This window comes from Enterobacter cloacae complex sp. ECC445 (genome assembly GCF_021892025.1).
GTDB lineage: Bacteria > Pseudomonadota > Gammaproteobacteria > Enterobacterales > Enterobacteriaceae > Enterobacter > Enterobacter chengduensis.
Window position 1 is genome coordinate 56380 of sequence record NZ_JAKLRZ010000023.1, and the last position, 57107, is coordinate 113486.

The following is a 57107-nucleotide window of genomic DNA, read 5'->3' on the forward strand; positions in this document are numbered from 1 at the left end:
TCCCGCAACTCGACATTGTTACACAGCGAATCAGAAAATGCATTCCAATACTGTATATTCAAACAGGTCAAATTGTGTCATAATTAGCCGTTTCTGACAGCCGTTTGTCCTTCAAACAAACCAGGCAATCCGTGTTCCAACCGGGAAAGGTGAATGGATAAGATCGAAGTTCGGGGCGCCCGCACCCACAATCTCAAGAATATCAACCTCATAATCCCTCGCGACAAGCTCATTGTCGTGACCGGGCTTTCGGGGTCTGGCAAATCCTCACTGGCTTTCGACACCTTGTATGCCGAAGGACAGCGTCGTTACGTTGAGTCGCTCTCTGCGTACGCGCGTCAGTTCCTGTCGCTGATGGAAAAACCGGATGTCGACCATATCGAAGGGTTGTCGCCTGCTATCTCTATTGAGCAGAAGTCCACCTCGCATAACCCGCGTTCAACGGTCGGTACCATTACCGAAATCCATGACTACCTGCGTCTGCTGTATGCACGCGTCGGCGAACCGCGCTGCCCGGACCACGACGTCCCGCTGGCGGCACAGACCGTGAGCCAGATGGTGGATAACGTGCTGTCGCAGCCGGAAGGCAAACGCCTGATGCTGCTGGCGCCGATCATTAAAGAGCGTAAGGGTGAACACACCAAAACGCTGGAAAACCTGGCAAGCCAGGGCTACATCCGCGCCCGTATCGACGGCGAAGTGTGCGACCTGTCGGATCCGCCCAAGCTGGAACTGCAGAAGAAGCACACCATTGAAGTCGTGATTGACCGCTTCAAGGTGCGCGACGATCTCGCCACGCGCCTGGCGGAATCGTTCGAAACGGCGCTGGAACTCTCCGGCGGCACGGCCGTGGTCTCCGACATGGACGACCCGAAAGCGGAAGAGCTGCTCTTCTCCGCCAACTTTGCCTGCCCGATTTGCGGCTACAGCATGCGCGAGCTGGAACCGCGCCTGTTCTCCTTTAACAACCCGGCGGGCGCGTGCCCGACGTGTGACGGCCTGGGCGTGCAGCAGTATTTCGACCCGGACCGTGTGATCCAGAACCCGGAGCTGTCGCTGGCGGGCGGGGCCATTCGCGGCTGGGACAAGCGTAACTTCTATTACTTCCAGATGCTGAAGTCGCTGGCAGAGCACTACAAGTTCGACGTTGAAGCGCCGTGGGCGAGCCTGAGTGCGAACGTGCACAAAGTGATCCTGTTCGGTTCCGGTAAAGAGAACATCGAGTTCAAATACATGAACGATCGCGGCGATACCTCCGTGCGTCGCCACCCGTTCGAAGGGGTGCTGCACAACATGGAGCGCCGCTACAAAGAGACCGAGTCCAGCGCGGTGCGCGAGGAGCTGGCGAAGTTCATCAGCAACCGCTCCTGCGCCACCTGCGAGGGCACGCGCCTGCGTCGCGAAGCGCGCCACGTGTTTGTGGAAAACACGGCGCTGCCGACCATCTCGGACATGAGCATCGGCCACGCGATGGACTTCTTCAACAACCTGAAGCTCTCCGGCCAGCGTGCGAAAATTGCCGAAAAAGTGCTGAAGGAGATTGGCGATCGCCTGAAGTTCCTCGTGAACGTCGGCCTGAACTACCTGACGCTTTCCCGCTCGGCAGAAACGCTCTCCGGCGGTGAAGCCCAGCGTATCCGCCTGGCCAGCCAGATTGGTGCGGGCCTGGTCGGCGTCATGTACGTGCTGGATGAGCCGTCCATCGGCCTGCACCAGCGCGACAACGAGCGTCTGCTCGGCACGCTGGTTCACCTGCGCAACCTCGGCAACACGGTGATCGTGGTCGAGCACGATGAAGATGCGATCCGCGCGGCGGACCACGTCATCGACATTGGTCCGGGCGCAGGCGTGCACGGTGGTCAGGTCGTTGCGGAAGGGACGCTAAAGGACATTATGGCGGTGCCCGAGTCGCTGACCGGCCAGTACATGAGCGGCAAGCGCAAGATTGAAGTGCCAAAACAGCGCGTGGCGGCCGACCCGGAAAAAGTGCTGAAGCTGACCGGCGCGCGCGGCAACAACCTGAAAGACGTCACCCTGACGCTGCCGGTGGGCCTGTTTACCTGTATCACCGGCGTGTCCGGTTCCGGTAAATCGACGCTGATCAACGATACCCTGTTCCCGATTGCGCAGACGGCCCTGAACGGCGCGACGCTGGCCGAGCCTGCGCCGTACCGCGACATCCAGGGGCTGGAGCATTTCGATAAGGTTATCGACATTGACCAGAGCCCGATTGGCCGAACCCCGCGCTCTAACCCGGCGACCTATACCGGCGTCTTCACGCCCGTACGCGAACTGTTTGCCGGCGTGCCGGAAGCGCGTTCGCGCGGGTATACGCCGGGACGCTTCAGCTTTAACGTGCGCGGAGGTCGCTGCGAAGCGTGCCAGGGCGACGGCGTGATCAAGGTTGAGATGCACTTCCTGCCGGATATCTACGTCCCGTGCGACCAGTGCAAAGGCAAACGCTATAACCGCGAAACGCTGGAAATTAAGTACAAGGGCAAGACCATCCACGAAGTGCTGGACATGACCATCGAAGAGGCGCGCGAGTTCTTTGACGCCGTCCCTGCGCTGGCGCGTAAGCTGCAGACGCTGATGGACGTCGGCCTGACCTACATTCGTCTGGGGCAGTCGGCAACCACGCTGTCCGGCGGTGAAGCCCAGCGCGTGAAGCTGGCGCGCGAGCTGTCAAAACGCGGCACCGGCCAGACGCTCTACATTCTGGACGAGCCGACCACCGGCCTGCACTTTGCCGATATCCAGCAGCTGCTCGACGTGCTGCATCAGCTGCGCGATCAGGGCAACACGATCGTGGTCATCGAACATAACCTGGACGTGATTAAAACCGCGGACTGGATTGTCGATCTCGGCCCGGAAGGCGGCAGCGGCGGCGGTGAAATTCTCGTCTCCGGTACGCCAGAGACGGTTGCAGAGTGCGAAGCCTCGCACACCGCGCGCTTCCTTAAGCCGTTGCTGTAATTGTCACACGGAGAGCTGCTGTCGGGTGGATTCCGGCAGCAGCTCAACCGCCTGCTGATAGGACGCGTCCACCAGGTAGTAAATTTGAGAGCCTGGAATCGTTCCATCCAGATAGACGGTGCTCCAGTGCGCCTTATTGAGATGCTTGCTCGGCCTCACGTCATCATGCTGCTGGCGTAGCAAATCCGCCAGTTCCGGGCTGGTTTTCAGCGACGCCGCAGGACGGCCGTCCACCTCTTTCACCATCGCAAACAGCACATCACCCACCTTAATCTGCGTGGCTTTCCAGTCGCTGTGAACGCTCTGCTCCGCGCCGGGCTTGCTCATGCAGTACTGAAGTATCTCCGAAATTGTCATCTTTATTCCCCTTGTAGCGTGGCGATAATTTTACGCGAACCACCGTGAATGCGATGCTCCATGATGAAAGACGAATCTTTCTAAGTGTGCAGCAAGAAGACGAAAGGTAAAACCCGCGGCAGCGAGATTTGATTAAAAAAGAGTTAAACACGCTGCCAGGGACTCAGTACTCGGAGTTGACGATCACCTCTTCGCCAAACTTTCCGGCCATCGGCAGCGGTCGATAGGTTGAGTTAGAGGCGCGTAACACCCTGATACCTCTGGCTCCCACGTCCTGCGCGGCGGTAATGTCGTTATCCGAATCGCCGTAGAATACTTTGATATTTTTCTTCTCCAGCCACTGGGTTTTGGTGTTTTGCCCCTCTTTGTCGCCGGCAAAAATGACCGGGTTCATGCTGGCTGCCGGGATCTGGAAATCATCCTGCAGGGTTTTAGAGACGGTTTCTGTTTTGGTCTGACTGCGGCCGGTCACAAAATAAATGCTGTCACCGCGCTTCACGTGCATGGCAATCAGCGCGCGGGCAACCTCTTTCGGGATGCTGTACTCGTCCCAGCCGTTATTCATTTTTTCCCAGAACTCCGGGTTCTTCAGATACGCTTCGCTGTCCGGTGAATACGTTTTCTTACCGCGCCAGAAGCCGGGGCTGGAGAACAGCACGGTATCGTCAATGTCGAAGCCCACGGCCATTGGCGCACGGCCCATCAGGCTGTTTTCGATTTGGGCCACGGAAACCCAGTGAATGGGCGCCTGCTCGGCAAGCATGGCGGCGGTGGTGCCGGTGTAAAGCGGCGTCGGGGCCGAAGCACGGGCGACGACGGCGCTATTAAGTGAGAACAATAAGCAGGCGGCGCTGAGCGCCAGTGTGATCTTGCGCATATTTTCCCCTGAATATTCAGCTTGTTATCGTTTTATTTTGAGCGAATGGTCAAAAAACTATCCGACCATAACCCCAGCGGGAGGTGAAGGGAAGGAGTTTTTGCTTATGGAGCGGAATAAAAAAGAAGGCGATCACAAAGCGCAGAAGAAACGCGTAGGCCCGGTAAGCGAAGCGCCACCGGGCGAATGACCGGCACCGGCGAACAAAAAAGCCGGGTGGCGGCTGCGCCTTACCCGGCCTACATATAGCATACAAGTAAGTGAATACTTACATCACTGCGGCAAACGCCTGCGCTACGCGGTGAACGTTGCTGGCATTCAGGCCCGCCACGCACATACGGCCGCTGGCGATCAGGTAGACGCCGAACTCTTCGCGCAGGCGATCGACCTGCGCCGCGCTCAGTCCGGTATAGCTGAACATCCCGCGCTGCTTGAGCAGATAGTCGAAGTTATGCCCAGGCACGGCCTCTTTCAGCACGTTAACCAGCTCCTGACGCATCGACAGAATCCGCTTGCGCATGGATTCCACCTCGGCGAGCCAGTTGGCTTTCAGCTTTTCGTCACCGAGAACCGTCGCCACCACCTGCGCACCAAAGTTTGGCGGGCTGGAGTAAATACGGCGCACCGTCGCCTTCAGCTGGCCCAGCACGCGGCTTGCCGCTTCGGCGTCTTCACACACCACGGACAGGCCGCCAACGCGCTCGCCGTACAGGGAGAAGATTTTAGAGAAGGAGTTACTCACCAGAGCAGGCAGCCCGGCGCTGGCCACCGCGCGGATGGCATAGGCATCGTCTTCCATACCCGCGCCAAAGCCCTGATAGGCAATGTCGAGGAAGGGGATCAGATTACGGGCCTTCAGCACCTCTATCACCGCATCCCACTGCTCATTGGTGAGATCCGCCCCGGTCGGGTTATGGCAGCACGGATGCAACAGCACAATGCTGCGCTCCGGCAGGGTGTGCAGTTTTTCCAGCAGCGCCTCAACGCGCACGCCGTTAGTTTCGCTGTCGAACCACGGATAGGTCCCGACCTTAAAGCCTGCGCCCTCGAAGATCGCAACGTGGTTTTCCCACGTCGGATCGCTGACCCACACGCCTGAATCCGGGAAGTATTTTTTCAGGAAGTCCGCCCCCACCTTCAGCGCGCCCGAGCCGCCGAGCGTCTGGATAGTCGCCACGCGTTTTTGCGCGAGCACCGCGTGATCGACCCCGAACAGCAGCGGCGCAATGGTGTTGCGATAGGCGTTCAGCCCTTCCATCGGCAGATAAAGAGAAGCGCCGTGTGGAGCCGCGTTCAGGCGCGCTTCGGCTTCGGCAACGGCGTTTAATTGAGGAATGATGCCCTCCTCGTTGTAATACAGACCGATGCTGAGGTTCACTTTATCGCTGCGAGGATCTTCTTTGAAACGCTCCATTAAGGAGAGGATAGGGTCGCCGGCATAGGCGTCAACTTTCTGAAACACGCGATGGTTCTCCGGAATTCGATGAGGCAGGGATTTCAACAATAAACCGGAAGCGGAAGAAGGTCGAGAGGATGTTAATAAAGTTGAAGTGAGGTTAATAACCTCACTTCACAGACTGTTCAGTCAAGGTATTTCATCGCCACCCGCGAGGTCAGGCGCGTGATAAGTTCGTAAGCACTCACTTTGGTGATTTCAGCAATGCGCTCAACGGGCAGTCCTTCCCCCCACAGCACCGCATCATCGCCCGCTTTATCCTGGGCTTCCGGACCCAGATCCACACAAATCATATCCATCGCCACGCGGCCGACGATTTTCACTTCGCGCCCGTTGATCAGAACCGGCGTACCCGACGGTGCGGCACGCGGATAACCGTCGCCGTAGCCCATCGCCACCACGCCGAGACGCGTGTCGCGCTCGCTGGTCCAGGTGCCGCCATAGCCCACCGGCTCTCCCGCTTTGTGCTCACGCACGGCAATCAGCTTTGAAACCAGCGACATGACGGGCTTAAAGCCAAAGTCCGGCCCCCAGGGCCTGTTCTCCAGCGGCGACACGCCGTAAAGAATGATGCCAGGCCGCGCCCAGTCGAAATGCGACTGCGGCCACAGCAGGATCCCACCGGAAGCCGCAATCGAGCGCATCCCCGGCTTGCCTTCGCAGAAGGTATTAAAGATATCCAGCTGCCGCTCGGTCGCGCCGCACTCGGGCTCATCGGCACGGGCGAAGTGGCTAACAATATTCACCGGCTGGCGCACGTTTTTGCACTGGCATAAACGCTGATAAAACGCTTCCGCGCTTTCCGGACGTACGCCCAGACGGTGCATGCCCGTGTCGAGCTTCATCCACACCGTCACCGGCTCGCTCAGCTCGGCGGTTTCAAGCGCGGCCAGCTGTTCTTCGTTGTGTACCGCCGTGTGAAGATGCTGCTGGGCAATGGTCGGCAGATCGCCGGCTTCGAAGAAACCTTCGAGGAGCAGAATCGGTTGGGTAATCCCTCCCGCGCGCAGGCGGAGGGCTTCTTCAAGACGGGCGACGCCAAAGGCGTCGGCATCGGGGAGCGTTCGCGCGGTCTCAAGAAGACCGTGTCCGTAAGCGTTCGCTTTCACGACTGCAACGAGCTTGCTGGCGGGCGCCAGTTCACGCAGACGTTGCAGGTTGTGTCGCAGAGCACGGCGGTTAATGACTACAGTTGCCGCTTGCATTTGAATTCCTTAGAAATTACTCATCATCATATTGAGGACCGGCGTAGTTGTCGAAACGCGACCACTGTCCGTTAAAGGTCAGACGCACCGTCCCGATCGGGCCGTTACGTTGTTTACCAATAATAATTTCGGCGATCCCTTTCAGGTCGCTGTTCTCGTGATAAACCTCATCGCGGTAGATAAACATGATTAAGTCGGCATCCTGCTCGATGGAGCCGGATTCACGCAGATCGGAGTTGACCGGGCGCTTGTCGGCACGTTGTTCCAGAGAGCGGTTAAGCTGCGACAGCGCCACCACCGGCACGTGCAGCTCTTTGGCTAACGCCTTGAGCGAGCGGGAAATTTCTGCAATTTCCAGCGTACGGTTGTCGGAGAGCGACGGTACGCGCATCAGCTGAAGGTAGTCGATCATGATAAGGCCGATGCCGCCGTGTTCGCGGGCGATACGGCGCGCGCGGGAACGGACTTCCGTCGGCGTCAGGCCGGAGGAGTCATCGATGTAGATATTACGTTTTTCCAGCAGAATGCCCATGGTGCCGGAGATACGCGCCCAGTCCTCATCGTCGAGCTGGCCGGTACGGATGCGGGTCTGGTCCACGCGCGACAGCGACGCCAGGGAACGCATCATAATCTGTTCGGAGGGCATCTCAAGACTGAAGATGAGTACCGGCTTATCCTGCAGCATCGCCGCATTTTCGACGAGGTTCATCGCAAATGTCGTTTTACCCATCGACGGACGCGCGGCGACGATAATCAAATCCGACGGCTGCAGGCCGGCGGTTTTCTTGTTGAGATCGTCATAGCCGGTGTTCACGCCGGTGACGCCGTCGTGCGGCTGCTGGAACAGCTGTTCGATACGGGCAACGGTGGCGTCGAGGACATCGGCGATGTTTTTTGGGCCTTCGTCTTTGTTGGCGCGGCTTTCGGCGATTTTGAAGACGCGGGACTCGGCAAGGTCGAGCAGGTCTTCGCTGGTGCGACCCTGCGGATCAAAACCGGCTTCGGCGATCTCGTTCGCCACCGAGATCATCTCGCGGACAACGGCACGTTCGCGCACGATATCGGCGTAAGCGCTGATGTTTGCCGCACTTGGTGTGTTTTTTGACAGTTCTGCCAGATAGGCAAACCCGCCGCAGCTGTCGAGCTGCCCAAGACGTTCCAGCGATTCAGCCAGCGTGATCAGATCGATCGGGCTGCCCGACTCCTGCAGACGCGCCATTTCGGTAAAGATGTGGCGGTGCGGGCGGGTGTAGAAATCTTCCGCCACGACGCGCTCGGCGACGTCGTCCCAGCGCTCGTTATCCAGCATTAAACCGCCCAACACCGACTGTTCCGCTTCAATCGAGTGCGGCGGGACTTTTAACCCTGCGACCTGGAAATCACGCTCGCGAGGTTCAGTCTGTTTGTTGAAGGGTTTGTTTCCTGCCATAGTGAATGGAGTTACCGAGATAAAGAGTGGGTCGAAAGATTACCATATTTTTCTTACGGAGGGAGCATGGCAACGCGCATTGAGTTCCAGAAACACGGCGGTCCGGACGTACTGAAAGCGGTGGAGTTTACCCCTGCCGCGCCCGGCGAGAATGAAATCCAGGTTGAAAACAAAGCCATCGGCATAAACTACATCGACACCTACATTCGCGGCGGTCTCTACCCGCCTCCGTCAATGCCGAGCGGCCTGGGTACCGAAGCGGCCGGTGTCGTCATTAAAGTGGGCAGCGCGGTGAAGCATATTAAAGAGGGCGACCGCGTGGTGTATGCGCAATCTGCGCTGGGCGCTTACAGCTCCGTCCACAACGTTCCGGCGGATAAAGCCGCCCTGCTGCCCAACGCTATCTCCTTTGAACAGGCGGCGGCGTCGTTTCTGAAGGGTTTGACGGTTTACTACCTGCTGCGCAAAACCTATGAAATTAAACCCGACGAGCAGTTCCTGTTTCATGCCGCGGCGGGAGGCGTCGGGCTCATCGCCTGTCAGTGGGCAAAAGCCCTGGGCGCGAAGCTGATCGGCACCGTGGGCAACGCCCAAAAAGCGCAGCGCGCGCTGCAGGCGGGTGCCTGGCAGGTGATTAACTATCGTGAAGAGAGCATCGTTGAGCGGCTGAAGGAGATCACGCACGGTCAAAAAGTGCGCGTGGTGTATGACTCGGTGGGCAAAGATACCTGGGAAGCGTCACTGGACTGCCTGCAGCGTCGCGGGCTGATGGTAAGCTTCGGGAACGCGTCTGGCGCGGTGACGGGCGTTAACTTGGGTATTCTGAACCAAAAGGGCTCACTCTACGTGACGCGCCCTTCCCTGCAGGGTTACATCACCAGCCGGGAAGAACTCGAGGAAGCCAGCAACGAGCTGTTTTCGCTGATCGCCAGCGGCGTAGTTAAGGTGGACGTAGCCGACGCGCAGAAATATGCGCTGACCGATGCGCAGCGCGCGCATGAGGTGCTGGAGAGTCGGGCGACCCAGGGATCGAGCCTGCTGATTCCCTAAGCCCCAAAAAGAAATTGGGCTTCCCGTAGGAAGCCCTTTCTTTTTTTAGTTCGGCTGTATGTAGGGTACAGCACGATGAATTCTGTAGAGGCAGCCATAGTGACAGATTCGATAAGTAAATCCTATTCTGTTCTAAGCCATGCTGCCGGGAAAGTTACAAGTATGTGACGAACCCCTCAATACCTTAGTAACGGAAGCGGTTATTGCGCTGATAAGTCGGCAGTTTTGGCGATTTAATCGCCCGTATCGCCCACACCACCGCAATGGCCAGCAGCAGCCATGGCAGCAGCTTAATGGTCAGGGCAAACAGCCCGCCGATAAACATCACCACCGTCGCCACGACAAGCGCAGCCAGAATGCCGAGCAGCGAAACGCCTGTCGCTAACAGCATGACAAAAAAGCCAATCACAAAAAGTAGTTCCAGCATGGCGATCTCCCACGAGTTCCCGAGTGATACAGTTCGTAATACAAGAATCATGCCAAACTTAACCCATTGTTATGAAAGCAAAACGCCCCGCCATAACAGGCAGGGCGTGGTGAATTTGACGAACTTTTAGCGAAAGTTATCGCTTATCTGCGACCAGTCGCAGCGCATGTTCCAGAACCTCAATATCGGCACCGGCTTTATGCGCATTTTCACTGAGGTAACGACGCCACTGCCGCGCACCAGGAATGCCCTGGAACAGGCCCAACATATGGCGGGTAATGTGGCCGAGATACGTGCCGTTGCTCAGCTCGCGCTCAATGTAAGGGTACATGGCGCGCACGACGGCAACCGGATCGGTGTCTGCGCCTTCAACGCCAAAGATTTCGCGATCGACCGTCGCCAGAATGCCCGGGTTCTGATACGCCTCGCGTCCGACCATCACGCCATCCATATGTACCAGATGCGCTTTGGCCTCTTCCAGCGACTTAATGCCGCCGTTGATCGACATCGTCAGGTGCGGGAAGTCACGCTTTAGCTGATACACGCGCGGATAGTCCAGCGGTGGGATCTCACGGTTCTCTTTCGGACTGAGGCCAGAGAGCCAGGCTTTACGGGCGTGGATGATAAACATCTCGCATTCGCCTTTGCCGGACACCGTGTTGATGAAATCGCACAGGAACTCGTAGCTGTCCTGGTCGTCAATGCCGATACGGGTTTTGACCGTCACCGGAATGGAAACAACATCGCGCATCGCCTTGATACAGTCCGCCACCAGCTGCGCGTTGCCCATCAGGCATGCGCCAAACATGCCGTTTTGCACGCGGTCGGACGGGCAGCCAACGTTGAGGTTAATCTCGTCATAGCCGCGCGCTTCCGCCAGCTTCGCGCACTGCGCCAGCGCGGCCGGATCGCTGCCGCCCAGCTGCAGGGCTACCGGATGCTCCTCTTCGCTATAGGCCAGATAGTCGCCCTTCCCGTGGATGATTGCGCCCGTGGTCACCATTTCGGTGTAGAGCAGCGTATGGCGGGAGAGCTGGCGCAGGAAATAGCGGCAGTGTCTGTCCGTCCAGTCGAGCATCGGCGCAATGGAGAAACGGTGTGCAGGGAAAGCGGTCTGTAATTCTGACGACATGGCGAAGTTTTAAGCATCTGGTGGAAAAGGGGCGCTACTATAGCACAAAGAAAAGCCGGAGGCGCAGCGCCTCCGGTAGACTTTAGAACGTCATGCTCAGCTGAGCCCCGGCGCCCCAGGTTTCGTCTTCACCGTACAGGCCCATCAGGTCAACATGCACGGTATTAAACGGCGCGAAGCCAACACCGCCGGTAAAGACGTTGCTGTCGTTCCCCTTCACGTCCGCGCGATAGCCTGCACGCACCGCCAGCCAGCTCAGCGGCGTTACCTCGGCACCGACGCCAACATACTGCGACGTATCTTCGCTCTTGAAGCCTTTGGTTTCCGTCAGATCGCCATCTGCGGTCAGCGTCACCAGATCGTTGTGCCAGGCGGCACCGGCGGTGACCAGCGGACGGATCTGGTAGGTGTCTTTATAGCTCACCACTTCTCCCGTACGGCCGTTGCGGATGCGGACATCTTTGGTGTCGATATCGCGCGACATCAGGTTTTGACCGCTCACGCCGACCGTCCAGTGTTCGCCGAAATCAGCCGCAATACCGGCATCGACGTTGAAGCCCGTATCGTCAGTGCGGTAGCGGCTGTCGTTCCACTTGTTGCTGTCGTAATCGTAGATTGAGGTGGTGTAGTTATAGACCCAGGTTTTTTGCAGCTTTGGCGTAACCCCCACGGAAACCGGGACGCCGCCAAGGTCAAACTGACGGGCAACGGCAATGCCATAGTCGGACACAATCGCCGCCCGGCCAGACGCCGTTGAATTGAGGTTTTTAGTGATCTGGTCCGTGCCGTTCAGCGCAGCATCCAGGGCAACACCGGCTGCCACCACATTGCTTCGTTGAATACCGCGCAGATAATCAATATCTTGCTGATCGATAGACGAGCTCACCCGGCCATGGGCGTACCCTTTCGCCATAAAGGCGACGGAAAGCACATCGTTAGGGATGCTCACGGCAAGTCCTGCCCCAGCCGTCGCGCGTGCGGTTTTGCCCTTGAGAAAATCCAGCTCATCGGCCAGATCTTTGGCCGCGCCCTGGAACTGGTTGATCGAACCTAACGGATTGGTGATGACTTCTATGGGCGTAAGATTATCAACCACATCCTTATAGTGATTGATTTTGTCGTTGATGGTATCAATCTCATCCTGAAGATTGTCTTCATCCGTCACCTGTACCCCAACGGACGGCAAAATCACCGTCACATCATCATCCGGTTTTGCCTTTGCCAGCAACGCGGGGTTGATTAACGCCCCACTGCCATAGCTCCCGGAGGCAACGCCCGTCCCCCCCATCGCATCACTACGCGCTTCTGTCCAGGTATTGGCTGCTCCCGCCTGATTTGCCATAAACAAGGAAACAGCGATGCTAACCACCGAAAATTTAAAATTTTTTTTCACAGTATGCCCGTTATAGTCTGTTATGAAATAACCCCTGTCTGTTATCACCCAAACAGGAACGAACTATTGCTGTGAATAAGGAGTAAAAGACCCGCTATTTCTGTCCCTAAGTAAAACTCCCTTACGGCCTGTTATATTTTGTGACGGCCCTCAATATTTATAGAAGAGGAAATTATTTTTTCCCAGGTTTTCCATCATGCGGTCCAAAAAACTGGGGTGGGTGGTCTACCCAGCGATCCTCGCGGGTGGCGGCATAGACCGGGTTAAGCGGATAGTAGATGCGATTGTGCTTCTTGTTGGCCTCGCCAACGACCAGCAACCGCACCTCGTCGTCCGTGTTATTGATAAAGGTGTGGCAGACACCCGTTCCGGCAGGAAATCCCACGCTATCGCCCGGTTCAAGTTTCCATAAATAGCCATTAATCCACGCTTCCGGATAACCTTCGAGCACGTAAACGAACTCTTCTTCATCGCTTTCCGCGTGCGGGTAGGACGTCCTGCGCCCGGGCGGTAGCCGCTCATGATGAATGCCGATGCGCCCGAGCCCGAGCTTGCGAGCCAGCGGTGCGCCGATAGAAAACCGCTCATCGCTATCTGGATAGGTCGAGTCATCCGCGCCTTCCACGTCGCGCCAGTGCCGAATACAGTCAGGTCTTTTCATTATGAATCTCCCGGTTTGCGATGGGTCAGGTATAGCACAGACTGGCGGATCTCGGTGTTTTTACCAGAACATGGTAAAGTGGGGGTTTTCCGTCCTATTACATCCGGGGTGCTACATGGATAAGTCCACAAAAGAGCTGTTAGCGCAGGCCGAAAAGCTGTGCGCGCAACGCAATGTGCGCCTGACTCCACAGCGCCTTGAAGTGCTACGCCTGATGAGTCTGCAACAGGGTGCAATCAGCGCCTATGACCTGTTAGATCTGCTCCGTGAAAGCGAGCCGCAGGCGAAACCACCCACGGTGTATCGCGCGCTGGATTTCCTGCTGGAACAGGGTTTTGTCCACAAAGTCGAGTCCACAAACAGCTACGTGCTGTGTCATCTTTTCGATCAGCCCACTCACACATCCGCTATGTTTATCTGCGACCGTTGTGGCGTGGTGAAAGAAGAAGCTGCGGAAGGCGTGGAAGACATTATGCATACGCTGGCGGCAAGAATGGGCTTTGCCCTGCGTCATAATGTGATTGAAGCACACGGGTTGTGTTCGGCGTGTGTTGAGGTGGAAGCCTGTCGACATCAGGATGCGTGCCAACACGACCACTCTATACTGGTGAAGAAAAAGCCGCGTTAACGGCAAAAGAAAAGGCGGCTTAGAGCCGCCCTGTGGGTTATTTCGCGTTACCAGCGGTAGTCGTTACGGGTTTCCCAGTCTTTGACTTCGTTTTCCGCCTGATCTTTCGCATAGCCGTAACGTTCCTGAATTTTACCGACAAGCTGATCGCGTTTACCTTCAATGACGGTCATATCGTCATCGGTCAGCTTACCCCACTTTTCTTTCGCTTTACCTTTGAACTGCTTCCAGTTGCCGCCGATTTCGTCTTTATTCATCATCGTGTCCTCTTAGTTAAGCGTCGGGTCGTAACGTCCGTTACGTTCTTTTCTGCTGGACGTGATATTTATTGTAGTTAAGGATTCGGCGGTTAATTTCATATTCGGAATCTTTAACCGTCACGATATATCGTGGCGGGAGGAGAACCAGGTATTGTTTTGCCAGTGGCGATGCCAGATAAAGGCCAGCGACAGGCCTCGCAGAGAGAGAAACACCGCCAGCGCCAGCCATAAACCGTGATTGCCCAGCCAGGGGAGCGTCAGCAGGGTCAGGCCAAACCCTGCCGCCGCAACGGCCATGCTGTTACGCATCTCCGCCCCGCGCGTTGCGCCAATAAACATGCCGTCCAGCAGATAACACCAGACGCCGACCACCGGTAAAATGACTTGCCAGATGAGATAGTGGCTCGCCAGTTCGCGCAGCGCAGGGAGAGACGTAAGCAACGCGACAATCTGCTCGCCAAAGCAGGCGTAAACCAGGCCGAACGCCAGCGCCACTAGCCCAGACTGCCGGCAGGCTGCCCGCCAGACGTCCCGAAGCTGCCCGCTTTCCCGCGCGCCGTACGCCTGCCCGGAATGCGCTTCTACCGCATAGACAAAGCCGTCCAGCGCGTAGGCGGTAAAGGTCAAAAGCGTCATCAATACCGCGTTGACCGCGACGATTTCTGGCCCCAGCCGGGCCCCAAAGACGGTTAGCGCGCCGAAACAGAGCTGAAGCAGCAGCGAGCGCAGCATGATGTCCCGGTTAAGCGCCAGCAGCTTGCGGATATTGCCACGCCATGCGGTTTTGAGCAGCGCCAGGGAGATCCCGCGCATCGCCAGCAGCCGCCAGACCATCCACAGACCAATAATAAAGGTTCCGTATTCGGCGATTGCCGTCGCCAGCGCCGCGCCCTGCACGTTCATGTGCAGGCCCATCACCAGCCAGACATCCAGCACAATGTTGAGCAGATTGCCCACCACCAGCAAAATCACCGGGGCGCGGGCGTACTGTACGCCCAGCAGCCACCCCAGCAGAACCAGATTGGCCAGCGAGGCGGGGGCGCTGAGCCAGCGGATTTCGAGGAAACGTCGCGCCTGGGTCAGCACCGCCTCGCTGCCGCCAACAACATGCAGCGCCAGGTCGATGAGGGGCGCACGCAATAAAACAATTAACGCCCCCGCGCCAAGCGCAAGGATCAGCGGCTGGACCAGCGCGCGCGCCAGGCGCAGCGGATCTTTCGCACCGTACGCCTGCGCCGTGAGTCCGGTGGTGCTCATGCGCAAAAAGAGCAGCAGCATAAACAGGAAGCTTGTTGCCGTCGCGCCAATCGCCACGCCGCCAAGATAAACCGGTGAATCCAGATGGCCGATAACGGCAGTATCAACCAGCCCAAGCAGAGGCACGGTAATATTGGAGAAAATCATCGGCAGTGCAAGACGCCACAATGCCTTATCGGATGCCGTCAGCAGTGACATGAAAAATACCGGAAGTGGGGAATGAAGCAGGCTACAGCGGCGCCATAGCCTGTCAGGAAGAGGTTACAGCCATTCACCGTTGCGAATCACCCCAACCGCCAGTCCTTCGATAGAGAAGTTCTGTTCGCGGAGGTCGACTAAAATGGGTGAGAACTCGCTGTTTTCAGGCAGCAACTGTACGCTGTTACCCTGTTTTTTCAGACGCTTAACGGTCACTTCGTCATCGATGCGCGCCACAACCACCTGGCCGTTTCGCACATCCTGAGTTTTATGCACCGCAAGCAGATCGCCATCGAGGATACCGATGTCTTTCATCGACATGCCGCTGACGCGCAGCAGAAAATCAGCGCTCGGTTTGAACATGCCAGGATCGACCTGATAGTGGCCTTCAATATGCTGCTGAGCCAGTAAAGGCTCACCGGCAGCAACACGGCCTATCAGCGGAATGCCGGTCTCTTCTTCCACCAGCAGGCGGATACCGCGTGACGCGCCCGAGACAATTTCAATCACGCCCTTACGCGCCAGCGCTTTCAGGTGTTCTTCGGCAGCATTTGGAGAACGGAAGCCCAGACGCTGCGCGATTTCCGCACGCGTGGGTGGCATACCCGTCTGGCCGATATGATCCCGAATGAGATCAAACACCTCTTGCTGCCTGGTCGTTAACGCTTTCATTCCGCCCCCTGGGTGTATATACAGTTATGCTGTGAGTATATACAGTCAAAGGTGATTTTGGAATCAAAAACTGCACAAAAAACCAGGGACTTAATTATTCCTCGAGGCTCATCGGAAATGTGACCAAAGCAGCGTGACCCAGGTAATGGCAGCAGTGATAATCGCCAGCAGCACAGCGGCAGAACCCATATCCTTCGCGCGGCCGGAAAGTTCGTGGAAGTCAGAGCCGATACGGTCGACCACGGCCTCAATAGCGCTATTGAGAATTTCCACTATCATCACCAGAAGTACGGAACCGATGAGAAGCACGCGGGTAACGGCATCTACATCAAGGAAACAGGCGATGATCACCGCGATGATAGCGGCGACGCCCTCCTGGCGAAAGGCGGCTTCGTTGATCCACGCGGCACGGAAACCTTTCCATGAATAGCCGGCGGCTTTAATGATACGCGTTAACCCAGTGGTATTATTGGCCATTAAAAGAACCTTTTAAGAAAAAAAGCGTCAGTAACAGGAACTGTAGCGCGTTTCGCTACAGCCTGAAGTATGACGGGTAACAACAGAAATTTTGCGCGCTTTCTGTTATCCTTGCGCCGCAATTGCATTATTAACCAGAGGCTTTACATCGTTTATGTCCGGCTGGCCACGAATTTACTACAAATTACTTAATTTACCATTAAGCATCCTGGTAAAAAGCAAGTCTATCCCAGCAGAACCCGCGCTGGAATTGGGACTCGATACGTCGCGTCCTATTATGTACGTTTTGCCTTATAACTCGAAGGCAGACTTACTGACGCTTCGCGCCCAGTGTCTGGCGCATGATTTACCTGACCCGCTTGAACCGCTGGAAGTCGACGGCACGCTGCTGCCGCGCTACGTGTTCATTCACGGTGGACCGCGCGTGTTTACCTATTACACGCCGAAAGAAGAGTCCATCAAGCTGTTCCATGACTATCTTGACCTGCACCGCAGCAACCCCGATCTGGATGTGCAGATGGTGCCGGTATCGGTGATGTTTGGTCGTCGTCCGGGCCGTGAAAAAGGTGAAGAGAATCCGCCGCTGCGCATGCTTAACGGTATCCAGAAGTTCTTCGCGGTCTCCTGGCTGGGGCGCGACAGCTTTGTGCGCTTCTCCCCTTCGGTTTCGCTACGTCGCATGGCGGACGAGCACGGCACCGACAAAATCATCGCGCAAAAACTGGCGCGCGTAGCGCGTATGCACTTCGCCCGTCAGCGCCTGGCGGCAGTAGGACCACGCCTCCCGGCCCGTCAGGATCTGTTCAACAAGCTGTTGGCCTCCAAAGCGATTGCCCGCGCCGTTGAAGACGAAGCGCGCAGCAAGAAGATTTCGCATGAGAAAGCCCAGCAGAACGCCATTGCGCTGATGGAAGAGATTGCCGCGAACTTCTCTTACGAGATGATTCGCCTGTCCGATCGTATTCTCGGCTTTACGTGGAACCGCCTCTACCAGGGCATCAACGTTCACAACGCCGAGCGCGTGCGTCAGCTGGCGCATGATGGCCATGAGATTGTCTATGTCCCCTGCCACCGCAGCCACATGGACTACCTGCTTCTCTCATACGTGCTCTATCACCAGGGGCTTGTACCGCCGCACATCGCAGCCGGTATCAACCTGAACTTCTGGCCAGCGGGCCCGATCTTCCGCCGCCTGGGCGCGTTCTTTATCCGTCGTACCTTTAAGGGCAACAAGCTCTACTCCACCGTGTTCCGCGAGTATCTGGGCGAGCTGTTTAGCCGCGGCTATTCCGTTGAGTACTTCGTTGAGGGCGGTCGCTCGCGCACCGGACGTCTGCTCGATCCGAAGACCGGCACGCTGTCGATGACCATCCAGGCGATGCTGCGCGGCGGAACCCGTCCGATCACGCTGGTGCCTATTTACATCGGCTATGAGCACGTAATGGAAGTGGGCACCTACGCCAAAGAGCTGCGCGGGGCGACCAAAGAGAAAGAGAGCCTGCCGCAGATGCTGCGCGGCCTGAGCAAGCTGCGTAACCTGGGTCAGGGCTACGTTAACTTCGGCGAACCGATGCCGCTGATGACGTACCTGAACCATCACGTTCCGGAGTGGCGCGAGTCCATCGATCCTATCGAAGCGATTCGCCCTGCCTGGCTGACGCCAACGGTCAACGGCATTGCGTCCGAACTGATGGTGCGCATTAACAACGCGGGTGCGGCTAACGCCATGAACCTGTGCTGTACGGCGCTGCTGGCTTCGCGTCAGCGCTCGCTGACCCGCGAACAGCTTACAGAGCAGCTGGATTGCTACCTGGACATGATGCGCAACGTGCCGTATTCCGTTGACTCAACCGTGCCTTCTGCTACCGCCAGCGAGCTTATCGATCACGCGCTGCAGATGAACAAGTTTGAAGTCGAAAAGGACACCATCGGCGACATTATCATTCTGCCGCGCGAGCAGGCAGTGTTGATGACCTACTACCGCAACAACATCACCCACATGCTGATGCTGCCGTCGCTCATGGCGGCTATCATCACCCAGCATCGACGTATTTCACGTCAGGAGCTATTGCGTCACGTTGAGACGCTTTACCCGATGCTGAAAGCGGAGCTGTTCCTGCGCTGGAGTAAAGACGAGCTGGCGGGCGAGCTGGACAAACTGACGGAAGAGCTTCGTCGTCAGGGGCTGATCACCGTTACGAATGACGAGCTGCACATTAATCCGTCTCGCTCCCGAACCCTGCAGCTGCTGGCAGCAGGTGCGCGCGAAACGCTGCAGCGCTACGCCATCACGTTCTGGCTGCTGAGTGCGAACCCGTCTATCAACCGCGGTACGCTGGAGAAAGAGAGCCGGACGCTGGCCCAGCGCCTGTCCGTTCTGCACGGCATTAACGCCCCTGAATTCTTCGACAAAGCGGTCTTCAGTTCCCTGGTGCTGACGCTGCGTGATGAAGGCTTCATCAGCGATACGGGCGATGCCGAGCCGGAAGAGACGCTGAAGGTTTACCAGATGCTGGCAGAGCTGATTACCTCAGACGTGCGCTTGACGATCGAGAGCGCGACGCAGGGCGAGTGATGTAAAAAAGCCGGGTGGTGGTTTCACCTGACCCGGCCTGACATTCCGCATAATATAAAGGCCCGGTAAGCGTTAACGCTACCGGGCCTTATTTTTGAGCCTTCTTAAATCACCGCATTCAGCTCAGCAGCGTGAAAGCAATCATCCCGACAATCGCACCCGTCGTGCCGAGGATGGTTTCCATCAGCGTCCAGGTCTTCAGGGTTTGCGCTTCGGTAGCGCCGGTAAATTTACCGAACAGCCAGAAGCCCGCGTCGTTTACGTGAGAGACCACAATCGAACCGCCCGCGATACAGATAGAGAGCGCGGCCATCTGGGCACCGGAGTAGTTCAGCTGTTCAATCACCGGCATCACCAGACCCACGGCGGTTAAACACGCCACGGTGGCGGAACCCTGGATGATACGCACCGCCGCAGCCAGCACGAAGCAGGTGACCGCAATCGGCAGGCCCATCCCGGTCAGCGCTTCACCCAGAGCCGGACCCACGCCGGAATCCACCAGCACCTGCTTGAACACGCCACCGGCACCGATCACCAGCAGGATAATCCCCGCAGGCTGCAGCGCCGCACCGCAGATCTCCATCACGCGGTCTTTCGGCATCCCCTGACGCATCGCCAGGCCGTAAATCGCCACCAGACACGCCACCAGGATCGCCGTGAACGGGTGACCGATGAACTCAAACCATTCGTACGCGGTAGAGCCTACCGGCACAAAGCGTGCAGCGATGGTTTTCAGGCCCACCAGCACCAGCGGGAGCAGGATCAGCGACAGGCTGAAGCCAAAGGACGGCATTTTGCCTTCGCCAAGGTGCGGCTCGGTGATGTCGTCCGGAATGTGCAGCTCAACGTAGCGGCTGATGAAGTTGCCCCACAGCGGACCGGCGATAATCATCCCCGGAATTGCGGCGCACAGGCCAATCAGGATCATCCAGCCAAAGTCGGCGTGCATCTGGGATGCCAGCAGCATCGGCGCAGGCCCCGGCAGCAGGAACGCTGCGGCCGCCGCCACGCCCGCAAACAGCGGAATGACCAGCTTCACGAGGTTAGTGCCGGTATGGCGCGCCATGGAGAACGCGACGCTGATGAGCAGCACAACGGCCACTTCGAAGAACAGCGGCAGGGCGCAAATCAGGCCCGCCAAGCCAATCGCATAGTGCGCGCGGCTGTGGCCAAAAGATTTCAGCATCTTGACGGCAATCTGGTCGACCGCGCCCGTCTCGTGCAAAATCTTGCCAAACATCGCGCCGAGCGCGACCACAATCGCCAGGAAGCCCAGCGTGCCGCCCATACCTTTTTCCATCGTCGCGGCGATCTTGTCGAGCGGCATACCGGAAAAGAGACCTGCACCAATAGACACCACCATCAAAGCAACAAAGGCGTGCATACGCGCCTTCATTACTAAAAACAGCAGCAGCAAAACCGAACCCACTGCTGTCAAAACTAACGTTAATGTACTCAAAACTTACTGCCTTTTATTGATGACCTCGATGGTGCTGGCAACAACACCCTCCAGTGACTGATCGATATCAACCACTAAAACGTCCTTCTCGTCTTCACCCGGCTCCTGCAGCGCGTCGAACTGCGTCACCAGCATCTGGGTTTTGAAGAAGTGCCCTTTACGCGCCTTCAGGCGGCTTTCAATGACCTCGAAGTCCCCTTTCAGGTAGATGAAAGAGAGGTTCGGGTTGCCGTCGCGCAGCAGGTCGCGGTAGGTTTTTTTCAGCGCGGAGCAGACGATCAGCGAAACTTTGTTGGTGCGCTGCATAGCAAACGCGGCGTCGTTCAGCGCCTGCAACCACGGCTTGCGGTCGTCGTCGTTCAGCGGCTCGCCGGAGGCCATTTTCATGATGTTGCTGCGCGGGTGGAGGAAGTCGCCATCAAGAAACGCAGCCTGGAGTTGATGCGCCACTTCGCTGGCTACGGCTGATTTCCCGCTACCGGAAACGCCCATCAGGACGTAGACGTGGTGATCGTGATTAGTCGTGCTCAAAGGGTGTCCCTCAGTCAATTGTTACGGGTAACAGTTATCGGTAACATTGTCCTGCCGGGGCAAAAGAGAAGCAATATCCAAACGTGCGCGAAGTGAATAAGTGTGAGCTACTTCAAATTTGTCAGTTCAAATAGATCCACCCGGTGACAAGGTGAAACCTAAATCTAACATTTTTGGGGTCACCGTCTCGCCACGAATGCGCGCCAGCAGGCGTTCTGCGCCAATGCGGCCCATGCGTTCACGCGGGGTCAGGACGCTCGCCAGACGCGGCTCCATCACCTGGCCAATGTCGTGGCCGTGGAAACCGGCGATCGCCATATCATCAGGGATCTTGAGCCCCAGACGCTGGCATTCAAACGCCGCGCCGACCGCAAGGTCATCGTTGGTACAGAAAATACCGTCCAGTTGCGGATACTCGCGTCGCGCCTGACGCATCAGCTCAATACCCGACGTGTAGGAAGAGGACTGCTCCACCATCACGCTGTACGGGGTTAAGTTCGCGTCGAGCATCGCCTGCTCGTATCCCTTCTGTTTGATGATAGTACGTTCATCAAGACGCGCACCCAGGTAGGCGATATGACGATGCCCGCGGGCGATGATGGCCGCCGTCATCTGGCGCGCCGCTTCGAAGTTATCAAAGCCAACGGCGATGTCGAGGCACGGCGACTGGCTGTCCATCAGCTCCACCACCGGGATACCGGCCACTTCAATCATTTTGAGCGTGCGGGCAGTGTGGGTTCGTTCGGTTAAAATCAGGCCGTCAATGTTCCAGGAAAGCATCGATTCAAGACGTTCCTCTTCCAGTTCCGGCTTGTACCCGTAGTGGGCGAGCATGGTCTGGTAGCCAAACGCATCGGTGACGCTTTCGATTCCGCGTAATACTTCGGCGAAAACCTGGTTGGTCAAGGAAGGGAGTAGAACGCCCACCGCGCGGCTGGTCGCATTGGAGAGAATATCGGGTGCGCGGTTGGGGATATAACCCAGTTCATCAAGGGCTGCGGCAATCTTGCCACGCAACGCCACGGAAACCTGTTCCGGGTTACGTAAAAACCGGCTGACCGTCATTTTGGTCACACCGACGCGATCGGCGACATCCTGAAGTACGGGGCGTTTCTTTTTCATCGTCCTGAGAAATCTTGAAGAGAGAGATTTTCTCAGTTTATCACGGACAAAGCTCAACCTTCCCCGTTTAAAGGGAAGGTTGAGAAATTATTTAGACCGGCGGCAGGTCAAACAGCAGAATTTCGCTTTCGCTGTCCGCATGCACGGAGAGCGCCTGCTCATCCCAGATGGCCAGGCCATCGGCGGTGGTTGCTTTGGTGCCGTTGATGGACACTTCGCCTTTCACCACCTGGATCCAGACGCGGCGGTTAGCGGCAATCTGATACACGGACTGTTCATCTTTCGCCAGCGCCCAGCGGTATAGCTCCATGTCCTGATGCACTTTCAGGGAACCTTCACGCGCATCCGGGGACAGCACCAGCTGTTTGCCCTGTTTGGCGTCGAAGCGGCGCTGCTCGTAGCGCGGCGTGATGCCGGTCTCTTCTGGAATGATCCAGATTTGATACAGGTGCAGTTTTTCCGTTTTGCTCGGGTTGTACTCGGAGTGACGCACCCCGGTACCCGCGCTCATGATCTGGAACTCGCCCGCCGGAACCTGCTCTTTGTTGCCCATGCTGTCCTGGTGCTCAACCGCCCCTTCCAGCACATAGGTCAGGATTTCCATGTCTTTGTGCGGGTGGGTACCGAAGCCCTGTCCTGCATCGATCACGTCGTCGTTAATCACGCGCAGTGCGGAGAAACCCATGAAGTTTGGGTCGTAGTAGTCGGCAAACGAGAATGAATGCCATGAGTCCAGCCAGCCATGATTCGCGTGACCACGTTCGTTTGCTTTGCGTAAGTAGATCATTGTTTTCACCCTCAGTTCGTTTCGATGGAGTAAGTGTGGACGCAAACGGTCTGGGATGATAGAGGGTGAAAATTGACTCCTCTGTTCAAAAATTATGAACAAGCGCAGAGGAGCCTTTTTTGCTTATTTCGCGAGGGTTACCGTGGCAGGAGAAGCCTGTTCGAAGGCCCGCTCAAGGATTTCCAGGTTGGTCAGAACGTCAGATTCCTTGACGTAATTCGACGCGCCGGATGTGAGGGTTTCATACAGCGCATCGTACACGCGGCCATAGTCGCCGGTTTCCGGTTGCAGCTCTTCCCTGACCGTTTCGCCCTCGTCGTTCACATACTCCAGCACGCCCACGGAATCATCCGCGGCAAAGCCCGGCTCACCGGGCATGATATTGGCCTTCAGGCTGGTCTCCTGCTGGTCAATACCGTACTTGATGAACGAGCCTCGGGTGCCGTGAACGATAAATTTCGGGTAGTCGATCTTCACCAGGTGGCTGGTCTTGACGATGGCCTTCAGGTCACCGTAGAACAGCTGCGCTTCAAAGGTGTCGTCCGGGTTGGCTTTATTGCGCAGGCTGCGGATGTCATACGCCACGTGGTCCGGTCGGCCAAAGAGGGAGATGATCTGGTCCATGGTGTGTACACCCAGGCCGTAAAACGAGCCGTCCTGCGGCAGGCCGGGCTGGGTCTCCGCCACCGGGCGGTAGTAATCGAAGTGGCTTTCAATTTCCACGATGTCGCCGAGCCTGCCGCTTTCAATCGCTTTTTTCGCCGTCAGGAAGCAGCTGTCGAAGCGGCGGTTCTGATACGGCGTAACGGTCAGGCCTTTAGTTTTCGCCAGCGCGAACAGCGCTTTTGCTTCGGCAATCGTCGGGGTGAAGGGCTTTTCTACCAGCACATTTTTGCCCGCTTCCAGCGCGCGCTTCGCATACTCAAAATGGCTGTCGGCGTGGGTGCAGACGACAACCAGTTTGACCTGCGGGTTGTTAAGCACGTCATCCAGATCGCTGGTGAAATGAATGTGGGAATACTGCGGGGATTGCTCTTCCGGCTTCGCGCGGCGGCGGTAGATATGGGCCACGTGCCAGCGGTCTCTACGGTTGAGGACATACGGCAGGTGGTAGCGGGTCGTGCTTTTACCAAATCCAATAAATGCGCAATGTAACGTCATGGCTCAGTCCTTTTGGAAGGTTACTGAGTGCAACCATAGCGCAAGTTTTGCCCTCACCCCAGCCCTCTCCCACGTGGAGAGGGAGAAAAAAGACAAAAAAAAGCCAGCTATAAGCTGGCTAAAGTAATACTGGAAGCAATGTGAGCAATGTCGTGCTTTCAGGTTCCCGTAGCGGTCTTCCTGAACGCAGAGCAATAATAATCATTCTCATTCGCACTTGTCCAATACTTTTTGCAAAAATTAGCAGTTGACGCACATTTTAAAGTCATTGATGTTGGAAGGGACTTTTAACTGACTGAGGATAAAGGAATGAGTGAGATAGTGATACGCCATATCGAAGCCAGCGATGCAGAAGCGTTACGTGACATCATGTCGCATCCTGGGGTTTATCACGACACGCTACAAATTCCTCATCCCTCTATGGCCATGTGGCATGAACGCGTCGCGGTGAAACCGGGAAGACGGCATCTGGTTGCGTGTCTGGACGAGCGCGTGGTGGGGCATATGGCGCTGGACATCATGGAAAACCCGCGCCGCAGCCACGTAGCCACCTTTGGCATCAGCGTGGCGGCAGATATGCAGGGGCGCGGCGTCGGAAGCAGGCTGATGACCGAGATGATCAACCTGTGCGACAACTGGCTGCGCGTTGAACGCATCGAGCTCACGGTTTTTGCGGATAACGCGGCCGCCGTTGCGCTGTATCAGCGTTTCGGGTTTGAAATCGAAGGCACCGGCAGAAAATTTGCCCTGCGCAACGGCGTGTATGTGGACGCGTATTATATGGCGCGGATGAAGTGACACACTCCCCTCACCCCGGCCCTCTCCCCATAGGGGCGAGGGAGAAAAAACCGCACCGTGCAATCCCCTCTCCCCTATGGGGAGAGGGTTAGGGTGAGGGGAATAATTAATACCCCGCAGTCAAATCATCCACCGAACGCGGATCCGACGCGCCAAACAGCGCCCCGTCCGGCCCAACCATAATGCTCTGGGTGCTGCCCATCGCCTCTTTCACCGCCACCTTCTGCCCACGCTGCTCCAGCAGTTTAATGGTGTCCGGGCTAAAGCCCTTCTCCACGCGCAGCTCGTCCGGCAGCCACTGGTGATGGAAGCGCGGCGCATTGGTGGCTTCGGCGACGTTCATCCCAAAGTCGATGCTGTTCACCACCATTTGCAGTACGGTGGTGATAATCCGGCTGCCGCCCGGGCTGCCGGTGACCAGCCAGGTCTTACCGTCTTTCACGACAATAGTAGGCGACATGGACGACAGCGGACGCTTCTTCGGCCCGACCGCATTCGCATCGCCGCCGACCAGACCGTAGACGTTCGGCACGCCAGGCTTGGCGGAGAAGTCATCCATCTCGTTGTTCAGCAGGATGCCGCTGTTGCCCGCCACAATCCCGGTCCCGAAGGTGGTGTTGAGCGTATAGGTCACCGCCACCGCGTTACCGTCTTTATCCACCACCGAGAAGTGGGTGGTCTGGTTGCTTTCATACGGCGCCAGCTTGCCGGGGCGGATCTCGCTGGACGGCTTCGCCTTGTTGATGTCGATCTGTTCGGCAATGGATTTGGCATACGCCTTGTTGGTCAGCGCCTGCCACGGCACCTTCACGAAGTCCGGATCGCCGAGGTATTCCGAGCGGTCGGCGTAGGCGCGTTTTTCCGCTTCCGCCATCACCTGCATGGCGTCCGCGCTGCCGAAGCCGAACTTATGCATATCGAAGTTTTCGAGAATATTCAGGATCTGCACGATGTGAATGCCCCCGGAGGACGGCGGTGGCATGGAGAAGACTTCGTAGCCGCGATAGGTGCCACTAATCGGCTCGCGCTCCACCGCCCTGTACTCGGCCAGATCCGCTTTGGTGATCAAGCCGCCGTTTTTCTTCATCTCTTCGGCAATCTGGTCGGCAATCGCCCCTTTATAGAAGGCGTCCGGACCGTGCTCCGCAATCAGCTCCAGGCTTTTGGCGAGGTTCTTCTGCACCAGCTTATCGCCCTTCTTCAGCGGCTCGCCGTCTTTCCAGAAGATGGCCTTGCTGTTTTCGTGGTTCGGAATCACTTCGCTGCCGTAGGTCTTGAGATCGTCCGCCAGCGCGTCGTTGACCACAAAACCGTCTCGGGCCAATTTAATGGCAGGCTGCACCACTTTGTTCAGCGGCATCGTGCCGTATTTCTCCAGCGCCAGCGAGAAGCCCGCCACGGTGCCCGGCGTGCCGCTTGCGAGATGTGAAGTCAGGGATTTTTTGCTGTCGGGGTTACCCTGGTCGTCGAGGAACATATCGCGGGACGCCTGAGCAGGCGCCATCTCGCGGAAGTCGATGGCGGTGGTTTTGCCGTCTTTGGTGCGCAGCATCATAAAGCCGCCGCCGCCCAGGTTCCCCGCCTGCGGGTGCGTAACCGCCAGCGCATAGCCGACGGCGACCGCGGCATCCACCGCGTTACCGCCCTGCCTGAGAATTTCAACGCCCACTTGGGTTGCCAGCGCATCCACGGACGCCACCATGCCGTGGGTTGCCCGCACGGGATGAAAAACATCTTCCTCCACGCCGTAAGAGACCGGAGGTGCAGCGGGCGGGTTGGCCGCCACGCTAAATGTCCCGCCTGCCATCAGCGCGGCGAGGGCGACCCAGCGCAAAAACGTTGGTTTCATGATTATTGTTCTCCAGGTGAAGGGATCCATATTCCCCGCTTAAGCCTGGTTCACAACTCCTAAAAAATCATCGTCATGATGAAATCGGGGTAAACTTAAGAGAGACCTCAACAGGAGGAAATGACAATGAAACGCTTACTGATTCTTACGGCGCTGATCCCGTTTGCCGCCCTCGCACAGCCACTCAACACCATGAACAACCCGAACCAGCAGGGGTATGTCATCCCGAGCCAACAGCGCATGCAGACCGAGATGACGAGCCAGCAGCAGCAGCAAAAAGGGATGCTCAACCAGCAGTTGAAAACGCGGACCCAGATGCAGCAGCAGAGCCTGCAAAACCAGATGAACGCCAACACCCAGCGCGTGCAGCAGGGGCAGATACGCGAGCAGCCGCTGCCGAATAAAAACGGCGGGATGTTAGGCGGGATGACGTCGTCAGGCAGCGGACAGCAGCATATGCTGCCGCCGCAGTCGAACGGCAGTATGCTTAATCCGCAGAACTAAAGTCCGGGCCGATCAGGTCTATGGCATCGGTACAGATGCTGTCCACGCCCCAGCGCAGCAGCTCGGCTGCGCGCTGGGGTTTATTGACGGTATAGACCAGAATATGCAGACCCGCGTCTTTCAGCATCTTCACCCGCGCCTCATCCAGCAGCTTGTGATTAAGATGAATAGAGACACACGCTAAGCGCGTCGTCAGCTCGCGCCAGTCCTCACGCCACGCGTCCAGCAATAGCCCGCGCGGCAGTTCCGGCACCGCCGCCTGAGCCGCCTCCAGCGCGTCGATTTCAAATGATGACAGCAGCGGCGGCGTCATCCCTTCCCATAGCTCACGCGCGGCCAGAGCAATCACTTTGCCCGTCAGCGGCCCGGTGCCGGTGGTCGGTTTGATCTCAATGTTTGCCATCATGCCGTGCTGACGACAGCGGTCCGCCACGTCCGCCAGCAGCGGCAGCGGTTCGCCTTTGAATTCGCCGCTGTACCAGCTTCCGGCGTCCACTTTCAGCAGGTCGCGCCACGGCAATTCTCCCGCCACGCCCCAGCCGTTGCTGGTGCGTTCGAGGTTGTCGTCATGCAGCAGGAAAATCTCGCCGTCCTTCGACAGCTTAGCGTCGAATTCGATCATCGTGTGGCCGTAGCGCGCGCCGACGTCAATCGCCGCCAGCGTGTTTTCCGGCGCCAGCTTACCGCCGCCGCGGTGGGCGACGACGTGGGGATAAGGCCAGTTGCTCATACTCGTTGTCCTGTTTCACCGTCAAACAGGTGCAGATGATTTTCCGGCAGGTGCAGCCACAGCGTGCTGCCTGCTTTCGGGCGCTCCTGATGTGCCAGGCGCACCACCATTTTTTGCTCGCCCCAGCGCCCGTGCGCCAGGTTATCTGCACCCAACATCTCCAGCGTGTCCATCACCAGCGGCACGCCACCGTCCGCCTGAGTGGTTAAACCAATATGTTCCGGGCGGATCCCGAGCGTCATCTTACGCCCGGCGTAGCCACGATAGTACCAGCTGATCGGCAACGCCATCCCGCTTTCCAGCTCAAAATGCGTGCCCGCGCTGCTGATGCGCCCTTCCAGCAGGTTCATCGCCGGGCTGCCGATAAAGCTCGCCACAAAGCGAGTGGCCGGTTTTTCATAAACTTCCACCGGGGTGCCAATCTGCTCGGCGATGCCTTTGTTCATGACCATCACGCGCTGGGCGAGCGTCATGGCTTCGACCTGATCGTGGGTCACGTACAGGGACGTTGTTTTCAGACGACGGTGCAGCTGCTGCAGCTCAAGACGCATCTGCACGCGCAGCTTGGCGTCGAGGTTAGAGAGCGGCTCGTCGAACAGGAATACCGCCGGATCGCGCACGATGGCGCGCCCCATCGCCACGCGCTGGCGCTGGCCGCCGGAAAGCTCGCGCGGCCGGCGCTTGAGCAGGCCGTCCAGCTCCAGAATGCGGGCCGCCTCTTTCACCCGCTCCTCGATATGGCCTTTGCCCATGCCGCGGATTTTCAGCCCCCAGGCCATGTTCTCCTCCACGCTCATGTGCGGATAGAGGGCGTAGTTCTGGAACACCATCGCGATGCCTCTGTCCTTCGGCTCCATCTCGGTGACGCGCTGGCGGTCAATCCAGATATCCCCGGAGGTCACGCGCTCCAGCCCCGCCACCATGCGCAGCAGGGTAGATTTGCCGCAGCCGGACGGGCCGACCATCACGATAAACTCCCCGTCCGCCACGTCGAGCGTGAGCGGCTGAATGACCTGGGTTTTGCCGTCCCAGCTTTTGGTTACTGCCTGAAGTTTTAAGCCTGCCATCTTATTTCTCACTGTCCACTAAACCACGCACAAACGCACGCTGCATGGCTAAAACGATAACGACCGGGGGGATAAGGGTGAGCAGCATCGCCGCCATCACCTGGTTCCAGAGGGTGGTGCCTTCGCCGGTGGCGATCATGCCTTTGATGCCCGCCACGGCGGTGCCGAGGTTGACGTCCTGAATAATCAGCAGCGGCCACAGGTACTGGTTCCAGCCGTAGATAAAGGTGATCACAAACAGCGCCGCAAGGTTGGTTTTCGACAGCGGCAGGACGATATCGCGGAAGAAGCGCATCGGTGACGCGCCGTCGATGCGCGCGGCTTCAATCAGCTCGTCCGGCAGGGTCATAAAGAACTGGCGGAACAGGAAGGTGGCGGTCGCCGAGGCCATCAGCGGCAGGGTTAAGCCCGCATAGCTGTCGAGCATCTTCAGGTTGGCAATCACCTCCACCGTCGGAAAGATTCGCACCTCCACCGGCAGCATCAGGGTGATAAAGATCATCCAGAAGAAGAGGTTGCGCAGCGGAAAGCGGAACCAGACGATGGCGAAGGCCGAGAGCATCGACACCGTGATTTTGCCGACGGTAATGCCGAACGCCATGATGAAGCTGTTGAGCATCATCAGCCAGAACGGCGCGCTGTTTGCGCCTACGCCCTGGGTCCAGATGGTCTTCATGTTCTCGAAAAGATGCCCGCCCGGGATCAGCGTCATCGGCGTGTCGAACACCGCTTTGGTGTCCAGCGTGGCGGCGACGAACGCCACGTACAGCGGAAACAGGATAACGATGATCCCTAAAATCAGCATGGTGTGGCTGAAAATCGTCAGCCCGCGACGGTTCTCAATCATTGGTAGCGCACCTTACTTTCAACATAGCGGAACTGCACCACCGTGAGGATGATGACGAGGAACATCAGCACGACGGACTGCGCGGCGGAGGCGGAGAGATCCAGCCCGGCGAAGCCTTCGCGGTAGATCTTATAGATAAGCGTCGTTGTCGCCTGCACCGGGCCGCCCGCGGTCGCCGCATCGATCACCGGGAAGGTGTCGAAGAAGGCGTATACGAGGTTAACCACCAGCAGGAAGAAGCTCACCGGGGCGATCAGCGGCAGCGACAGCCTGAAGAAGCGACGAATCGGCCCCGCGCCGTCAATGGCGGCGGCTTCCACCAGCGAACGCGGGATGGACTGCAGCGCGGCAAAGAAGAACAGGAAGTTGTAGCTGATCTGCTTCCACACCGAGGCGAACACCACCAGGAACATCGCCTGGCCGCTGTTCTGGGCGTGGTTCCAGTCGTAGCCGAACTCGGCCAGGAAGTGGGTAATCAGCCCGCGGCCGGGGTTAAACAGGAAGATCCACAGTACGGCGGCGACGGCGGGCGCCACGGCATAAGGCAGCAACATCAGGGTCTGATACAGGCGGCTGCCGCGCACCACGTAATCCACCAGCGCGGCGAAAAACAGCGAGGCGACCAGACCGCTGACGGTGACCAGCGCGCTGAACTTCATCGTCGTCCAGAAGGAGTCCAGATAGTAGCTGTCGTGGAACAGCGCGGTGAAGTTGTCCAGGCCCACAAACTGGCTGGACAGCCCGAACGGGTCGACGCTTTGTACCGAATACCACAGCGCTTCGCCCGCAGGCCAGATAAAGAAGATAACGGTGATGACCAGCTGAGGCGCGACCAGAAGATACGGCAGCCAGCGGGAACGGAACACCGGACGGGATGATGACATAGGTTTGCTCTGTAGGTATTCACCCCTCACCCCGGCCCTCTCCCCAAAGGGGCGAGGGAGAAAAGACGGCTCCGTGCAGTCCCCTCTCCCCTATGGGAAGAGGGTTAGGGTGAGGGGCAGGTTTGAATTACGATTTGGTCGACTGCTCAAAGCGGCGCAGCAGCTGGTTCCCGCGCTCTACCGCGGAATCCAGCGCCTGCTGTGGCGTTTTCTTCCCGGTCCAGACGCTTTCCAGCTCTTCATCCACGATGGTGCGGATCTGCGGCATGTTGCCCAGGCGCAGGCCTTTGGTGAACGGCAACGGCGGCTTGTTCAGCATCTGACGCGTCGCGATATCCGCGCCCGGGTTTTTGCTGTAGAAGCCCTGCTCGCGGGTCAGGTCGTATGCGGCTTTGGTGATCGGCAGGTAGCCGGTCTTCTGGTGCCATTCGGCTGCAATCTCAGGCTTCGCCAGGAAGTCGAGGAACTCGGCCACGCCTTTGTAGGTGCCCTTGTCTTTGCCCTGCATCACCCACAGGCTCGCTCCGCCGATGATGGCGTTCTGCGGCGCACCCTTCACGTCCGCATCGTACGGCATCATGCCTACACCGTAGTTGAATTTGGCGTAGTGACGGATGTCCGCCAGCGAGCCGGAAGACGCGGTGGTAATGGCGCAATCACCGTTGTAGAACTTCTCGGTGGATTCATCTTTACGCCCGAAGTAGCTGAAATCGCCCTTCTTGTTGAGTTCTTCCAGCAGCGCGATGTGCTTCACCTGCTCCGGCTTGTTGAACTCCAGTACCGCGTCGGTACCGTCGAAGCCGTTGTTTTTAGTGGCAACCGGCAGGCCGTGCCAGGCGCTGAAGTTTTCAATCTGGATCCAGCCCTGCCAGCCGCTGGCGTAGCCGCACTTCATCCCCGCCGCTTTCAGCTTCGCGGTGTATTCCGCCAGGTCCTGCCAGGTTTTTGGCGGCTGCTCCGGATCTAAACCGGCTTTCTTGAAGGCGTCTTTGTTGTAGTACAGCACCGGCGTGGAGCTGTTAAACGGCTGAGACAGCAGGTGACCGGTTTTGGAATCGGTGTAGTAGCCCGCTACGGTCGGCACGAACTGCGACTCGTCGAAGTTGATGCCCGCCTCTTTGAACACTTCATACACCGGCTTGATGGCTTTGGAGGCCATCATGGTGGCGGTGCCCACTTCATAAACCTGTAACAGCGCTGGCGCGTTGCCGGTACGGAAGGCGGCGATGCCCGCGCTCAGGCTCTGCTCGTAGTTGCCTTTATACACCGGCACAATTTTGTAATCCGGATGGGTGTCGTTGAAACGCTGCGCCAGGGAGTCAACTTCTTTACCCAACTCCCCTTCCATGGAATGCCAGAATGGAATGGTGGTGACAGCCATTGCGTTCGTCGCAAAAGCCAGACCCAGTGCCAGACCCAAAGCTGTGTGTCGTAACGATGTCATTGTCATCTCTCTTATTGTGCCGGATGCGCGATATCACGCGTTTTATGCTCGCGAGGTAACATGACATGCTCGAATGACAGAAAAATAACTGTTTGTTTACAGATAAGTGACAACAAAGCGTCAGGGGGATGATGGTTGTGTGAAGGGGGTTGGGTTAAAAAAAGCCGGGTGGCGGCTTCGCCTTACCCGGCCTGGTCGATCCCGTAGGCCCGGTAAGCGTAAGCGCCACCGGGCAACACAGACGGCTTAGCCTCCGAGGTACGCGCTCCGCACCGCTTCGTTCGCCAGCAGCGCGTCGCCGGTATCCTCCAGCACCACGCGGCCGTTCTCCAGCACGTAGCCACGGTCGGCGAGCTTCAGCGCCTGGTTGGCGTTCTGCTCGACGAGGAAGATGGTCATCCCCTCTTTACGCAGCTGCTCGATGGTGTCGAAAATCTGCTGGATGATGATCGGCGCAAGGCCGAGCGACGGCTCGTCCAGCAGCAGAAGGCGCGGCTGGCTCATCAGCGCGCGGCCAATCGCCAGCATCTGCTGTTCGCCGCCGGACATGGTGCCCGCGCGCTGGATGCGGCGCTCCCACAGGCGCGGGAAGAGTTCGTATACCCACTTGATGCGGGTCTGGTATTCATCGCGATGGGCGAAGAAGCCGCCCATCGCCAGGTTCTCTTCCACCGTCATGCGGGAGAAGACGCGACGCCCTTCCGGGACAATCGCCACCGCCTCGCGCATGATTTTGGCCGTCTGCCAGTCGGTAATGTCTTTACCATCAAACACAATCCGCCCGCTGGTGGCGCGCGGGTCGCCGCACAGCGTGCCGAGCAGCGTGGTTTTGCCCGCGCCGTTGGCGCCAATCAGGGTGACGATTTCACCCTGATTGATATGCAGGCTGACGTCGTGCAGCGCCTGAATCTTGCCGTAGTGCGCGTTGACCTTGTCGAACGTTAACATCGCTTTTTCCATCTTATGCCTCACCCAGGTATGCGCGGATCACGTCCGGGTTATTGCGGATCTCTTCCGGCGTGCCGTTTGCCAGCGGCGTGCCCTGGTTGACCACGTAGATACGGTCCGAAATACCCATTACCAGCTTCATGTCGTGCTCAATCAGCAGGATGGTGGTGTCGTGACTGTCGCGCAGCTCGGCAATCAGCTCGTCCAGCTCTTTGGTCTCTTTCGGGTTGAGCCCTGCCGCCGGTTCGTCAAGCATCAGGATCTCCGGCTGGGTCACCATGCAGCGCACAATCTCCAGGCGACGCTGGTCGCCGTAGGCCAGGTTGCTCGCCTGACGGTTGGCGTGCTGCAGCAGGCCGATGCGGTCGAGCCAGGTGGCGGCGCGGTCGAGCGCTTCATCCTGGGCGCGGCGGAAGGCCGGGGTTTTCAGCAGGCCGGAGAACAGCCCGGTTTTGAGCTGCTGATGCTGCGCCACCAGCAGGTTCTCAATCACCGTCATCTCGCGGAACAGACGCACGTGCTGGAAGGTACGCACCACGCCCATGCGGGCAATCTGCTGGCCCGGCAGCCCTTCAAGGTGCTGGTCGCGCAGCATAATGGTGCCGCCCGTCGGCTTGTAGAAGCCGGTCAGGCAGTTGAAGACCGTGGTCTTCCCCGCGCCGTTGGGGCCAATCAGGGAGACGATCTCTTTCTTGTGCAGATCCAGATTCACGTTGTTGACCGCCAGCAGGCCGCCAAAACGCATCATCAGGCCGTTAACGGATAATAATGGCTGACTCATGGCTGCTCTCCTTTCGCTTCCGCACTCTTAAGCTTCAGCTGTGGACGAGTCATCGGCAGCAGGCCCTGCGGACGCCAGATCATCATCAGCACCATCAAACCACCCAGCATCAGCATGCTGTATTCGTTAAAGTCGCGCATCAGCTCGCGGGAGACCACCAGCAAAATGGCCGCGAGGATAACGGCAAACTGCGAGCCCATCCCGCCCAGCACCACAATCGCCAGCACAAAGGCGGATTCGGCAAAGGTGAACGATTCCGGGCTGACGAAGCCCTGACGCGCGGCGAACAGCGTCCCGGCGAAACCGGCAAACGCGGCGCTGATGGTGAACGCGGTCAGCTTGATGCGGGTCGGGTTCAGGCCAAGGGAACGGCAGGCAATCTCATCTTCACGCAGCGCTTCCCACGCGCGGCCCAGCGGCATGCGCAGCAGGCGGTTAATCACGAACAGGGTGATCACCACCAGCAGCAGCGCCACCAGATAGAGCCAGATCACGCGGTCGGACGGGTCATACTTCACGCCGAAGAAGTTGCTGAAGGTATCCCAGCCGCCTTCGCGGGCGGTACGGCTGAACTCCAGCCCGAAGAAGGTCGGTTTCGGGATCTGGCTGATGCCGTTCGGGCCGCCGGTCACTTCGGTGTTGTTCAGCAGCAGGATACGGACGATTTCACCAAAGCCTAAGGTCACAATCGCCAGGTAGTCGCCGCGCAGGCGCAGCACCGGGAAGCCGAGCAGGAAACCCGCGGCGGCGGAGACCAGCCCCGCAAGCGGCAGGCAGGTCCAGAAGCCGAGGCCGTAATAGTGGTTCAGCAGCGCAAAGGTGTAGGCGCCGATGGCGTAGAAGCCGCCGTAGCCGAGCACCAGCAGGCCAGAGAGTCCCACCACCACGTTCAGGCCGAGACCGAGAATCACGTAGATCATGGTCAGGGTAGCGATATCCACGGTGCCGCGCGAGACCACAAACGGCCACGCCACGGCGGCCACCAGCAGCGCCACGAGGAACAGCTTCTGCTTCACGGTAGACCCGTCGATCGCCGGCAGGACGAACTTCGGCCCGGAGACGTTTTTCAGGGACTTCTGGAACAGAGGACGCAGCAGCTGGAACAGGAATACCACGGCAGTGCCGATAAACACCCACTGCCAGCGGATGTCGGGGGCGGTATCCACCACCAGCTTAGTGCCGTCGAGACCTAGCTGGACGCCCATAAAGACGCCCGCCAGCACGAAGAACATGGCGGCAGAGAGCAGCGCCATTGCAAAATGCATCGGTTTCATACTTTCTCTACCTCCGGACGGCCCAGAATACCGGTAGGCATCACCAGCAGAACCAGAATCAGCAGGGCAAACGACACCACGTCTTTATATTCGGTGCTCAGATACGCCGAAGAGAGCGCCTCCGCCACGCCCAGGATCAGGCCGCCAATCATCGCGCCCGGAATACTGCCGATGCCGCCCAGCACCGCCGCGGTAAAGGCTTTCATCCCGGCCATAAAGCCGATGTACGGGTTGATCACGCCGTAGAACTGGCCGAGCAGGACCCCTGCGACGGCAGCCATCGCGGCGCCAATCACGAAGGTCAGGGCAATCACGCGGTCGGTGTTGATGCCGAGCAGGCTCGCCATCTTCAGATCTTCAGCGCACGCGCGGCAGGCGCGTCCCATCCGCGAGTAGCGGATGAACAGCGTCAGGGCGAGCATCGCAATAAAGGTCACGACCCAGATGACGAGCTGCATGGTGGTAATAGAAGCGGCGAAGTTTTCACTGGCCCCGACAATCCACTGGCCGTTAAACAGGCTCGGCAGCGCCACGTCGCGCGAGCCTTCGGTCAGGCTGACGTAGTTTTGCAGGAAGATGGACATCCCGATGGCGGAAATCAGCGCAATCAGACGCTTGGAGCTGCGCACGGGCCGGTAGGCCACGCGCTCGATGCTCCAGCCGTAGGCGCTGGCAATCACAATCGCGCCGACAAACCCGGCGGCGACCAGCAGCCAGCTGCTGTCGATGCCCATCATCATCAGGGCGGCGATAATCATAAAGGAGACATAGCTGCCGATCATGTAGACCTCGCCGTGGGCGAAGTTGATCATGCCGATAATGCCGTAAACCATCGTATAGCCGATGGCGATCAGCGCGTAGGTGCTTCCCAGCGTGACGCCGTTAAACATCTGCTGCAGGAAATAGAGAAACTGCTCGGACATATGCAAACCTTTTTATACCCGCCCGGCGGTCCGGGCGGTGGGATAATTATTTGGCGGCCGAGGAAGACCCGTCGGCGTGCCACTTGAAGACACCAAACTCAAATCCCTTCAGATCGCCTTTCTCATCCCAGTTCAGCGGCCCAATCACGGTGTTCGCCCCGTGTGCTTTTAAATCTTTCACCAGATCCAGCGGTTCTTTGCTGCCGGTACGCTCCAGCGCGGCGGCCAGAGACTGTACGGCGGCGTAGGTGATCCAGACGTATGGACCACTCGGATCTTTCTTCTGCGCCTTGAGCGCATCCACGATAGCCTTGTTGGCCGGATCCTGGTCATAGCGTTTTGGCATCGTCACCAGCATGCCTTCGGCAGAATCCCCGGCGATGTTCGACAGCGAGGCATTGCCCACGCCCTCTGGCCCCATAAACTGGGTTTTCAGGCCTGTGGCGCGCGCCTGACGCAGCATCTGGCCCATTTCCGGGTAGTAGCCGCCGTAGTAAACGAAGTCGATGTTCTCTTTTTGCAGACGGGCGATCAGCGCGGAGAAGTCTTTCTCACCGGCGGTAATGCCGTCGAAGAAGACGATATTTGCGCCGCCTTTTTTCAGGCCGTCCTGCACGGAGCGCGCCAGGCCTTCGCCGTACTGCTGCTTGTCATGAATGATGGCAATACGCTGCGGCTTGACGGTTTCAAGGATGTATTTGGCGGCGGTAGGCCCCTGGGAGGAGTCGAGACCGGCGGTACGCATGATGTGCTGGTAGCCGCGCTGGGTCAGCTCCGGGTTGGTCGCGCCCGGGGTGATCATCAGGATGCCTTCGTCTTCGTAGATGTCAGACGCGGGCTGGGTGGAGGATGAGCACAGGTGGCCGATCACATACTGGATGCCATCGTTGACGATTTTGTTGGCGACCGCGACGGCCTGTTTTGGATCGCAGGCGTCGTCATATTCCACGCCCACCAGCTTGTCGCCCTTGATACCGCCCTTCGCGTTGATGTCTTTGATGGCCTGGCGCGCGCCGTTGAACTCCATGTCACCCCACTGGGCAACGGGGCCGGACATTGCGCCCACTACCGCAACTTTAATGTCCTCCGCCATAGCGGCATGCGAGATCGACAGTGCAACCATTCCCGCGATAAATGTTTTCGCGTTCCTTTTCATCTCTGAATCCCCATTCGTGATGTCGTGTTTATATTTTGTTTTATTATGGTTAAAAAGCATTCTGTACTTTTAATGAACAACGCTATTTTTACCAGTGCCTTTAATGGTTTAGCGCAGGTTTTTGCCAAAAACCAGACTAAAATCTCTATTTTTCAGGCGATTAAGCAAAGATAATATTCTGAAATCAGGCAGAGATAAACAACTAAAAGTAGAGTTTGCAGCATAAAATAACGGTACAAAGCGCCGAATAAATCACTACCATTCAGGTTAAAATTCTGCTTATTTTTCGATCCATGTGTTTTCAGACTGCCCATCGCGTTGCCAAAAAACTAATCACCTGGTTAATTAGAATAAAAAGAGGAAGCCGCTGGGTGGATAAATTGAGTACACTGCCCCTACTCAATTTGATTTGGACAAGTAGCTAATGAAACTGACTATCGTGCGTCTGGTGACCTTTAGCGACCAGGATCATATCGACCTGGGCAAAATCTGGCCGGAATATTCCCCTTCGTCGCTACGCGTCGACGACACTCACCGCATTTATGCCGCGCGCTTTAACGAGCGCCTGCTGGCTGCGGTTCGCGTCACCCTGAGCGGTACGGAAGGGGCGCTGGACTCGCTGCGCGTGCGTGACGTCACCCGTCGTCGCGGCGTGGGGCAGTATTTAATTGAAGAAGCGATCCGCGAAAACCCGAGCGTGACCTCATGGTGGATGGCTGACGTAGGCGTAGAAGACCGCGGCGTGATGGCGGCGTTTATGCAGGCGTTAGGGTTTACGGCGCAGGAGAGCGGGTGGGCGAAGCGCTAAAAGAAAGCCGGGTGGCGGCTGCGCCTTACCCGGCCTACGAGGTGCTGTGCGGTCTGATGCCCTCACCCCGGCCCTCTCCCACGGGGAGAGGGTGCAAACACTAAAATGGCAACCTTACGGTTGCCATTTGCGTTTATTTTGCGTCGGTCGCCGTGCCGTTAGCATGCCAGTCAAACACGCCGAACTCGAAGCCCTTCAGGTCGCCCTTCTCATCCCAGGACAGCGGCCCCATGACGGTATCCACCTTGTTTGCTTTCAGCCATTTGGCAATTTCCGCCGGATCGGCTGACTGGTTCAGGCCCGCCTGCAGAGACTGCAGCGCCGCATAGGTGGTCCAGACGAACGCGCCGCTTGGATCCTGTTTCTTCGCCTTGATGGCATCCACGACAGGTTTGTTCGCAGGGACCTGGTCGTAGTTCTTCGGCTTGGTCACCAGCAGGCCTTCGGCTGATTCCCCCGCGATGTTAGACAGGGAAACGTTCGCCACGCCTTCCGGGCCCATAAACTGGGTTTTCAGGCCCGCCGCGCGCGCCTGGCGCAGGATCTGACCCATTTCCGGGTGGTAGCCGCCGTAGTATACGAAGTCGATATTCTCTTTCTTCAGACGCGCCACCAGCGTGGAGAAGTCTTTCTCACCAGCGGTGATCCCGTCGAAGAACACCACGTCAGCATTCGCTTTCTTGAGGTTGTCCTGCACTGAACGCGCCAGACCTTCACCGTACTGCTGCTTGTCGTGAACGATGGCAATGCGCTTCGGCTTCACTTTTTCGACGATGTATTTCGCCGCGGTTGGGCCCTGGTCAGAGTCCAGACCGGTGGTACGCAGGATCAGCTTGTAGCCGCGCGCGGTCAGCTCCGGCGCGGTCGCAGCCGGGGTGATCATCAGGATACCTTCGTCTTCGTAGATGTCAGACGCGGGCTGAGTAGAAGAAGAGCACAGGTGACCGATAACGTATTTGATCCCGTCGTTCACCACTTTGTTCGCGACCGCGACCGCCTGTTTCGGGTCACAGGCATCATCATATTTTACGATCTGCAGCTTTTCGCCCTTAATACCGCCCTTAGCATTAATGTCTGCAACCGCCTGCTCGGCACCCGTGAACTCCTGGTCGCCGTACTGCGCTACCGGGCCGGACATGGCGCCAACCACAGCCACCTTAATGTCTGCCTGCGCCATGGTGCTGAATGCCAACGCGATACATCCTGCCAGTAACGCTTTACCCTTCATGTTCATCCTGAGATTCCCCATTATTATGGTTATTACGATTGTTGTGATGTTGTTGTTCAGCGCTTTATGTCAGTTATAGGTGTGCCGTTCGCGCTTTTTCAGCATACTCTGCTAAAACATACCCGATTTTTATGATTTTGGAATAGCTAATTTGAAATGAATATATGCCAGGCCCGGCCGAGATTTCTGCCGGGCATGTGGCTTTAACGTGTCAGCGAGGCGGAGATAATGTCCAGCGCTTTACGGAACTGCGCTTCAGGAATAGTCAGCGGATAGAGGAAACGAATGACGTTGCCGTAGACGCCGCAGCTCAGCAGAAGCAAGCCTTCCTGCAGCGCGCGCTCCTGCACCTGGCGAGTGAATTCCGGCGAAGGCTGCCCCGTTTGCGGGTCGTTAAACTCCACCGCCACCATCGAACCCTGCGCGCGAATGTCGGCGATATGCGGACAGTTTTCCTTCGCTTTGTTCAGCACCTCCACCAGGTGATGGCCAAGATGCGCCGAGCGCGTGCAGAGATCCTCTTCGTCAATCACGTCGAGCACGGCATGCGCTGCGGCAATCGCCAGCGGGTTCCCCGCGTAGGTCCCGCCCAGCCCGCCCGGCGCGGGCGCGTCCATCACCTCAGCACGGCCCGACACCGCCGAGAGCGGCATCCCGCCCGCCAGGCTTTTTGCCATGGTGATCAGATCGGGCTTCACGCAGTGGTGCTCCATCGAGAACAGCTTGCCGGTACGGGCGAAGCCGCTTTGCACCTCGTCGGCAATCAGCAAAATACCGTGGGTGTCGCACAGGGCGCGCAGCGCCTGCATAAAATCAGCGGGCGCGATGTTGAAGCCGCCCTCCCCCTGAACCGGTTCAAGAATAATGGCCGCGACCTGGTCCGGCGCAATATCCGCCTTAAAGATGCGCTCCAGGCTTTTTAGCGCTTCCGCCGTGCTGACGCCGTGCAGATCGTTCGGATACTGCGCGTGATAGACCGAGCCGGGGAACGGGCCGAAGCCAATCTTGTACGGCGCAACCTTGCCGGTTAGCGCCATGGTCATAAAGGTGCGGCCGTGGAACGCGCCGCCGAAGGTGATAAGGCCGGGACGGTGGGTATACGCGCGGGCAATTTTGACGGCGTTCTCAACCGCTTCTGCCCCCGTTGAAAAGAACGCCGTTTTCGCCGGGCCGTCAATTGGCACGCGTTCGTTGATGCGTTCGGCAAGCGAGACATAGCCTTCATACGGGACAATCTGGTAGGCCGTATGGGTAAAGGCGTGGAGTTGTTTTTCGATGGCGGAAATAACTTTAGGATGGCGATGGCCGGTATTCAGTACCGCGATCCCCGCGGCGAAGTCGATGTACTCGTTCCCCTCGACGTCCCACACCGTGGCGTTTTCGGCTTTATCGGCATAGAAGTTACACATTACGCCAATGCCGCGCGGCGTCGCCTGTAAACGCCGGTCGTTGAGTTCGTTGTTTTTCACCCTGTCCCCCTGAGAATGTCGCCTGCTTAGCGCATCAGTAAGTGTTTGCCAGGGGGAGGGAATTCGCCAGAGCGGGGGATAAAAAAACAAAACCCCCGGACTCTCATCCAGGGGTTATCGGTGCACTTCGCGGAAATTACGCTTCGATAGCGGCGCGAAGTTTTTTCATGGCGTTCTTTTCAAGCTGACGCACACGTTCCGCAGAGACGCCGTAGCGGTCGGCCAGCTCCTGCAGCGTGGACTTGTTGTCTTCGTCCAGCCAGCGGGCGCGGATAATATCCTGGCTACGTTCGTCGAGGCCTTCCATCGCATGGGTCAGCTTGTTCGCGGCCTGATCTTCCCAGTTGTCCTCTTCAATGCCGTCGGCAAAGTTAGAGGTTTTATCCTGCAGATACAGAACCGGTGCCATTGGCTGGCTGTCGGATGCGTCGTCGTCGGAGGACATATCAAAGGTCATGTCCTGCGCGGCCATACGGGATTCCATCTCACGCACGTCTTTGCTGGATACGCCCAGCTCGCGCGCCACCATTTCCACTTCATCCTGATTGAACCAGCCCAGACGCTGCTTGGTTTTACGCAGGTTGAAGAACAGTTTGCGTTGCGCTTTTGTCGTGGCGACCTTCACGATACGCCAGTTGCGCAGCACGTATTCATGAATTTCTGCTTTGATCCAGTGTACGGCGAAGGAGACGAGTCGCACACCCACTTCCGGGTTAAAGCGACGCACAGCCTTCATCAGGCCGATGTTACCTTCCTGAATCAAGTCCGCCTGCGGCAGGCCATAGCCCGCGTAATTACGAGCAATGTGAACAACAAAGCGCAGGTGAGACAGGATCAGCTTTTTCGCTGCTTCCAGATCGCCCTGGTAATGCAGCTTTTCAGCAAGCTCCTTTTCTTCCTCGGCCGTTAACATCGGCCAGGTGTTCGCAGCCCGGATGTAAGATTCCAGGTTACCAACAGGGGCTAAAGCTAAAGTTTGCATTTCTTTGGTCATTCATTCCTCTCAATGTTTCTTCTGGTCCAGGCTGTCCCCGTCAGGCAACAACCATGCCAAAGCGTTTGAGCAACGAGATTAGCATTCACTCTTTTATCAGACAGTGATTTTATCCACAAGTTCCAGGTGCAACGGTGAATAAATTACGCACAAATTGTGACATGGAGATGATAACAGGGGAAGAGACAACAGGGACGCTTTCCCTGCAGAGCGAACATCTCGGTGCAGGGAAAGATTATATCACGCTTTTATTAGTCGGGAGTAAAGTGACGTAAATGTTGAACGGTTGCCAGCCAGGCTGCCACCCACCCAATCATCGAACACACCAGCAGCAGTAACAGGCATTCGTCGAACCCTAAGCCACTGATATCAAACTTGGTTCCGAAAACCTGCGCCACTTCCGTCACGGCAGATGAAAGCCGCATCACCAAAATTTCTGACAATATCAGTGAAAGAAATGCGCCGGAAAAACCGAGCAGTGCGCCGCCGTAAAGGAACGGTCGGAGGATGAAGCCATCCGTCGCGCCAATCAGTTTCTGCACGTTGATGGTATCGCGACGGGCGAAGATGCTCAGGCGCACGCTGTTACCGATGACGAGGAAGACCGCCGCCACCATCAGCACGCCAATCATTGCCGCGACGCGTCCTACCAGTCCGGTCAGCGCAGCAAGGCGCGCAAACCAGCTGTCGTCCATGCGCACTTCATCAATGCCCTTAATGCGCGTGATGCGATCGCGCAGGGTGTTAAGCGAATCGGTCCCCTGGAAATCCAGCTTCGGGATCACCACCGCCACGGCGGGAAGCGGGTTCTCTTCGAGCATATCCAGCGCGCCGCCAAAGCCAGACCAGTTGCGGAACTCGCCCAGCGCGTCTTCACGGGAGAGATAGTTGACCTTCTCCACGCCCTGCTCGGCCTGAATTTGGCCAACCACCTGCGCCGCCGCGTTATCGTCGAGCGCTTTATCGAGATAGACCGTGATCTGCGGGGACGGATAATACTGTGAGGCCGCCTGGTTGACGTTTTTATAGACCATATAGCAGACGCTTGGCAGCGTCAGGGAGATGGCAATCACCATCACCGTCAGGAACGTCGCCAGCGGTTTGCTTTTCAGGTCCTGCAGCGCGCCGTGGAACGCGTAGCGCACCTGCTCGTTAAACACGTTGGTTTTGCGGGAGGCCGGTTTTGGCGCGGCCTTCTGGCGCTTCGGCGCATTACGATTGCCGTCACCACCGCCCTGCGGCTTGCGGAAACGGTCAAACCGGTTCCCGAACTGCCGAATCTGGTTTATTGCATCACGCTTATTCACCGTGGCCTCCGTGCAAATGACCGTCGCTCAGGGTCAGCATGCGGTACGAACGACGGGAAATGAGCCCGATGTCGTGCGTCGCCATCAATACGGTAACCCCCACGCGGTTAAACTCCTCAAACAGACGCAAAATCCCTTCTGACAGGGCATCGTCCAGGTTACCGGTCGGTTCATCCGCCAGCAGCACGGCAGGCTTGTTCACCACCGCGCGGGCGATGCCCACGCGCTGCTGTTCACCGCCGGAGAGCTGGATCGGGAAGTTCTTCGCTTTGTCCAGCAGCCCAACCTTATCCAGCGCCGCAGAGACGCGGCGGCGGATATCGTCATAGCTGGCACCGGCAATAATCAGCGGAATGGCCACGTTATCGAAAACGGTGCGATCCATCAGCAGGTGGTGATCCTGGAAAATCATGCCGATCTGACGACGCAGGAACGGCACTTCGCGGTTTTTCAGGCGGCTGATCTCATGGCCGCCGAAAAAGATTTTCCCGGCGCTTGGCCGCTCGATCCCACAGATAAGCTTGAGCAGGGTACTTTTCCCCGCGCCGGAATGGCCGGTCAGGAATGCCATCTCGCCCGGCTGCAGGTGGAAAGTGACCCCCTGCAGCGCTTGTCTCCCACCGAGATAGGCCTTGCTGACGTGTTCAAAGCGAATCATTGTTAGTCCTCTCGGGCAAATAATGCCTCAATAAAGTCGTCCGCCTTAAACGGACGTAAATCCTCAATACGCTCGCCCACACCGATGTAGCGGATAGGAATGCCGAACTGATCGGCGACGGAGAAGATCACCCCGCCCTTCGCGGTGCCGTCCAGTTTGGTCAGCGCGATCCCCGTCAGTCCTACCGCTTCATGGAACAGCTTCGCCTGGCTGATGGCGTTCTGTCCGGTGCTGGCGTCGATAGTCAGCATAATTTCATGCGGTGCGTCTTCGTCCAGCTTCTTCATGACGCGAACGATTTTCTTCAACTCTTCCATCAGGTGCGATTTATTCTGCAAACGCCCTGCGGTATCGGCAATCAGCACGTCCACGTTGCGCGCCTTCGCCGCCTGGATGGCGTCGAAGATCACGGACGCGGAATCCGCGCCGGTGTGCTGGGCAATCACCGGGATGTTGTTACGCTGGCCCCACACCTGCAGCTGCTCAACCGCTGCCGCGCGGAAGGTATCGCCCGCCGCCAGCATCACCGATTTACCCTGCTGCTCGAACTGACGCGCCAGCTTGCCGATGGTGGTGGTTTTACCCACGCCGTTCACGCCGACCATCAGAATAACAAATGGCGTTTTGCCTTCAATATTAAGCGGTTCATCAACTTTTGCGAGAATTTCACCCATCTCGTCTTTCAGCAGACCGTACAGCGCTTCGGCGTCGCGCAGCTGTTTGCGGCTCGCCCCTTCGGTCAGGTTGGCGATGATCTTACGGGTGGTGTCCACGCCGACGTCCGCAATCAGCAACTGTTCTTCCAGCTCTTCAAAGAGATCGTCGTCGATCTTCTTGCCGCGGAACAGGCTGATAAATCCGGAACCTAAGTTTTCTTTGGTTTTCAGCAGGCTGCGCTTCAGGCGCGCGAAGAAACCTTCTTTGGTCGGTTTTTCCTGCTCCTGAACGCTCTCTTCTTCCGGTTCTTCTTCCACCGGCACGACGATGACCGCTTCTTCCGCGGCTTCCGCCGCCAGCGCCTGGGCTTCCAGCTCTTCGTCGGTCAGCTCTGGCTCAAGCGCAGCCTCTTCTTCCACCGCCTCAACAATTTCAACGGTTTCCGCTTCGGCCTGCCACTCTTCGGCAGAGACGTCTTCGGCTTTCACCTCTTCCGGCAGCGGCAGCTCTTCGTGTTCAATAACGGCCTGCGGCGCGTCGGCAATGTCTTCAACGACAACCGGTTCTGGCTTCTCGCTCTCCTGAACCTGCTCCGTGACTTCAACCACCTCTTCAGCAAACGATTCAATCTCTTCTTTGCTGTGCGCCGTTTCTTCCGCGTCGACTACCGCGGCGGTTTCTACAGGCGTTTCAGGCTGTGACTGCTCTTCAACGGCTTGTTGCTCTTCGGTTTTCTGTTCTGTTTCTTGCTCTTTTTCACCGAAGCCCAGCCAGGAAAAGAAGCCACGTTTTTTTTGTTTTGCCATCTGCGACTACACTCCTCGCGGCGCTATATACATGGAAGCTAAAAAAATGATGAAATAGTCTAACACTTTACTTAATTGACATCACCGCCCGCAATCGCAGGCCAATTGTTAACAGAGCTTTCCTGAGATGAAGAAACCCAACCGCGCCCCGGCCGGTCAAATTCGTATTATCGGCGGTCAGTGGCGAGGCCGGAAATTACCGGTGCCGGACAGCCCCGGTTTACGCCCAACCACCGACCGCGTGCGCGAGACGCTGTTTAACTGGCTGGCCCCGTCAATGGTAGACGCACACTGTCTGGACTGCTTCGCCGGAAGCGGCGCGCTCGGACTGGAAGCGCTGTCGCGCTATGCCGCCAGCGCGACGCTGCTGGAGATGGAGCGCGGCGTGGCGCAGACGCTGCAGCAAAACCTGGCGACGCTGAAGGCGAGCAACGCGAAAGTGGTGAATACCAACACGCTGAGCTTCCTCGCGCAAAAGGGCACGCCGCATAACGTGGTGTTTGTCGATCCGCCGTTTCGCAAGGGGCTGCTGGAAGAGACGTTATCCCTGCTGGAGAAAAACGGCTGGCTGGCGGATGACGCATTGATTTACGTGGAAAGCGAAGTGGAAAACGGTTTACCGCCGGTTCCCGCTCACTGGGATCTGCACCGCGAAAAGGTCGCCGGTCAGGTTGCCTATCGTCTTTATCACCGTCAGGCACAAGGAGGCCCCGATGCCGGTACTGATTAACCTGGGACGTTTGCTGATGCTGGGCGTCTGGGCGTTCCTGATTCTGAATCTGGTGCACCCGTTCCCGCGCCCGATGAACATTTTCGTTAACGTGGCGCTGATTTTCACCTCGTTCATGCACGCCCTGCAGATGGTGATGTTGAAAAACGGCCTGCCGAAAGACGGCCCGCAGATGACCGGCTGGCAGCAGCTACGCGTGTTTATTTTCGGCGTGTTTGAGCTGCTGGTGTGGATGAAGAAATTTAAGGCGCAGGTGAAGAAGTAAGGTCTATGCTGCTCACCCCGGCCCTCTCCCCAAAGGGGAGAGGGTGTAATCGTCCCCTCGCCCCTTTGGGGAGAGGGTTAGGGTGAGGGGAAACTACTGCTCCGGTTCAAACCCTTCAAACCTCGACCCTTTGTAGCTCAGCGTCCCTTTCTCCCCCACCGTCAGCCGGTGGTACTGCTGCGCCTCCAGGCGGAAGGTCATCTCCAGACCGCCCGTTTCCGGCTTAAAGCTCGCCTCATAGCGCATTGCTGCGCCCGCGGGCGTCACCTGCTGCTGGCGCGATCGGCGGTCATTGAGCGGTTTTTCGCGTTTGTTCGTCACCACCGCGCGCTTTTGCACCAGCGGTGCGGCATCGTTATCCGCCTTTTCGCGGCGCTGCTGCACGAAACGGAACGAGGCGGCAATGACGATAATCGCCACCACGATAATGAAAAACAGCGGCATCTTGCTCATTCGACAATCCCATCAGATTTTGCGGAATTCAGGATACCTGCCTTCCCCGCCATTGCCAAACGCCCGCCCGCGTCACTACACTGAATCAGAAACTGAGAATTCAGCCTTAACAGATACAGGGAGTTAATATGCTTTGGTCATTTATCGCCGTCTGTTTGTCCGCATGGCTCTTTGTCGATGCGTCGTACCGTGGTCCCGCCTGGCAGCGCTGGCTGTTTAAACCCGTCACGCTGTTGCTGCTCCTGCTGCTTGCCTGGCAAGCACCGATGTTTAACGCCGTCAGCTACCTGGTCCTCGCCGGGCTGTGCGCGTCCCTGATTGGCGATGCCTTGACCCTGCTGCCGCGCCAGCGCCTGCTGTACGCCGTTGGGGCATTTTTCCTGTCACATCTGCTGTATACCATCTACTTTGCCAGCCAGATGACGCTCTCCTTCTTCTGGCCGCTGCCGCTGGTCCTGCTGGTGATTGGCGCCCTGCTGATCGCGGTGATCTGGTCGCGTCTGGAAGAGATGCGTTTGCCGGTCTGTACGTTTATCGCCATGACGCTGGTGATGGTGTGGCTCGCCGGTGAACTGTGGTTCTTCCGCCCGACCGCGCCGGCGATGTCCGCGTTCTTCGGCGCCGCGCTGCTCTTACTCGGCAATATCGTGTGGCTGGGCAGCCACTATCGCCGCCGCTTCCGGGCGGATAACGCGATTGCCGCCGCCTGTTACTTTGCCGGGCACTTCCTGATTGTGCGTTCGCTGTATATTTAAATAGCGCTTGACTCTGGAGTCGACTCCAGAGTGTATGCTGCGGTTAATGAGAAAATTATCATTGCCGGAGACTGCCATGTCGACTCCAGAAATACCTAAAAAAGTCCCTCAATTCTCGGCGCTTAAGCTCAGCCCGGCTCCGTCGAAGGACGACTGCTGCTGCGAAGGCGCGTGCGAAACGCCAGCTCAGCCCCTTCCTGAAAGCGGCAACCGCTACAGCTGGGTCGTCAACGGCATGGACTGCGCGGCCTGCGCCCGCAAAGTAGAAAACGCGGTGAAGCAGGTGCCTGGCGTAAGCCACGTTCAGGTGCTGTTCGCCACCGAAAGGCTGCTGGTCAGCGCCGATAAAGACGTCAGCAAGCAGGTGGAAGCCGCGGTAGGCAAGGCGGGTTACAGCCTGCGCAGCGAAGCGGCGCCCGCAGAAAAAACGTCATCCCTGCGGGAAAATCTGCCGCTTATCACCCTCATCATCATGATGGCCCTGAGCTGGGGGCTGGAGCAGATTAACCATCCGTTCGGCAACCTGGCGTTTATCGCCACCACGCTGGTCGGGCTGTTCCCGATTGCCCGTCAGGCGCTGCGCCTGATGAAAAGCGGCAGCTGGTTTGCCATCGAAACGCTGATGAGCGTGGCGGCGATCGGCGCGCTGTTCATTGGCGCGACGGCAGAAGCGGCGATGGTGCTGCTGCTGTTCTTAATCGGCGAGCGTCTCGAGGGCTGGGCGGCGAGCCGGGCGCGTAAAGGGGTCAGCGCGCTGATGGCGCTGAAGCCGGAAACCGCCACGCGCGTGATAAACGGCGCGCGCGAAACGGTTGCCATCACCGCGCTGCGCCCGGGCGACGTGATTGAAGTGGCCGCCGGGGGGCGCCTGCCTGCCGACGGTACGCTGCTCAGCGCCACCGCAAGCTTTGATGAAAGTGCCCTGACCGGGGAATCCATTCCGGTTGAGCGTACCGCGGGTGAAAAAGTGCCTGCTGGCGCCACCAGCGTCGACAGGCTGGTACAGCTCACCGTGCTTTCCGAGCCGGGCGACAGCGCCATCGACCGTATCCTGAAGCTGATTGAAGAGGCCGAAGAGCGCCGCGCGCCGGTCGAACGCTTTATTGACCGCTTCAGCCGGATTTATACCCCTGCCATCATGCTGGTGGCCCTGCTGGTCACCGTTGTCCCACCGCTGCTCTTTGGCGCGCCGTGGGAGGGCTGGATTTATAAAGGGCTGACGCTGCTGCTGATTGGCTGCCCGTGCGCGCTGGTGATTTCCACCCCGGCGGCGATTACCTCAGGGCTGGCGGCAGCGGCACGTCGCGGGGCGCTGATTAAGGGCGGCGCGGCGCTGGAGCAGCTGAGCCAGGTCCAGCATATCGCCTTCGATAAAACCGGTACGCTGACCGTCGGCAAGCCGCAGGTGACCGGCGTGTATCCGCAGGGCATCAGCGAAGACGAGCTGCTTACACTGGCCGCCGCCGTCGAGCAGGGCTCCACCCACCCGCTGGCGCAGGCGATTGTGCGCGAAGCGCAGTCGCGCGGGCTGAGCATCCCTCCGGCAACCGCCCAGCGGGCGCTGGTAGGATCGGGGATTGAGGCCGTCGTCGACGGTAAGCAGGTGCTGATCGCTGCAGCGGGCAAATCTTCTGGCCCAGAGGTTGAGGCGTTAGAACAGACCGGACAAACCGTCGTGACCGTGATGCAGGACGGCGTGGCGAAGGGAATGCTGGCCCTGCGCGATACCCTGCGCGAAGACGCAAAAGAAGCCGTGGCGGCGCTGCATCAGCTGGGCGTGCAGGGCGTGATCCTCACCGGCGATAACCCTCGCGCGGCGGCGGCCATTGCCGGAGAGCTGGGTCTTGAGTTTAAAGCTGGATTACTGCCTGCGGATAAGGTCAGCGCGGTAACGGAGCTGAACGTTCGCGCTCCGCTGGCGATGGTCGGTGACGGGATTAACGATGCCCCGGCGATGAAAGCGTCCACCATCGGTATTGCGATGGGCAGCGGTACCGACGTAGCGCTGGAGACCGCAGACGCGGCATTGACCCACAACCGCCTGACCGGGCTGGCACAGATGATTAGCCTGGCGCGCGCGACGAGGGCCAATATCCGTCAGAACATCGGCATTGCGCTCGGGCTGAAGGGGATTTTCCTGGTGACCACCCTGCTCGGCATGACCGGGCTGTGGCTGGCGGTGCTGGCGGATACCGGGGCGACGGTGCTGGTAACGGCGAACGCGCTGCGGCTGCTGCGTCGCCGGTAAAAAAACGCCCGGTGGCGCTAACGCTTACCGGGCCTACATGTCCTGCTAAACGCCGCCACCCGGCTTTTTTACAGGAAGTAGCTCATCGCCAGGCCTAAAAACAGCACCAGACCGACGTAGTTATTGTTCATAAACGCCTTGAAGCAGGCTTCCCGTTCGCGCTTCGCAATCAGCTTTTGCTGGTAGGCAAACAGCAGCCCCGCCACCAGCACGGACCAGTAAAACTCCCAGTTCAGCCCGTTGAGACGGCCAATCGCGACCATCAGCGCCAGTACCGCGGCCTGAAGGATACCGATAATCAGCTTGTCCTGACGGCCAAAGAGGATGGCGGTGGATTTAATACCAATTTTCAGGTCATCGTCGCGGTCAACCATCGCGTATTGCGTGTCATAGGCCACGGCCCAGAGAATATTCGCCAGGAACATCAGCCAGCAGCTCAGCGGTAAGGACTCACTCACCGCCGCAAACGCCATCGGAATCGACCAGCCAAACGCCGCGCCCAGCACCACCTGAGGCAGGTGGGTATAGCGCTTCATAAACGGATAGACCCAGGCCAGCGCCAGCGCCGCAACGGAAAGCAGAATGGTCATGGTGTTGAGGGTTAACACCAGCAGGAAAGAGAGCAGCACCAGAATAGTGAACAGCACGCGGGCTTCTTTCCCGGTGACCTGCCCGCTGGGTAACGGACGACCGGCAGTACGCTTAACATGGCCGTCGAATTTGCGATCGGCATAGTCATTCACCACGCAGCCCGCCGCGCGCATCAGCCAGACGCCGGCAACGAACACGCCGAGGATCCACAGCGGCGGCACGCCCGGCGTGGCGAGCCACAGCGCCCACAGGGTCGGCCACAGCAACAGCAACGCGCCAATGGGTTTATCGGTACGCATTAAGCGGTGATACGCCAGCAGCTTATTCTGCGACAGGCTCCACTCCATTTTTTCTTCCTCTTAGTACAACGGTGATGCCGGTAAAAAAAGCTCCGTCAGAATTAACGGTTTCCCGCTCAGGCGAAGGCGGGAACGACGCCCCCAGAGTTCGGCATCACGACCAATCTCAATAAAATCCCGGGTAAGCTCAGACGAGGTGAAAAGGTAACGCCCCAGCGGCGTTTTCCCCAGACGCTGCAGCGCCAGCTCTGGCCCGGAAAGGGTGGATTCAGGCACCACCGTCCGTCCGGCAAGCCACGGTTCACCGTCAGCGCAGAGTAAAATTTCGCGCAGCCAGTAACGAGGCTCTTGCGGCAGCAGCGGCAGCTCGCAGGCGATCTCCTCACCAGAGACAAACCCTTCCTGACTCAGGGTCACCGTGACCGTTTTACCCTGTTGTTCAAAACGTTTCGTCATGGAATCTTCCAGCAACAGCCAGTCCAGTTGCTGAGGATCAAGCGCGGGTATTTGGTCGAAATAGCGCAGTGCACGCAGGCGCAAAAGCGCGGGGTGTGACATGCCAGACTCTCCGATACATAACGTAATGGCATTGTATCGCAGAAACGCGGATTGAGGGGGGCCAAACGTTATTTAACGATCACGATCGCAACAAGAGCGCAACAGCCTGGGGGAGTTGAAAAAAAGTGCGCCCACTCAGGCGCACTAAACTACTGACAAATCAGCACTGTGGGGAAACGGTTACCCCTTGCCTTTTACACTGCTGATAAAGGTGGAACGGGCAGTGGTTGAACCTAAACGTTCGGCTTCATCAAGCAGCTTCAGCGCCTTATCGACATCACCGCGCTTCACCGCCTGCTTAATGGCGTTGTTGAAGTACTCTTCGGTGTCGTTCAGTACCGGCTCCGCTTTCTTCGCCGGGGCAGGCGCTGCGGTCGCTACCGGTGCGGCTGCCGTGGCAGCGGGTGCGGTATAGGCAGGTGCAGCGGTGTTGCCTACGGTGACAGGGCCGGTACCGGAGGAGCCAAACAGCGGGCCGACCAGCACGCTGGACGCGTTGTTCGTTGAGACTTTCAGCTTAAGCAGGCCGTCGGTGACGTGGCGCGCTAACGGATCCGGAATGTCCGGAACAGAGTTACCCGTTCCTTTGGCGTAGGCTTTTGCCGGATCGATAAGCTTCGTGGTCTGCTGCAGATCTTTTTCGGTGGTGAAAACCAGAACATAAATCTTCTGCTGTCCCAGGGCAGGCGTCAGGCGCATTTTGCCTTCCAGACGGTCGGCGCTCATGACGCCAGGCTCCTGGTAACTAAAATACTCGCTTGGGAAGAAAGCAGATGGCGTCAAGTTTTGATCCAGAATCAGCACGTTCGGCGCAAAGACGCTGGTTTGCTTGTTCACTTCGCTGGTTAACGTCAGGGTCAGCTCACCAATGTTGGCCGGCACGCTGTAGGCGGCAACCGGTCCGGTGATCCCCGGCACGTTTAGCTGCTGGCCACCCGTAGAAAGCTGTGTCGACTGCGTTTTAGATTGATCGACAGGCGTCCATGTCAGCTGCTGGAGCGCCGCCGCCGGGATAGCCGGCGCAGCGCTGGTATTTTGTGGTACGAAATTCACGTCTGCAAAGGAGACCGCCGGAACACAGGCCATCAGCCCCGCAGAGAGGCACAGCGCGACGAGACTTTTCTTCATTTTCATTGTTATTACCTCTGATAGCAGTGAGCACTGCGGTGGCCAGGCAATAGCGCGCAGTACCCTAAGGAGAGAGGGGCTTGCGCCCCTCTTTCAGGTCATTACGTCAGGTCTAACGAATTACCACCAGATTTCCATCTGGGCACCGAAGGTCCACTCGTCAGAGTCGCCGCGGCTGAAGGTTTTTGCGGAAGTATCGCTGTACGCAACACCAGAGTCATAGCCAGCACCGGAGTCGCTGTTCGCGTAGCCCCATTTCTCATCCCATTTCGCATAGGTTGCGAAGACACGGATTGCCGGACGGGACCAGATGCTGTCGCCTGCCTGCCATTGCTGTGCCAGGGTAATTTTGTACTGGCTGTTGGTGTCGTCAGTTTTCTGAGACTTAACGTTGTCGTAGCCTACTTCCAGCAGGGTACTCATGATTGGCGTCCATTTGTACATAGGACGGACACCGACGGTCCACCATTTGGTACCGTTGTTGTTATCCAGGTTGATGTCCTGGTACATACCGACGTACATCAGATCCCAGGAGTCACCCAGAGAGATTGCACCGTGGTCCAGAACACGCCACATGTCGCCGTTGTTGTTGATGCTACCACCTTCCGGACGGCCCTTGCCGTTGGAGGTCATAGAGTCAGTTGCGTACTGCAGCACGAACTTGTTAAAGCCCTTCAGCATGCTTTGAGTGTGTTCAGCCGTGAACATCCAGCCGTCTTTAGACGCACCAGGCTGCAGGTAGTATTCATCTGGAATATTGGTGTGACCATAATCAACACCGAACTCCAGCGTACCGCCTTCGTTGACCTGCATCTGTGCTAAACGGACGTCGAAGACATCGTTCGGTACCAGGTTGTCATAAATACGGTTACCCAGCGCATCACGATCGGCAAAGGTCGCTGAGCCGCCTGCTTCAGAAGAGCGGGTCGCTGCCAGAGAGAGCTTACCGAAGCCCAGGTCGATGTTTTCGATACCCGCACCAGGACCTGAAATATCCCAGTAGTAGAAGTCGATCATGTGAACGTCATGACGCTGATAGAAGCGCTTACCGGCCCAGATGGTGGAACCTGGCAGTGCGTCAATGAGGTTTTTACCCTGCACGTTAGCTTCACGGAAGGCTGGGCTGGTGGATTCCCAGTCGTTCTGCTGAGAGACGGAATATGCGACGTTGGTGTCGAAGTAGAAGCTCTTATCGCCCTCTTTCCACACTTCCTGGCCCAGCTTCAGTTCGGCGTAGGTTTCACATTCGTTACCAAGACGGTATTTACTTTGAGCACCTGTTGCCTGGAAGCACTGCTGTTCACCGCCACTCCCGGTCCAGCCGATGCCGGAACGAGCATAACCTTTAAAGTCCACGGCGCCCGCCTGGGCAGACAGGATGCCTGCCGCAACGGCGATTGCCAGAGGGACTTGTTTGCGCAGAGTAATCATCATTCTATCTCCTGAGATCATTGCTTTTCTTTGAACACTTCGCCTGTCGGCTTCGTGTCTTCTTTTGGGATTGCTTAAACGCCTGGCTCTTTGTGCAACCGACGACATGCAGTGCCATCCTCACGGAACAGATGGCAGCGCTCTGGCGGCAAGCCGATAGCGAATGTGGCACCCTCTTCTACCAACACCACGTCGTTCTGGCGGTAGACCAGGTTCTGACGGATGGCGGGGATCTGGATATGAATCTGTGTTTCGTGACCAAGCTGTTCGACGACCTGAACTTCCCCTTCCAGGGTCACATCAGCGATGTGGCTCGGCAGTAAATGCTCAGGACGAATACCGAGGGACATATTTGCCCCCACCTGTACGTTGGCGCTGTCGACCGGCAGCCAGACCTGCTGGCGGTTGGGCAGCTCCACCTGTACCTGTTCAATGGCTGTCGCGGTCACTTTGACCGGCAGGAAGTTCATCTTTGGCGAGCCAATAAAGCCCGCAACAAAGCGGTCTGCCGGGTAGTGGTACAGCTCCAGCGGCTTACCGACCTGCGCCACGCGGCCGGCATCCAGCACCACGATTTTGTCGGCGAGGGTCATCGCTTCGACCTGATCGTGGGTGACGTAAATCATCGTGCGGCCAAGACGCTTGTGCAGGCGGGAGATTTCGATACGCATCTGAACGCGCAGGGCGGCATCCAGGTTAGAGAGAGGTTCATCAAGCAGGAACACGCGCGGTTCGGCCACCAGCGTACGGCCAATCGCCACACGCTGACGCTGTCCGCCGGAAAGCGCTTTTGGTTTTCGCTCCAGCAGGTGCGCCAGCTGCAGCACTTCCGCCACCTGCGTCACGCGCTGGTTAATCACCTCTTTCTTCGCGCCGGCCAGCTTCAGGCCAAAGGACATGTTTTCGGCAACGGAAAGGTGGGGGTAGAGTGCATAAGACTGGAAGACCATACCGACGCCGCGTTCGGCAGGCGGGATGTCATTCATTCGGGTATCACCGATCAGCAGGTCGCCGCTGGTGATCGTTTCAAGACCGGCAATCATACGCAGCAGAGTTGATTTACCGCAGCCTGATGGGCCAACAAACACCACGAATTCACCTTCGTGGATGTCCAGATTGATGTCTTTCGACACCACAACGTCACCCCAGGCTTTCGTTACATTACGCAGCTGTACGCTCGCCATGCCCTTCTCCCTTCGTTACAACCTGTCGCCGACAGAAACATTCAAGATAAGTTCACTATGGGGTATCCATTACTTTCCCGAATCCTCCACCCCCCGGCTTTTTTATGGGGGAGGAGGCGGGAGGATGAGAGAGCAGGCTCTGCGACCGCCGTGGGCGGGCTGAGGCAAAATTCGTGAAGCCGCCTGCAAAATTCGGTGGGTTTTTATGTGCGCCAGCACTCATAACTTAAATTTATGCAACAGAGATCACACAAACGGGGGGTGGGGCGTAGGGATTGGGAGGATGGAAAGAGGATGTCAAATAAGGAGACTGAGACACGTTGAACCACTGAAGTCATACCACGAGACATCACCAAAAAGGATGGCAGCTATGAATATCAAGACTGGCGCACGCGTTTTCGCATTGTCCGCCCTCGCAGCAATGATGATTTCCGCACCGGCGCTCGCCAAAATTGAAGAAGGCAAACTGGTTATCTGGATTAACGGCGACAAGGGCTATAACGGCCTGGCCGAAGTGGGCAAAAAATTCGAGAAAGACACCGGTATCAAAGTGACCGTTGAACACCCGGACAAACTGGAAGAGAAGTTCCCGCAGGTTGCAGCTACCGGCGACGGCCCGGACATCATCTTCTGGGCGCATGACCGTTTCGGTGGCTACGCGCAGTCTGGCCTGCTGGCTGAAGTGACGCCAGACAAAGCGTTCCAGGACAAGCTGTTCCCGTTCACCTGGGACGCCGTGCGCTACAACGGCAAGCTGATCGCTTACCCTATCGCGGTTGAAGCGCTGTCTCTGATTTACAACAAAGACCTGGTGCCAAACCCGCCGAAAACCTGGGAAGAGATCCCGAAACTGGATAAAGAGCTGAAGGCGAAAGGTAAATCCGCCCTGATGTTCAACCTGCAAGAGCCGTACTTCACCTGGCCGCTGATTGCTGCCGACGGCGGTTACGCGTTCAAGTTTGAAAACGGCAAGTATGACGTGAAAGACGTGGGCGTAGACAATGCGGGCGCGAAAGCGGGTCTGACCTTCCTGATCGATCTGATCAAGAACAAACACATGAACGCGGATACCGACTACTCCATCGCGGAAGCGGCGTTCAACAAAGGCGAAACCGCGATGACCATCAACGGTCCGTGGGCCTGGACCAACATCGACAAGAGCAAAATCAACTATGGCGTGACGCTGCTGCCAACCTTCAAAGGCAAGCCGTCTAAACCGTTCGTTGGCGTGCTGAGCGCAGGCATCAACGCCGCCAGCCCGAACAAAGAGCTGGCGAAAGAGTTCCTGGAAAACTACCTGCTGACCGATCAGGGTCTGGATGAAGTGAACAAGGACAAACCGCTGGGCGCCGTCGCGCTGAAATCCTTCCAGGATCAGCTGGCGAAAGACCCGCGTATCGCGGCTACCATGGATAACGCCCAGAAAGGCGAAATCATGCCGAACATCCCACAGATGGCAGCGTTCTGGTACGCCACCCGTACTGCGGTCATCAACGCAGCAAGCGGTCGTCAAACCGTTGATGCCGCGCTGAAAGATGCTCAGGGTCGTATTACTAAGTAATGCCGTAGTCCCCTCTCCCTGTGGGAGAGGGTTAGGGTGAGGGTTGTCGCTTTCCGCACGCCCTCACCCCGGCCCTCTCCCCCAGGAGAGGGAGAAAAGATCACACGTTGTAGAGGAAGAACCCCATGGATGTCATTAAAAAGAAGCACTGGTGGCAAAGCGACGCGCTGAAGTGGTCAGCGATCGGTCTGCTGTGTCTGCTGGTGGGTTACCTTGTTGTTTTAATGTACGTACAAGGGGAATATCTGTTCGCCATCATGACGCTGATCTTAAGCTCTGCTGGCCTGTATATTTTCGCCAACCGTAAAGCCTATGCCTGGCGCTATGTCTATCCGGGCGTGGCCGGGATGGGGCTGTTTGTCCTGTTCCCGCTGATTTGCACCATCGCCATTGCGTTCACCAACTACAGCAGCACCAACCAGCTTGCGCAGGAACGCGCGCAGCAGGTCCTGCTGGACCGCTCATACCAGGCAGGCAAGACCTTTAACTTCGGCCTGTATCCTGCCGGCAACGATTGGAAGTTAGCGCTTACTGACGATGCAAGCGGGAAATACTATGTCTCCGACGCCTTCAAATTTGGCGGCGAGCAGAAGCTGGCCTTAAAAGAAGCACAGGCCCTGCCGGAAGGTGAACGTGCCAACCTGCGCGTGATTACCCAGAACCGTCAGGCGCTGACCCAGCT

Annotated in this window: 54 protein-coding genes (1 of these 54 running past the window's edge); 13 read left to right on the forward strand and 41 right to left on the reverse strand. The window is 57.8% G+C overall.

The window, feature by feature from the left end; genetic code table 11:
• Positions 1-153: 153 nt before the first annotated feature.
• The gene (uvrA, locus tag L6R44_RS17685; protein WP_223562182.1) at positions 154-2976 is read left to right on the forward strand and encodes an excinuclease ABC subunit UvrA; all 2823 of its coding nucleotides are present in this window, start codon (positions 154-156) and stop codon (positions 2974-2976) included.
• Positions 2977-2979: 3 nt separating this feature from the next.
• Here uvrA and L6R44_RS17690 read toward each other — a convergent pair whose 3' ends face one another.
• The 5 genes from L6R44_RS17690 to dnaB all read right to left on the reverse strand — a co-directional run bounded on the left by L6R44_RS17690 (position 2980) and on the right by dnaB (position 8300).
• Positions 2980-3333, reverse strand: a complete 354-nt coding sequence (locus L6R44_RS17690) for an MmcQ/YjbR family DNA-binding protein (RefSeq protein WP_237424956.1) — start codon at positions 3331-3333, stop codon at positions 2980-2982.
• Positions 3334-3496: 163 nt separating this feature from the next.
• On the reverse strand, positions 3497-4210 hold the full coding sequence (aphA, locus tag L6R44_RS17695; RefSeq protein ID WP_032644707.1) for an acid phosphatase AphA: 714 nt from the start codon (positions 4208-4210) through the stop codon (positions 3497-3499).
• Between the two features lie 268 nt (positions 4211-4478).
• Positions 4479-5672 carry an aromatic amino acid transaminase gene (gene tyrB / locus L6R44_RS17700; RefSeq protein WP_237424957.1) on the reverse strand — a complete coding sequence of 398 codons (1194 nt, stop codon included), beginning with the start codon at positions 5670-5672 and terminating at the stop codon, positions 4479-4481.
• 119 nt (positions 5673-5791) lie between these two features.
• A complete protein-coding gene (alr, locus tag L6R44_RS17705; RefSeq protein ID WP_237424958.1) occupies positions 5792-6871 on the reverse strand; it encodes an alanine racemase in 1080 nt (359 codons plus the stop codon).
• Positions 6872-6887: 16 nt separating this feature from the next.
• Entirely contained in the window at positions 6888-8300 is a 1413-nt protein-coding gene (dnaB, locus tag L6R44_RS17710; protein WP_023310046.1) for a replicative DNA helicase, read from the reverse strand.
• 66 nt (positions 8301-8366) lie between these two features.
• On the opposite strand from dnaB, the gene L6R44_RS17715 reads away from it, so the two are divergent.
• Entirely contained in the window at positions 8367-9350 is a 984-nt protein-coding gene (locus tag L6R44_RS17715) for a quinone oxidoreductase (RefSeq protein ID WP_237424959.1), read from the forward strand.
• 184 nt (positions 9351-9534) lie between these two features.
• On the opposite strand, the gene pspG is transcribed toward L6R44_RS17715, so the two are convergent.
• The 4 genes from pspG to L6R44_RS17735 form a co-directional block, all read right to left on the reverse strand.
• On the reverse strand, positions 9535-9777 hold the full coding sequence (pspG, locus tag L6R44_RS17720; RefSeq protein ID WP_014882144.1) for an envelope stress response protein PspG: 243 nt from the start codon (positions 9775-9777) through the stop codon (positions 9535-9537).
• Positions 9778-9913: 136 nt separating this feature from the next.
• Positions 9914-10909, reverse strand: a complete 996-nt coding sequence (dusA, locus tag L6R44_RS17725; protein ID WP_237424960.1) for a tRNA dihydrouridine(20/20a) synthase DusA — start codon at positions 10907-10909, stop codon at positions 9914-9916.
• Between the two features lie 82 nt (positions 10910-10991).
• Positions 10992-12302 (reverse strand): conjugal transfer protein TraF, encoded by a 1311-nt coding sequence (gene traF / locus L6R44_RS17730; protein WP_237424961.1) that lies wholly within the window; start codon positions 12300-12302, stop codon positions 10992-10994.
• A 172-nt stretch (positions 12303-12474) separates the two neighbouring features.
• The gene (locus L6R44_RS17735) at positions 12475-12963 is read right to left on the reverse strand and encodes a cupin domain-containing protein (RefSeq protein WP_237424962.1); all 489 of its coding nucleotides are present in this window, start codon (positions 12961-12963) and stop codon (positions 12475-12477) included.
• A 115-nt stretch (positions 12964-13078) separates the two neighbouring features.
• Between L6R44_RS17735 and zur the strand changes: the two genes are divergently transcribed.
• Positions 13079-13591 carry a zinc uptake transcriptional repressor Zur gene (zur, locus tag L6R44_RS17740; RefSeq protein ID WP_032644700.1) on the forward strand — a complete coding sequence of 171 codons (513 nt, stop codon included), beginning with the start codon at positions 13079-13081 and terminating at the stop codon, positions 13589-13591.
• Between the two features lie 47 nt (positions 13592-13638).
• On the opposite strand, the gene L6R44_RS17745 is transcribed toward zur, so the two are convergent.
• The 4 genes from L6R44_RS17745 to L6R44_RS17760 all read right to left on the reverse strand — a co-directional run bounded on the left by L6R44_RS17745 (position 13639) and on the right by L6R44_RS17760 (position 16455).
• Positions 13639-13848 carry a CsbD family protein gene (locus L6R44_RS17745; protein ID WP_024906712.1) on the reverse strand — a complete coding sequence of 70 codons (210 nt, stop codon included), beginning with the start codon at positions 13846-13848 and terminating at the stop codon, positions 13639-13641.
• A gap of 120 nt (positions 13849-13968) precedes the next feature.
• Positions 13969-15306, reverse strand: a complete 1338-nt coding sequence (gene dinF / locus L6R44_RS17750) for an MATE family efflux transporter DinF (protein WP_237424963.1) — start codon at positions 15304-15306, stop codon at positions 13969-13971.
• A gap of 63 nt (positions 15307-15369) precedes the next feature.
• A complete protein-coding gene (gene lexA / locus L6R44_RS17755) occupies positions 15370-15978 on the reverse strand; it encodes a transcriptional repressor LexA (RefSeq protein ID WP_032644698.1) in 609 nt (202 codons plus the stop codon).
• 108 nt (positions 15979-16086) lie between these two features.
• Positions 16087-16455 (reverse strand): diacylglycerol kinase, encoded by a 369-nt coding sequence (locus tag L6R44_RS17760; RefSeq protein WP_032644697.1) that lies wholly within the window; start codon positions 16453-16455, stop codon positions 16087-16089.
• 154 nt (positions 16456-16609) lie between these two features.
• On the opposite strand from L6R44_RS17760, the gene plsB reads away from it, so the two are divergent.
• Positions 16610-19030: a glycerol-3-phosphate 1-O-acyltransferase PlsB gene (gene plsB / locus L6R44_RS17765; protein WP_024906708.1), complete on the forward strand. Its 2421-nt coding sequence runs from the start codon at positions 16610-16612 to the stop codon at positions 19028-19030.
• 118 nt (positions 19031-19148) lie between these two features.
• Here plsB and gntU read toward each other — a convergent pair whose 3' ends face one another.
• The 5 genes from gntU to L6R44_RS17790 form a co-directional block, all read right to left on the reverse strand.
• A complete protein-coding gene (gene gntU / locus L6R44_RS17770; RefSeq protein ID WP_014833577.1) occupies positions 19149-20489 on the reverse strand; it encodes a gluconate transporter in 1341 nt (446 codons plus the stop codon).
• Between the two features lie 3 nt (positions 20490-20492).
• Positions 20493-21020: a gluconokinase gene (gene gntK, locus L6R44_RS17775; RefSeq protein ID WP_014882134.1), complete on the reverse strand. Its 528-nt coding sequence runs from the start codon at positions 21018-21020 to the stop codon at positions 20493-20495.
• Positions 21021-21146: 126 nt separating this feature from the next.
• The gene (gene gntR / locus L6R44_RS17780; RefSeq protein ID WP_021242747.1) at positions 21147-22142 is read right to left on the reverse strand and encodes a gluconate operon transcriptional repressor GntR; all 996 of its coding nucleotides are present in this window, start codon (positions 22140-22142) and stop codon (positions 21147-21149) included.
• 91 nt (positions 22143-22233) lie between these two features.
• Complete coding sequence (locus L6R44_RS17785) at positions 22234-22929, reverse strand: pirin family protein (protein WP_237424964.1); 696 nt, start codon at positions 22927-22929, stop codon at positions 22234-22236.
• 123 nt (positions 22930-23052) lie between these two features.
• Complete coding sequence (locus L6R44_RS17790) at positions 23053-24090, reverse strand: oxidoreductase (protein WP_237424965.1); 1038 nt, start codon at positions 24088-24090, stop codon at positions 23053-23055.
• Between the two features lie 309 nt (positions 24091-24399).
• On the opposite strand from L6R44_RS17790, the gene yhhY reads away from it, so the two are divergent.
• A complete protein-coding gene (gene yhhY, locus L6R44_RS17795; RefSeq protein ID WP_237424966.1) occupies positions 24400-24888 on the forward strand; it encodes an N-acetyltransferase in 489 nt (162 codons plus the stop codon).
• 106 nt (positions 24889-24994) lie between these two features.
• Here the strand turns inward: yhhY and ggt are convergent, their stop codons facing one another.
• Positions 24995-26737: a gamma-glutamyltransferase gene (gene ggt / locus L6R44_RS17800; protein WP_237424967.1), complete on the reverse strand. Its 1743-nt coding sequence runs from the start codon at positions 26735-26737 to the stop codon at positions 24995-24997.
• Positions 26738-26863: 126 nt separating this feature from the next.
• On the opposite strand from ggt, the gene L6R44_RS17805 reads away from it, so the two are divergent.
• Positions 26864-27241: a DUF2756 family protein gene (locus L6R44_RS17805; protein WP_237424968.1), complete on the forward strand. Its 378-nt coding sequence runs from the start codon at positions 26864-26866 to the stop codon at positions 27239-27241.
• On the opposite strand, the gene ugpQ is transcribed toward L6R44_RS17805, so the two are convergent.
• From ugpQ to livK, 10 genes are all read right to left on the reverse strand, one after another.
• Positions 27225-27971, reverse strand: coding sequence for a glycerophosphodiester phosphodiesterase (gene ugpQ, locus L6R44_RS17810; RefSeq protein WP_237424969.1), 747 nt, complete (start codon positions 27969-27971; stop codon positions 27225-27227). The genes L6R44_RS17805 and ugpQ overlap by 17 nt on opposite strands.
• Positions 27968-29038: a sn-glycerol-3-phosphate import ATP-binding protein UgpC gene (locus tag L6R44_RS17815; protein ID WP_032644690.1), complete on the reverse strand. Its 1071-nt coding sequence runs from the start codon at positions 29036-29038 to the stop codon at positions 27968-27970. The genes ugpQ and L6R44_RS17815 overlap by 4 nt, the downstream gene beginning before the upstream one ends.
• A gap of 1 nt (position 29039) precedes the next feature.
• Positions 29040-29885, reverse strand: a complete 846-nt coding sequence (gene ugpE / locus L6R44_RS17820; RefSeq protein ID WP_028015153.1) for a sn-glycerol-3-phosphate ABC transporter permease UgpE — start codon at positions 29883-29885, stop codon at positions 29040-29042.
• Positions 29882-30769, reverse strand: coding sequence for a sn-glycerol-3-phosphate ABC transporter permease UgpA (gene ugpA, locus L6R44_RS17825; RefSeq protein ID WP_023618241.1), 888 nt, complete (start codon positions 30767-30769; stop codon positions 29882-29884). Before ugpA ends, ugpE begins: the two co-directional genes overlap by 4 nt.
• Positions 30770-30896: 127 nt before the next feature.
• The gene (gene ugpB, locus L6R44_RS17830) at positions 30897-32213 is read right to left on the reverse strand and encodes a sn-glycerol-3-phosphate ABC transporter substrate-binding protein UgpB (protein WP_032644689.1); all 1317 of its coding nucleotides are present in this window, start codon (positions 32211-32213) and stop codon (positions 30897-30899) included.
• 246 nt (positions 32214-32459) lie between these two features.
• Positions 32460-33173, reverse strand: a complete 714-nt coding sequence (gene livF / locus L6R44_RS17835) for a high-affinity branched-chain amino acid ABC transporter ATP-binding protein LivF (RefSeq protein ID WP_006812273.1) — start codon at positions 33171-33173, stop codon at positions 32460-32462.
• Position 33174: 1 nt separating this feature from the next.
• Entirely contained in the window at positions 33175-33942 is a 768-nt protein-coding gene (livG, locus tag L6R44_RS17840; protein WP_023310024.1) for a high-affinity branched-chain amino acid ABC transporter ATP-binding protein LivG, read from the reverse strand.
• Positions 33939-35216, reverse strand: a complete 1278-nt coding sequence (locus L6R44_RS17845) for a high-affinity branched-chain amino acid ABC transporter permease LivM (protein WP_237424970.1) — start codon at positions 35214-35216, stop codon at positions 33939-33941. Before L6R44_RS17845 ends, livG begins: the two co-directional genes overlap by 4 nt.
• Entirely contained in the window at positions 35213-36139 is a 927-nt protein-coding gene (gene livH / locus L6R44_RS17850; protein ID WP_008500099.1) for a high-affinity branched-chain amino acid ABC transporter permease LivH, read from the reverse strand. The genes L6R44_RS17845 and livH overlap by 4 nt, the downstream gene beginning before the upstream one ends.
• A 46-nt stretch (positions 36140-36185) precedes the next feature.
• Positions 36186-37295 (reverse strand): high-affinity branched-chain amino acid ABC transporter substrate-binding protein LivK, encoded by a 1110-nt coding sequence (gene livK, locus L6R44_RS17855; protein WP_237424971.1) that lies wholly within the window; start codon positions 37293-37295, stop codon positions 36186-36188.
• 424 nt (positions 37296-37719) lie between these two features.
• On the opposite strand from livK, the gene panM reads away from it, so the two are divergent.
• The gene (panM, locus tag L6R44_RS17860; protein ID WP_237424972.1) at positions 37720-38103 is read left to right on the forward strand and encodes an aspartate 1-decarboxylase autocleavage activator PanM; all 384 of its coding nucleotides are present in this window, start codon (positions 37720-37722) and stop codon (positions 38101-38103) included.
• Between the two features lie 133 nt (positions 38104-38236).
• Here the strand turns inward: panM and livJ are convergent, their stop codons facing one another.
• The 6 genes from livJ to ftsY all read right to left on the reverse strand — a co-directional run bounded on the left by livJ (position 38237) and on the right by ftsY (position 45222).
• Positions 38237-39337, reverse strand: a complete 1101-nt coding sequence (gene livJ, locus L6R44_RS17865; protein WP_143349551.1) for a branched chain amino acid ABC transporter substrate-binding protein LivJ — start codon at positions 39335-39337, stop codon at positions 38237-38239.
• A 197-nt stretch (positions 39338-39534) separates the two neighbouring features.
• On the reverse strand, positions 39535-40800 hold the full coding sequence (locus L6R44_RS17870) for a 4-aminobutyrate--2-oxoglutarate transaminase (RefSeq protein ID WP_237424973.1): 1266 nt from the start codon (positions 40798-40800) through the stop codon (positions 39535-39537).
• 136 nt (positions 40801-40936) lie between these two features.
• A complete protein-coding gene (gene rpoH, locus L6R44_RS17875; protein ID WP_028015143.1) occupies positions 40937-41794 on the reverse strand; it encodes an RNA polymerase sigma factor RpoH in 858 nt (285 codons plus the stop codon).
• Positions 41795-42045: 251 nt separating this feature from the next.
• A complete protein-coding gene (gene ftsX / locus L6R44_RS17880; RefSeq protein ID WP_023326488.1) occupies positions 42046-43101 on the reverse strand; it encodes a permease-like cell division protein FtsX in 1056 nt (351 codons plus the stop codon).
• Positions 43094-43759, reverse strand: a complete 666-nt coding sequence (gene ftsE, locus L6R44_RS17885) for a cell division ATP-binding protein FtsE (protein WP_025758973.1) — start codon at positions 43757-43759, stop codon at positions 43094-43096. The genes ftsX and ftsE overlap by 8 nt, the downstream gene beginning before the upstream one ends.
• Before the next feature lie 2 nt (positions 43760-43761).
• Positions 43762-45222 (reverse strand): signal recognition particle-docking protein FtsY, encoded by a 1461-nt coding sequence (gene ftsY / locus L6R44_RS17890; protein ID WP_237424974.1) that lies wholly within the window; start codon positions 45220-45222, stop codon positions 43762-43764.
• 127 nt (positions 45223-45349) lie between these two features.
• On the opposite strand from ftsY, the gene rsmD reads away from it, so the two are divergent.
• Positions 45350-45952, forward strand: coding sequence for a 16S rRNA (guanine(966)-N(2))-methyltransferase (rsmD, locus tag L6R44_RS17895; RefSeq protein ID WP_237424975.1), 603 nt, complete (start codon positions 45350-45352; stop codon positions 45950-45952).
• Complete coding sequence (locus tag L6R44_RS17900; RefSeq protein WP_010436509.1) at positions 45936-46217, forward strand: DUF1145 family protein; 282 nt, start codon at positions 45936-45938, stop codon at positions 46215-46217. Before rsmD ends, L6R44_RS17900 begins: the two co-directional genes overlap by 17 nt.
• Before the next feature lie 93 nt (positions 46218-46310).
• On the opposite strand, the gene L6R44_RS17905 is transcribed toward L6R44_RS17900, so the two are convergent.
• On the reverse strand, positions 46311-46670 hold the full coding sequence (locus L6R44_RS17905) for a DUF2500 domain-containing protein (protein ID WP_237424976.1): 360 nt from the start codon (positions 46668-46670) through the stop codon (positions 46311-46313).
• A gap of 128 nt (positions 46671-46798) precedes the next feature.
• On the opposite strand from L6R44_RS17905, the gene L6R44_RS17910 reads away from it, so the two are divergent.
• Both L6R44_RS17910 and zntA read left to right on the forward strand, forming a co-directional pair.
• Positions 46799-47425: a lysoplasmalogenase gene (locus L6R44_RS17910; protein ID WP_032644676.1), complete on the forward strand. Its 627-nt coding sequence runs from the start codon at positions 46799-46801 to the stop codon at positions 47423-47425.
• A 76-nt stretch (positions 47426-47501) separates the two neighbouring features.
• Complete coding sequence (zntA, locus tag L6R44_RS17915) at positions 47502-49673, forward strand: Zn(II)/Cd(II)/Pb(II) translocating P-type ATPase ZntA (RefSeq protein ID WP_237424977.1); 2172 nt, start codon at positions 47502-47504, stop codon at positions 49671-49673.
• A 68-nt stretch (positions 49674-49741) separates the two neighbouring features.
• On the opposite strand, the gene ubiA is transcribed toward zntA, so the two are convergent.
• The 5 genes from ubiA to malK all read right to left on the reverse strand — a co-directional run bounded on the left by ubiA (position 49742) and on the right by malK (position 54864).
• Entirely contained in the window at positions 49742-50611 is an 870-nt protein-coding gene (gene ubiA / locus L6R44_RS17920; protein ID WP_237424978.1) for a 4-hydroxybenzoate octaprenyltransferase, read from the reverse strand.
• Positions 50612-50623: 12 nt separating this feature from the next.
• Positions 50624-51121, reverse strand: a complete 498-nt coding sequence (gene ubiC / locus L6R44_RS17925; protein ID WP_032644673.1) for a chorismate lyase — start codon at positions 51119-51121, stop codon at positions 50624-50626.
• Between the two features lie 180 nt (positions 51122-51301).
• Positions 51302-52255: a maltose operon protein MalM gene (malM, locus tag L6R44_RS17930; protein ID WP_023334135.1), complete on the reverse strand. Its 954-nt coding sequence runs from the start codon at positions 52253-52255 to the stop codon at positions 51302-51304.
• Positions 52256-52369: 114 nt separating this feature from the next.
• Positions 52370-53683: a maltoporin gene (locus L6R44_RS17935; protein ID WP_237424979.1), complete on the reverse strand. Its 1314-nt coding sequence runs from the start codon at positions 53681-53683 to the stop codon at positions 52370-52372.
• A gap of 71 nt (positions 53684-53754) precedes the next feature.
• The gene (gene malK, locus L6R44_RS17940; protein ID WP_008500080.1) at positions 53755-54864 is read right to left on the reverse strand and encodes a maltose/maltodextrin ABC transporter ATP-binding protein MalK; all 1110 of its coding nucleotides are present in this window, start codon (positions 54862-54864) and stop codon (positions 53755-53757) included.
• A 370-nt stretch (positions 54865-55234) separates the two neighbouring features.
• Here malK and malE point away from each other — a divergent pair, with 370 nt between their 5' ends.
• Both malE and malF read left to right on the forward strand, forming a co-directional pair.
• Complete coding sequence (gene malE / locus L6R44_RS17945) at positions 55235-56425, forward strand: maltose/maltodextrin ABC transporter substrate-binding protein MalE (RefSeq protein WP_032644670.1); 1191 nt, start codon at positions 55235-55237, stop codon at positions 56423-56425.
• Positions 56426-56550: 125 nt separating this feature from the next.
• Positions 56551-57107, forward strand: partial view of a maltose ABC transporter permease MalF gene (malF, locus tag L6R44_RS17950; RefSeq protein WP_237424980.1) — the start only. The gene runs 988 nt beyond the window's last position; 557 of the gene's 1545 nt are visible here — the first part of the coding sequence; the start codon lies at positions 56551-56553; its stop codon lies off the right edge, out of view.

Bases quoted from the DNA above. Each gene is read 5' to 3' on its own strand.
- uvrA (WP_223562182.1), top strand. From the start codon at position 154: ATGGATAAGATCGAAGTTCGGGGCGCCCGCACCCACAATCTCAAGAAT.
- L6R44_RS17690 (WP_237424956.1), bottom strand. From the start codon at position 3,333: ATGACAATTTCGGAGATACTTCAGTACTGCATGAGCAAGCCCGGCGCG.
- aphA (WP_032644707.1), bottom strand. From the start codon at position 4,210: ATGCGCAAGATCACACTGGCGCTCAGCGCCGCCTGCTTATTGTTCTCA.
- alr (WP_237424958.1), bottom strand. From the start codon at position 6,871: ATGCAAGCGGCAACTGTAGTCATTAACCGCCGTGCTCTGCGACACAAC.
- dnaB (WP_023310046.1), bottom strand. From the start codon at position 8,300: ATGGCAGGAAACAAACCCTTCAACAAACAGACTGAACCTCGCGAGCGT.
- L6R44_RS17715 (WP_237424959.1), top strand. From the start codon at position 8,367: ATGGCAACGCGCATTGAGTTCCAGAAACACGGCGGTCCGGACGTACTG.
- pspG (WP_014882144.1), bottom strand. From the start codon at position 9,777: ATGCTGGAACTACTTTTTGTGATTGGCTTTTTTGTCATGCTGTTAGCG.
- dusA (WP_237424960.1), bottom strand. From the start codon at position 10,909: ATGTCGTCAGAATTACAGACCGCTTTCCCTGCACACCGTTTCTCCATT.
- L6R44_RS17735 (WP_237424962.1), bottom strand. From the start codon at position 12,963: ATGAAAAGACCTGACTGTATTCGGCACTGGCGCGACGTGGAAGGCGCG.
- zur (WP_032644700.1), top strand. From the start codon at position 13,079: ATGGATAAGTCCACAAAAGAGCTGTTAGCGCAGGCCGAAAAGCTGTGC.
- L6R44_RS17745 (WP_024906712.1), bottom strand. From the start codon at position 13,848: ATGAATAAAGACGAAATCGGCGGCAACTGGAAGCAGTTCAAAGGTAAA.
- dinF (WP_237424963.1), bottom strand. From the start codon at position 15,306: ATGTCACTGCTGACGGCATCCGATAAGGCATTGTGGCGTCTTGCACTG.
- lexA (WP_032644698.1), bottom strand. From the start codon at position 15,978: ATGAAAGCGTTAACGACCAGGCAGCAAGAGGTGTTTGATCTCATTCGG.
- L6R44_RS17760 (WP_032644697.1), bottom strand. From the start codon at position 16,455: ATGGCCAATAATACCACTGGGTTAACGCGTATCATTAAAGCCGCCGGC.
- plsB (WP_024906708.1), top strand. From the start codon at position 16,610: ATGTCCGGCTGGCCACGAATTTACTACAAATTACTTAATTTACCATTA.
- gntR (WP_021242747.1), bottom strand. From the start codon at position 22,142: ATGAAAAAGAAACGCCCCGTACTTCAGGATGTCGCCGATCGCGTCGGT.
- L6R44_RS17785 (WP_237424964.1), bottom strand. From the start codon at position 22,929: ATGATCTACTTACGCAAAGCAAACGAACGTGGTCACGCGAATCATGGC.
- L6R44_RS17790 (WP_237424965.1), bottom strand. From the start codon at position 24,090: ATGACGTTACATTGCGCATTTATTGGATTTGGTAAAAGCACGACCCGC.
- yhhY (WP_237424966.1), top strand. From the start codon at position 24,400: ATGAGTGAGATAGTGATACGCCATATCGAAGCCAGCGATGCAGAAGCG.
- ggt (WP_237424967.1), bottom strand. From the start codon at position 26,737: ATGAAACCAACGTTTTTGCGCTGGGTCGCCCTCGCCGCGCTGATGGCA.
- L6R44_RS17805 (WP_237424968.1), top strand. From the start codon at position 26,864: ATGAAACGCTTACTGATTCTTACGGCGCTGATCCCGTTTGCCGCCCTC.
- ugpQ (WP_237424969.1), bottom strand. From the start codon at position 27,971: ATGAGCAACTGGCCTTATCCCCACGTCGTCGCCCACCGCGGCGGCGGT.
- L6R44_RS17815 (WP_032644690.1), bottom strand. From the start codon at position 29,038: ATGGCAGGCTTAAAACTTCAGGCAGTAACCAAAAGCTGGGACGGCAAA.
- ugpE (WP_028015153.1), bottom strand. From the start codon at position 29,885: ATGATTGAGAACCGTCGCGGGCTGACGATTTTCAGCCACACCATGCTG.
- ugpA (WP_023618241.1), bottom strand. From the start codon at position 30,769: ATGTCATCATCCCGTCCGGTGTTCCGTTCCCGCTGGCTGCCGTATCTT.
- ugpB (WP_032644689.1), bottom strand. From the start codon at position 32,213: ATGACATCGTTACGACACACAGCTTTGGGTCTGGCACTGGGTCTGGCT.
- livF (WP_006812273.1), bottom strand. From the start codon at position 33,173: ATGGAAAAAGCGATGTTAACGTTCGACAAGGTCAACGCGCACTACGGC.
- livG (WP_023310024.1), bottom strand. From the start codon at position 33,942: ATGAGTCAGCCATTATTATCCGTTAACGGCCTGATGATGCGTTTTGGC.
- L6R44_RS17845 (WP_237424970.1), bottom strand. From the start codon at position 35,216: ATGAAACCGATGCATTTTGCAATGGCGCTGCTCTCTGCCGCCATGTTC.
- livH (WP_008500099.1), bottom strand. From the start codon at position 36,139: ATGTCCGAGCAGTTTCTCTATTTCCTGCAGCAGATGTTTAACGGCGTC.
- livK (WP_237424971.1), bottom strand. From the start codon at position 37,295: ATGAAAAGGAACGCGAAAACATTTATCGCGGGAATGGTTGCACTGTCG.
- panM (WP_237424972.1), top strand. From the start codon at position 37,720: ATGAAACTGACTATCGTGCGTCTGGTGACCTTTAGCGACCAGGATCAT.
- livJ (WP_143349551.1), bottom strand. From the start codon at position 39,337: ATGAACATGAAGGGTAAAGCGTTACTGGCAGGATGTATCGCGTTGGCA.
- rpoH (WP_028015143.1), bottom strand. From the start codon at position 41,794: ATGACCAAAGAAATGCAAACTTTAGCTTTAGCCCCTGTTGGTAACCTG.
- ftsE (WP_025758973.1), bottom strand. From the start codon at position 43,759: ATGATTCGCTTTGAACACGTCAGCAAGGCCTATCTCGGTGGGAGACAA.
- ftsY (WP_237424974.1), bottom strand. From the start codon at position 45,222: ATGGCAAAACAAAAAAAACGTGGCTTCTTTTCCTGGCTGGGCTTCGGT.
- rsmD (WP_237424975.1), top strand. From the start codon at position 45,350: ATGAAGAAACCCAACCGCGCCCCGGCCGGTCAAATTCGTATTATCGGC.
- L6R44_RS17900 (WP_010436509.1), top strand. From the start codon at position 45,936: ATGCCGGTACTGATTAACCTGGGACGTTTGCTGATGCTGGGCGTCTGG.
- L6R44_RS17905 (WP_237424976.1), bottom strand. From the start codon at position 46,670: ATGAGCAAGATGCCGCTGTTTTTCATTATCGTGGTGGCGATTATCGTC.
- L6R44_RS17910 (WP_032644676.1), top strand. From the start codon at position 46,799: ATGCTTTGGTCATTTATCGCCGTCTGTTTGTCCGCATGGCTCTTTGTC.
- zntA (WP_237424977.1), top strand. From the start codon at position 47,502: ATGTCGACTCCAGAAATACCTAAAAAAGTCCCTCAATTCTCGGCGCTT.
- ubiA (WP_237424978.1), bottom strand. From the start codon at position 50,611: ATGGAGTGGAGCCTGTCGCAGAATAAGCTGCTGGCGTATCACCGCTTA.
- ubiC (WP_032644673.1), bottom strand. From the start codon at position 51,121: ATGTCACACCCCGCGCTTTTGCGCCTGCGTGCACTGCGCTATTTCGAC.
- malM (WP_023334135.1), bottom strand. From the start codon at position 52,255: ATGAAAATGAAGAAAAGTCTCGTCGCGCTGTGCCTCTCTGCGGGGCTG.
- L6R44_RS17935 (WP_237424979.1), bottom strand. From the start codon at position 53,683: ATGATGATTACTCTGCGCAAACAAGTCCCTCTGGCAATCGCCGTTGCG.
- malK (WP_008500080.1), bottom strand. From the start codon at position 54,864: ATGGCGAGCGTACAGCTGCGTAATGTAACGAAAGCCTGGGGTGACGTT.
- malE (WP_032644670.1), top strand. From the start codon at position 55,235: ATGAATATCAAGACTGGCGCACGCGTTTTCGCATTGTCCGCCCTCGCA.